Raw genomic sequence first — 55468 nt, forward strand, 5'->3', positions numbered from 1 at the left:
AGGCAGTTTGCCGTGTGATCGCGTTGCGGCAGCCCACATTAGTTCGTACTGAATGGTATGGAAGGCACGCACGAAGCGTTCCGCGAATCTTATCCAGAGGCTATTGTAATGATAACAATTCTCATTTAATATCTTTCCATCGACTGCGCCATAACCGGCGCGCCCTTTTTGCAGAACGGAGCCAGAAGATGAGCACACTTTCCCTGCCGCTGTCGCAACCGCGTGAAGTCACCCGCCGCCGGCTGTCGCTGCGCCGCGTCGAGGTCGCCGCGCAACCGCGCCGCGAGGCCAGCGCGAAGGCGGCACCGTCGACCATCGCATCCGTGAAGTCCGCGGTGGCGGCCCTGCCCGCCCGGCTCGAGGCACTGGTGCGCGACAGCCTGTCGCCAGCGCCTGCTGGCGAGGCGGTGGCCCTGGACGCCATCATGCGTGGCGCCAGCACCCTGCCGATCCTGCACAACGGCGATGTCTACACGCTGCGCGTCACGCGCTACGGCAAGCTGATCCTGACGAAATGACGCGGCCCCGCGGCGATACCGCAAGGTTGAAGCCAGAGGGAAGCGACCGAGACCCGCGTTGGGCGCGGGTGCCACGTACGTGGCAGTAAAGACTTTTGTGGGGACCACCTCGGAACGAGGTGTTGGGCAGTAGCCAGGTACTGGTGCCGCGGGCGGGATTCAGACCCCACGCCGGGCCGACCGTACCCAGCCATGCCCTCTTTTATGCCGCCCCGCAGGCCATGCCAGCGGGGCCTTTTCATGCGCCGGCACAATGGCCGGCGCAAGGGCTTTACAGGCCCAGCGCAGCGATACCGGCACGCGCGATCTGCGCGTCTTCGGTCGACTTCACGCCCGACACGCCCACGGCACCGACCACCTGATCGTTGCAGACGATGGGCACGCCGCCCTCCAGCATGCCTTGCAGCACCGGCGCCGTCATGAACGAGTAGCGACCGTTGTTGATCATGTCTTCGTAGACCTTCGACTCGCGACGGCCCAGCGCCGAGGTACGGGCCTTTTCGCCGGCAATATAGGCCGAGATCGGCGCGGCACCATCCAGGCGCTGCATCGCCAGCAGATGGCCGCCATCGTCCACCACGACAATGGACACGGCCCATTGATGATTTTTCGCCTCGGTTTCCGCTGCGGCCATGATCTTCTTCACGTCGTCTGCCGTCAGAACCGTTTTTTGCTGCATGCCACTCTCCTGGTCATTCATTTGGTTAAGGCCGAAGTATAGCGCCGCACCCCCGCCATCGTCATGACAGGCGCCCCATTGCGGTGCGCCGGAGCGCGGGGAAAAACAAGAATGGCCCGCGCTTGGGCGGGCCATTCAACATAGACGGACAACAGCGATTCAGGCGCCGTCCGAGAACGGATCCGGCTTGCCAATGAGCGCGCCATCGGTGTACGGATCGGGCTTGGCGAGGCGGGCACCGTCGGTGAACGGATCAACCTTGCCCATCTTGGCACCATCGGTGTACGGGTCCGTCTTGCCGACCCTGGCGCCGTCCAGGTACGGATCGACCTTGCCGACGGCGGCAAATGCGGAGGTGGAAAGCGCGCCCAGCGCGGCCAGCGCTGCGACGGCAGCAACGGCTTGTGTGATCTTCATGGATATTCCCCTTGCTATTGTTGGTCGAGGCACCGTGCAGCACGTTGCAGTGCCGTCATCACGATGTCACACCGATAGTTTAGGGGGAAACCCTTATAACGATAGAGGTGACGCTTTGAGCAGTCTGTTCAAATAATTTGACTACTCTGACCAAGGGGGCGAATTTCCTGGAACTGGCTTCAGCGCCTCATGTCGCAGTGCGGCAGGAAAAAGGAAAGGGCCCCGGAGGGCCCCTTCTCTTTCAAAAAGCTTGCGCAGGTCGAACGACGATCAGTCGTCGTGCCAACGGCCGTGGCCATGCCCATGCCGGTGGCCGTGCCCACGATGGTATCCCGGCGGGCCATAGTAGCCGCGGTGGCCGCCGTAATAGCGCGGCGGGCCGTAGTAGCCAGGACCGTAATAGACCGGACGCGGCCGCACCACCACCGGCGGCGGACCGTAGTAGACCGGCGCGGGCGCCACCACGACAGGCGGCGGTGCATAGTAAGCCGGGGCTGGCGGATAATAGGCGGGCGCGCCAACCACTACGCCCGGCACGCCGATTGCCACGCCGACGCTCACATGGGCCATTGCTGCCCCGGAAGCAAGCCCGGCTGCGACACCGAATGCTGCGAGCCACCAACGTTTCATATCCGCCTCTCAATGTGAGATTTCTCTTAATCCGTATTGTAGGGGTTCGGAATTTTCCAGGTGCAACGGCAAGGTCGACATTGTTACCAGCCGTAACAGTGGCGTCACTTTTTCGCGCGCCCGGCGCCCGCCGCAGTAACGCGCTTGCATCCGGGATGCCGAGCCACCACAATACCGGGCTTGCCGTGCGGCCGTGGAGAAATTGGTAGACTCAGCAGACTTAAAATCTGCCGCCTTTCCAGGCTTACGGGTTCGAGTCCCGTCGGCCGCACCAGGGTGTACAGCCCCCTTCCGCTCCCGTTTCAAAATAAAAGAAGGGGCCATCGGCCCCTTCTTTTGATGCCTTCAGCTCCGCGCGCGTCAGGCCATCGCGTAGCACATCAGCGCACCCACCCCCATCAGGAATACGAACAGCACACCGGCCAGCGCCAGCGGCTTGCGTCCGGCGCGCACCAGGTCGCCGATGCGGGTGTGCAGGCCGATCGCCAGCATCGCGCAGGCCAGCAGCCAGTTGTCCAGTGCGATCAGCGGCGCCTTCCAGGCAGTGGGCACGGTGCCGGCCGAGTTGACCGCCATCACCGCGACAAACCCCACCGCGAACCACGGCACCGACTTCAGGATGCCATGCAGGCGGCTGCCGCCTGCGGTGCCTTGCTCGGCTTGCTCGCCGCCCTGCGGCCACAGCGCCATCACCAGCAGCAGCGGGCCCAATGCCAGCACGCGCACCATCTTGGCCACCACGGCAGCGTCGGCGGTCGGCTCGCTGATCATCTTGCCGGCGGCGATCACCTGGGCCACCTCGTGCAGCGTCGCGCCGGTAAAGATGCCGAACATGCGCTCGCTGACGGCCCAGTGCCAATGGCCTGTCGCCAGTTCGTACAGATAGGGATAAAGCAGCATGCCGACGGTGCCGAACAGCACCACGGTCGCCACCGCCACGGCGGTCTGCTTGTCGTCGGTGCGCACCACCGACGATACGGCAATGGCCGCGGCGGCACCGCAGATGGCGCTGCCGGAGCTGACCAGGATCGCTTCGCGGCGGCTCAGGCCGAAGAACGTGGTGCCCACCCAGGTGCCGAACAGCAGCGTGGCCACCAGCATGGTCAGCGGCACCACGATGCCCGGCAGCCCCAGCGCGACGATCGAGGCAAAGGTCAGGCGCAGCCCGTACAGTGCCACGCCCAGGCGCAGCAGGTGGTGGCGTGCGACCTGCATGCCGGGGGCCAGCGGCGCCAGCCAGTGGCGCGGCAGCGTATTGGCCGCGACCATGCCGGCGCACATGGCCAGCGTCAGCGCGCTGAGGCCATAGCGCGCCACGGCCGGATGCTCGGCCAGCGCAATCGCCAACCAGGCAATGCCGCCCAGCGGGACCAGTGTCAGCAGGCGCTGCGACCACGGCGGCGGCAAGGCCGGCGCGGCGGCCGGGGTGGTGCGGGGGGCGGAGACGGAGGACATGGCAGGCTCGGGTCGTGTTCTTTAGTGACTCAAGCGTACTGGCGCCCCGCTAACCCGTAAAACGGGTAATATCGGTATGCATTATTGATTATATCGATATGGACCACCGCCCCGATCCCCGGCCCGAACACCGCCCCCTGCGCCTGACGCTGCGCCAGCTGTCCGTCTTCGTTGCCGTGGCCCAGCATGGCAGCACCATGGCGGCGGCGCAGGCACTTGCGATGTCGCAGTCGGCCGTCAGCGCCTCGCTGGCCGAGCTTGAACGCGCGCTCGACAGCCCGCTGTTCGACCGCGTGGCCCGCCGGCTCAGCATCAACGAGACCGGACGCCAGTTTTTCCCGCGCGCGCTGTCGCTGCTGGACCAGGCCCAGGAACTGGAGCGCTTTGCCACCCAGACCGGCGTGCAGCTGCGCATCGCGGCCAGCAATACCATAGGCAGCTACATCCTGCCGCCGCTGCTGGCGGGCTTCCGCCATTCGCGCAGCGGCCCGTGCACGCTGGACCTGCGCATCGGCAATACCCGCGAGGTGCTGCAATCGTTGCTGCAGTTCGACGCCGATATCGGCCTGGTCGAAGGCGCCAGCCATGAGCGCGACCTGCGCAGCGTGCGCTGGTGCGACGACGAGATGGTGGTGGTGGTCGGCCCCTCGCATCCGCTTGCGGCCGCGCCGCATGACCTGGTGGCGCTGCGCGATGCCGAATGGATCGTGCGCGAGCCGGGCTCGGGCACGCGCGAGGTCATCGAGGAACGGCTGGTGCCGTTGCTGGGCGAGTTGCGCTTCGCGCTGGAGCTGGGCAACGCCGAAGCCATCAAGCGCGCCGTAATGAGCGGCTTCGGCGTCAGTTGCCTGTCGCTGCATGTGGTGCGCGATGAACTGGAGCGCGGCACGCTGGTGGCGATCCGCGACGGCCTGCCACGCATCGTGCGGCCGCTGCAGCTGGTGGTGCACCAGGACAAGTTCCCGACCCAAGGGCTACTGGCCTTTACCGAATACCTGCGCACCATGGCGCCGCGGATCGGCGGCTGAGCCGAACCCAGGCTACGGTCACGCCGGCTGCGGATCCGCGCTGCGATGGCGCCGCGCCGTGTACAGGTCGAGCAGGTGGAACAGCACCGGATTGAGCATGATCGACAGCAGCGCCCCAGCCAGGATCAGCGCCTGGCCGCGCTCGGGCAGGATCTTCAGGTAGACGCCGAGGCTGGCGAGAATGAACGAGAACTCGCCGATCTGCGCCAGGCTCACGGCAATGGTCATGCCGGTCTGCCCGGAATGCCCGAAGGCACGCACGATGCCCAGCGCCGCCAGCGACTTGCCCACCACGATGATAAACACCGTCGCCAGCACGCCCCACGGGTCGTTGACCAGCACCATCGGGTCGAACAGCATGCCCACGGATACGAAGAAAAGCACGGCGAAGGCATCGCGCAGCGGCAGCGACTCTTCGGCCGCACGATGACTGAACTCGGACTCCGCCAGCACCATGCCGGCAAAGAACGCGCCCAGCGCGAACGACACGCCAAAGAGCGCATAGGCGCCGTAGGCCACGCCCAGCGCCGTCGCCAGCACGCCCAGGCGGAACATCTCGCGGTTGCCGGTCCAGACGATGCGCTCCAGCATCCACGGGATAAAGCGCCGGCCGATCACCAGCATCACCGCAACGAAAGCGGCCACCTTGCCCAGCGTCGCGAAGATCGCGAGCACCACGTCACCGGTAGCCGGCGCGGCCTCGCCCGGTGTTTCGCCGGCGCCCGCCAGCAGACCTGCCATGGCCGGCAGCAGCACCAGGGCCAGCACCATCGCCAGGTCTTCCACGATCAGCCAGCCGACCGCGATGCGGCCCTGCGGCGACTCCACCAGGTCACGCTCCTGCAAGGCCTTGAGCAGCACCACGGTGCTCGCCACCGACAGCGCCAGTCCGTACACCAGCCCCTGCCCCCATGACCAGCCGAAGCCCCAGGCCACCAGCATCCCCATCAGCGTGGCGATGCCGATCTGCACCACCGCCCCCGGAATGGCGATGCGCTTGACCGCCATCAGGTCCTTGATCGAAAAGTGCAGCCCCACCCCGAACATCAGCAGGATCACGCCAAGCTCGGCCAACTCCGGCGCCAGGGCCTGGTCGGCGGTATAGCCAGGCGTGTGCGGACCGACCACGATGCCTGCGCACAGGTAGCCGATCAACGGCGGCAGGCGCAGCCGGCTGGCGATGGCGCCAAGGATAAAGGCCAGGACGATACCGCCGACGATGGTACTGATAAGCGGGGTGGCGTGATGCATGCGCGCGGGATTCCTCGTGTCAGGGGCTGAACGGCTAACCCGCTCCCAGCCCTGGCAACCGCGACAGCGCCTCCGGCGCGCACCAGCGGTCAGCGCGGGGAAGTCGCCGCAACAATTGGCAGCAGCATCGGAACGGGGAAGAACGGGAAGTGCCGCAGCGGCCCCGGACACGCCGGCGGCGCGTCACGGATCGGGGATGGCGATTGACATGCTGCCCCGCTATCCATCACGCGGAGCCCCCCGAAAAGCGTACGACAGGAGTAATGTAACATGCCCGCCACGTGCCCGAGGCGCGGAGATGGCGAACGATCCGGCGCCCGGAAAACAAAAACGGCGCCGCGAGGCGCCGTTCTGCATGCAACTGGAGGCGGAGGTCGGAATCGAACCGGCGTACACGGCTTTGCAGGCCGCTGCATAACCACTCTGCCACCCCGCCAGGTGACGTGCTGCTGGATTGTATCCGCATTCAGCCGATGCTGCCGGAGCGCAGCTTCCGGCAATGTCTTGCGGCGATTCAACCCAAACAAAAAGGGAAGCGGTGCTTCCCTTTGGGGATTGGAGCGGGAGACGAGTCTCGAACTCGCGACCTCAACCTTGGCAAGGTTGCGCTCTACCAACTGAGCTACTCCCGCATACAACTTTTTGCTGCCAGCCCCGCATCGTGCAAGCACGCTGCCGGACCTTCTTTAACCTGGAGCGGGAGACGAGTCTCGAACTCGCGACCTCAACCTTGGCAAGGTTGCGCTCTACCAACTGAGCTACTCCCGCAGGGGCACCGCTAAAATCCAACTAAGGCGTTTTATGCCGCAACACGCTGTTATCTCACAACATCTTGCGTCAAACCTACCTTATCTCGCTGCTTTCGTTTGCGTCGTCAGCAACGAGAATGAGATTATGCAAAGAACTGCTCTCGCCGTCAACACCTTTTCAAAAATTCTTTTCATTTCTGCGCGCCGGCGCGCGCCACCATCCCGCTGCGCTCGCGGATTTGCGGCCAGGCCAGCTTCATGTAATAGAACATCGACCAAAGCGTCAGCACCGCCGCCACGTAGATCATCCACGTGCCGAGCAGGTGGGCATCGAAGCCGAGCAGGCGGTCGCTGTACAGCAGCAGCGGGATCGCCACCATCTGCACCGTGGTCTTGAGCTTGCCGAGGAAGTTCACCGCCACGCTCTTGGAAGCGCCGATCTGCGCCATCCATTCACGCAGCGCCGAAATGGTGATCTCGCGCCCGATGATCACCAGCGCGATCAGGTCCGTGACCCGGCCCAGTGCCAGCAGCGAAAGCAGCGCCGCCGTCACCATCAGCTTGTCGGCGACCGGGTCCAGGAAGGCCCCGAACGACGAGGTCTGGTTCCAGCGCCGCGCAAGGAACCCGTCCAGCCAGTCCGTGACCGCGGCAATGATGAAGAACGACGCCGCCGTCAGGTTCTTGGCGTGCATCGGCAGCCACGCGTCGGGCAGGTAGAACACGCCAACCACCAGGGGAATCATGGCGACGCGAAGCCAGGTCAGCAGGATCGGGAAATTGAAGGGCATGGAACTCGGGCGGCGGGGGACGGTAACCAATCTTGCGATTGTCGCCGATTTCCGGACCAATCGACCATCACTGGCCAATTTCCCACCCCGCGGCCCCGCGCGCTCAGTGCAACTGCCGGTAGATCTCTTCGGCCAGGCCGCGTGAAATGCCCTCGACGCTGGCCAGTTCGTCGATGCTGGCGGCCATCACGCCGCGCAGCCCCCCGAAGCGGGTCAGCAGCTTCTGGCGCCGGCGCGCGCCGATGCCCTCGATCTCTTCCAGGCGCGAGGTGGTGCGCGTCTTGGCGCGGCGCGCGCGCATGCCGGTGATGGCAAAGCGGTGCGCCTCGTCGCGGATCTGCGCCACCAGCATCAGCGCGGCGCTGCCCTGCCCCAGTTCCAGCGACGGGCGGCCATCGGCGAACACCAGCGTCTCCAGGCCGACCTTGCGGCCCTCGCCCTTGGCCACGCCGACCAGCAGGCCGATATCCAGCCCGAGCTCTTCGAACACCTGCCGCGCCACCTCGACCTGTCCCTTGCCGCCGTCGATCAGCACGATCTGCGGCAGCTGCGCCGCGGCTTCGCTGCCGGCCTCCATGCCGCCGTCTTCCTGGATCTGCTCGACCAGCTTCTGGTAGCGCCGCGTCAGCACCTGGCGCATGGCCGCGTAGTCATCGCCGGGAATGATGTCCTGGATGTTGTAGCGGCGGTATTCGCTGTTCTGCATGTCGTGGTGGTGGTACACCACGCACGATGCCTGGGTGGCCTCGCCGGCGGTATGGCTGATGTCGAAGCATTCCACGCGCAGCAGCGCCAGGTCTTCCAGGTCCAGCCCGATGGTTTCGGCCAGCGCGCGCGTGCGTGCCTCCTGGCTGCCCTGCTCGGCCAGCCGGCGCGACAGCGCCAGCGCCGCGCCCTGCTGCGCCATCTCCAGCCAGATCTTGCGCTGGCCCTGCGGCTGGCGCACCAGCGTGACCTTGCGCCCGGCGTGCAGCGTCAGCGCCTCGAGCACCGTGGCATCGTCCGGCGCATGGCTGACGACGATGATGGGCGGCGCCGGCTGCTCCAGGTAGTGCTGCACCATGAAGGCCGACAGCACCCGGGTGGCGATGCGGTCGACGGTCAGCGGCGGCGCGGTGGCGGCGCTGTCATCGTCGCGCTCATCGGCATCCTCGACGATCATCGCCGCTTCGTCGGCATGGGCCGGGAAGTAGGCCTTGTCGCCCAGATGGCGGCTGCCGCGCACCATGGCCAGGTTGACGCAGGCACGCCCGCCCTCCACGGCGACGGCCAGCACGTCGATGTCGCGCGCCTGCCCGCCCACCTCTTCCACCGCCTGGCGCTTGAGCACGGTCGACAGCGCCGCGATCTGGTCGCGCACGGCCGCGGCCTGCTCGAACTCCAGCCGCTCGGCATGCTGTTCCATCTTGCCCTGCAGGCCTTCCAGCACCTCGGTCTGGCGGCCTTGCAGGAAGCGCGCCGCGTTGGCGACATCGCGCGCATAGTCCTCTTCGCTGATGGCGTTGACGCACGGCCCGGTGCAGCGATGGATCTGGTGCAGCAGGCACGGCCGCGTGCGGTTGTTGAAGACGGTGTCCTCGCAGGTGCGCAGCTGGAACACCTTCTGCAGGATCTGCATGCTCTCGCGCACCGCATAGGCGCTAGGGAACGGCCCGAAGTACTGGTGCTTGCGGTCGGTGGCGCCGCGGTAGTACGCCATGCGCGGGAAGCGGTGCCCGGTCAGCTTCAGGAACGGGTACGACTTGTCGTCGCGGAACAGGATGTTGTAGCGCGGCGCCAGCGCCTTGATCAGGTTGTTCTCGAGCAGCAGCGCCTCGGCCTCGGTGCGCACCACCGTGGTATCGATGCGGGCAATGCGCGCCACCATCATCGCAATACGCGGCGACAACTGGGTCTTGTTGAAGTAGCTCGACACCCGCTTCTTCAGGTCGCGCGCCTTGCCCACGTACAGCACATTGCCGGCCGCGTCGAAATAGCGGTACACGCCCGGCAGGCCGGGCAGGCGGGAAATGACCGGGCGCGGGTCGAACGGCTCCGGCGGCGCTTCAGCAGCCGCCTCGGCAGTCACCTCGGCTGGCCGGGCGGCCGCCGCTTCGGCCGGAACTTCGTCGGCGGGATTTGGGGAATCGGGTTGCTGGTCGGACATTGGGGACGGTGACCGCTACACGGCCTGCGCGCATCAAAACGGCATGGCCTCTAAAATCGCAAGTTTAGAGCAATTCAGCGCGCGCCCCGCCCGCCCCTCACCCGCCATGCCTATCCGCTCCTGGGACATCTTCTGCACCGTGATCGACAATTTCGGCGACATCGGCGTCTGCTGGCGGCTGGCACGCCAGCTCGCACAGGAACACGGGCACGCGGTGCGGCTGTGGGTCGATGACCTGGCCAGCTTCGCGCGGCTGGCGCCGGAACTCGATACCGGCGCCACGGTGCAGCGCCTGGCGGGCGTGGAGATCCGTCCGTGGCGGCCGGGTGGCGACAGCGTGGATGACACCGCCGGGGTCGAGCCACACGATGCCGTCATCGAAGCCTTCGCCTGTGATGTGCCGCAAGCCTTCCTGGCCCGCATGGCCGCGCGTGACCCCAAACCCGCCTGGATCAACCTGGAATACCTGAGCGCCGAGCCTTGGGTACGGGAGCACCATGCGATGCCCTCGCCCCATCCGCGGCTGCCGCTGGTGAAGCATTTCTTCTTCCCCGGCTTCGAGCCCGGCACCGGCGGCCTGCTGCGGGAATCGATGCTGGGCGCGCAGCGCGCCGCCTTCCTCGGCGGCACGGCTGCCCAGGCGGCCTTGTGGCACCGGCTGAGCGTGATGCCCCGGCCCGATGCGCTGCGCGTGAGCCTGTTTGCCTACCGCAACCCGGCCCTGCCCGCGCTGCTGGAGCAATGGCGCGATGCCGCCGAGGCGGTCCATTGCCTGGTGCCCGCAGGCCTGGCCGCGGACCAGGTCGCCGAATGGCTGGGTGCCCCGCTGCGGATTGGCGACCCGGTGGAACGCGGCAGCCTGTGCGTGCAGCTCATCCCTTTCGTACGCCAGGAGCACTTTGACGAACTGCTGTGGGCCTGCGACCTGAACTTCGTGCGCGGCGAGGATTCCTTCGTGCGCGCGCAATGGGCGGCGCGGCCGCTGGTGTGGCATATCTACCCGCAGGACGATGCCGCGCACCGGGTGAAGCTGGACGCCTGGCTCGACCTGTTCGGCCAGGGCGGCGTGGCGCCGGAAGCAGCGGCCGCGCTGACGGACTTCTGGCACGCCTGGAACGGCTATGGCAATGCCGTGGACTGGCCGCGCCTGCGTGCGCACCTGCCGGCACTTGCCGCGATCGCAGCGCGCTGGGAGCGGCGTTTGCAGCATCCCGGCGATCTTGCCGCCAACCTGGTGGCGTTTTGCGAAAATCAGGTAAAATGATCGGTTGATTCAAATGGCGACCGGGCCGGAGAACCAGGGCCTTTCCCAGGCGTCAGACCGACACTGGGCGAAGACCTGTATGCAAGCTGAGCACGGGGTCGCGAGCGCGTGAACGCCTCTCGTTGGGGCTCACAGGCTCACCGCAGGTGATGCCGGCAGCGCGCCTTCGCCATTCCAAATTCCTACTTTCTATTTCAGGAAAACAGTTCAGATGAAAATCGCACAGGAACTCCGCGTCGGTAACGTGTTCATGATCGGCGGCGATCCGATGGTCGTGCAGAAGGCCGAATACAACAAGTCGGGCCGCAACGCCGCTGTGGTCAAGATGAAGTACAAGAACCTGCTGACGGACGCACCGGGCGAGTCGGTGTTCAAGGCCGACGACAAGTTCGAGGTCGTGGTGCTGGAGCGCCGCGAATGCACCTACTCGTACTTCGCTGACCCGATGTACGTGTTCATGGACGCCGACTACAACCAGTACGAAGTCGAGAAGGACAGCATGGGCGACTCGCTGAACTACCTCGAAGACGGCATGAACGTTGAAGTGGTGTTCTACAACGACAAGGCCATCTCGGTTGAAATGCCGACCACGCTGGTCCGTGAAATCGTCTACACCGAGCCGGCCGTCAAGGGCGACACCTCGTCGGGCAAGGTGCTCAAGGGCGCCAAGATCAACACCGGCTTCGAGCTGCAAGTGCCGCTGTTCTGCAACATCGGCGACAAGATCGAAATCGACACCCGCACCGGCGAATACCGCAGCCGCGCCAACTAAGGCGCTTGCTTCGCCCCGCTTCAGCGCGGGGCCGGTCAACAAAAATGGCAGCCGCGGCTGCCATTTTTGTTTGTGCACGCGGCCCCGTTCAGGCGATCAGGTCGTGCTCTTTCAGCGTGCGCAGCGCGGCGCGGTACTCGCCTTCCTGGTGCAGCTTGTTCCAGTCCAGCGGCTTCCTGCGCGCGAACAGCTTGCGGATGCGGCGCTGCGAGGTCTTGTCGATGCCCACGTCCAGCTCGGTCAGCAACTGGTCGGCGCGCTCCGGGTGGTTGCAGATCAGCACCATGTCACAGCCCGCGGTCAGCGCGGCGCGCGCGGCCTCGGTGACATTGCCGGCGACGCTGGCGCCTTCCATGCTGAGGTCGTCGCTGAAGATCACGCCCTCGAAGCCCAGCTGGGCGCGCAGCACGTCCTGCAGCCAGTAGCGCGAGAAGCCGGCCGGGTTCGGGTCGACCTTGGGGTAGATCACGTGCGCCGGCATCACCGACGACAGCGACAGGCCCAGCCACTCGTACGGGCGCGCATCCTGCTCCAGGATCTCGTCCAGCGAGCGCTCGTCGACCGGGATCGCCACGTGCGAATCGGCCTCGACGTAGCCGTGGCCAGGGAAGTGCTTGCCGCAGTTGCTCATGCCGGCCAGCAGCAGGCCGTGGTTCAGGTGGCCGGCCAGCATCGACACCACGCGCGGATCGGCGTGGAAAGCACGGTCGCCGATCACGGCGCTGCGGCCGTAGTCCAGGTCCAGCACCGGGGTGAAGCTCAGGTCGATGTCGCTGGCGCGCAGTTCGGCGGCCAGCACATAGCCGCAGGCCACGGCGGCCTTGGTCGCGGCCAGCACGTCGCGCTCCCACAGCTCGCCCAGGCGGTGCATCGCCGGCAGGTGGGTGAAGCCGTCGGTCTTGCAGCGCTGCACGCGCCCGCCTTCATGGTCGATGCAGATCAGCACGTCGTCGCGCACCGCGCGGATGGCGCGCGTCAGCGCCTGCAGTTGCGCGCGCGACTCGAAATTGCGCGCGAACAGGATCACGCCGCCGGTCAGCGGATGCGCGATGCGGCGCGCATCTTCCGCGTCGAGCTGCTTGCCGACGACGTCGAGGACCACCGGGCCCGGCCGCTTGCCGGAGTTCTTCTTGGACATGGAAGTTGTTGGATTCACAAGGCTGTAGGTTGGGAAGCCGCCCCGCCCGCACGCTCGGCAATGGCGAAGGCGACGGCAAAGTCGTGCTCGTCACTGACACTGACCCGCACGGTGAGCCCGCGTTCCGCCAGCCATGCGGCCAGCTCGCCATGGCATACCGGCGTGGGCTCGCCGGACGGCAGGTTCATCAGCTCCATGGCGCGCCACGTCATCGGCCAGCGCATGCCCAGGCCGATGGCCTTGGAGAACGCCTCCTTGGCAGCGAAGCGCGTGGACAGGAAGGCCAGCCCGCGCTTCTCGGAGCGCGCCTTGCGCGCGTGGTACTTGGCCAGCTCATCGGGGCCCAGCACCTTCTCGGCGAAACGGCCGTTGGTGCGTTCCATCACGCCCTGCACGCGGGCGATCTGGATGATGTCGGTGCCGACGCCGTAGATCACGCCGGGGCGCCCGCGGCAGGATAGCGCGTGCCCAGGCGCGCAGCGACCATGATGGCCTTCATCTCGCGCACCGCGTTCTCCCAGCCCGCGAACACCGCATGCGCCACGATCGCGTGGCCGATGTTCAGCTCCTTGATGCCGGGCAGCGCGGCGATCGGCTGCACATTGGTGTAGTGCAGGCCATGGCCGGCGTTGACCACCAGGCCGTGCTTCTGGCCGGCATCGACGCCATCGGCGATGCGGCGGAACTCGAGCGCCTGCTCATCGGGCGTATGCGCATCGGCATAGCGGCCGGTATGCAGCTCGATCACCGGCGCGCCGCACGCGGCCGCCGCGGCGATCTGGTCGGCATCGGCATCAATGAACAGCGACACGCGGATGCCGGCACCGGCCAGCTGCGCGCACGCCGCCTTGACCTGCTCGAAACGCCCGGCCACATCCAGCCCGCCCTCGGTGGTCACTTCCTCGCGGCGCTCCGGCACCAGGCATACGTCCTGCGGACGGATCTCGCAGGCGATGTCGAGCATCTCCTGCGTGAGCGCGCATTCCAGGTTCATGCGCGTGGCCAGTTGCGGACGCAGCGCGCGCACGTCGGCATCGCGGATATGGCGGCGGTCTTCGCGCAGGTGCAGCGTGATCAGGTCGGCGCCGGCCTGTTCCGCCAGCAGCGCGGCACGGATGGGATCGGGGTACACGGTGCCGCGCGCGTTGCGCAGCGTGGCGACGTGGTCGATATTGACGCCAAGGTCGATGACGCCCGGATTTGCGTGGAAGATCATGCGAGCAGGTGCAGGAGTGAGTCGGATGGTTCTTGAGTCGGTCAGAGATACTGCAGGTCGATCAGAATCTGGCGCGTCTTCAGCGGCGCGCCTTGCAGATAATAATGCAGCAGGAACCGCATCAGCGCGCGGCTTTGCGCGGCGGTCTGCGCACGGCTGTAATCGTCCTGCGCCATGTCCAGCAGGGTCTGGCCGGTCACCACCGGCCACGACGACGGGTCGCTCGGCTGCGCGCGGCGCACGCCGCGCTCTGGCTGGTAGACATAGTCCAGGCCCGGCTGGACCCGCTCGCCGGTGCTCAGGCACTGGTCAAACGCAACCGCGAAGCCGGTTTCCTGCAGCAGCACGCGTTCAAAGCTGCGCAGCACCAGCCCGGCTTGCTCGCCGTGCGCCAGCCGCGTCAGCGTCGTCAGGTAATGGCGGAACAAGGCCGGATGCGCATCCTCGCGCGGGCAGAAGCGCATCAGCAGCTCGTTCAGGTAGAACGCCGACAGCAGCGCGTCGCCGGCCAGCGGCGGCATGCCGCCGACCCACTCGGCCTTGGTCAGGGTCTTGACCTCGCCGCGGCCGCTCCATGACACCGAGACCGGGTGGAAATGCTGCAATACCGCGCGCAGTGCGGAGTGCGGGCGCTTGGCGCCCTTGGCCACCATCGAGATGCGGCCGTAGTCGCGCGTGAACAGGTCCAGGATCAGGCTGGTCTCGCGATACGGCCAGGCATGCAGCACAAAGCCGGGCTGCTCGGCCACGCGCGACTCGGGCCGGGCCGGCACGATGCGCATGGCGCGATCCATCATCGCGCGCGCGGCAGCGTCGGCCATGCCGGGCAGCGCCTTGCTGTCGAGCAGTTCGGCGGCCTCGTCGACCACGGGGTCGGCGCGGCGGGACCGTGGCGCCGGCGCCGGCGCGCGCGCGATGTCAGCCGTCTTGCTCACTGGTCGCTCGCTGTTGTGCTCACTCGTAGCCGTACGCGCGCAGCCCTGCTTCGTTGTCGGCCCAGCCGCTCTTCACCTTGATCCACATTTCCAGGTAGACCTTGCCGTCGAACAGCTTTTCCATGTCCAGGCGCGCCTCGGTGGAGATCTGCTTGAGCTTGGCGCCCTTGTTGCCGATGATCATGGCCTTGTGCGCGTCGCGCTCGACCAGGATGGTGGCAAAGACGCGGCGCAGGCGGCCTTCGGTCTCAAACTTGTCGATGATCACGGTGCTGGTGTACGGCAGCTCGTCGCCGGTCCAGCGGAACACCTTCTCGCGGATGATCTCCGAGGCCAGGAAGCGCTCGCTGCGGTCGGTCATGGCGTCGGCGTCGTACATCGGCTCGCCTTCCGGCAGGTAGGGCCGGATGATCTCGAACAGGCGCGCGATATGGTCGTGGGTCTTGGCCGTCATCGGCACCACTTCGCGGAACGGGAACTGCTGCCCCATCTTTTCCAGGAAGGGCATCATCACTTCCAGGCGGTTCTCGCCGTTGACGCGGTCCAGCTTGTTGGCGACCAGCAGCACCGGCGTGTTCTTCGGCAGCAGCGACAGCACCTTCTCGTCGTCGGCGCCGTAGTAGCCGGCCTCGACCACGAACAGGACCAGGTCCACCGACGACAGCGTGGACGTGACCGCGCGGTTCAGCGAACGGTTCAGCGCGCTGGCGTGGCGGGTCTGGAAGCCCGGCGTGTCGACGAACACATACTGCGCGTCATCCGTGGTCTGGATGCCGACGATGCGGTGGCGCGTGGTCTGCGCCTTGCGCGAGGTGATGCTGATCTTCTGGCCGACCAGCGCGTTCATCAGCGTGGACTTGCCCACGTTGGGGCGGCCGACGATGGCCACGGTGCCGCAGCGGAACGCCGCGGCCGGGGTATCCGCCGCGTCTTGCTGCGGATGGGTAGATTCGGTCATTCCTTCAACCTGAGAGACAGCTGTGGGTCTTGCGGCACGGGTTGCTTGCGGGTCTTGCCGGTGCGCTCGGCGCGGCTGCGCTTGAGCAGCTGCGGCACCAGCTTCTGGACTTCATCCAGTGCCAGCTTGGCGGCGGCCTGCTCGGCGGCGCGCCGCGAGGCGCCGGTGCCGAACACCCGGACTTCCAGTTTAGGCACCGTGCACTCGACTTCAAACTGCTGGCTGTGCGCGGCCCCGTGTGTGGCGATTACGTTATATTGCGGCAGGGCGATCTTGTGGCCCTGCAGGTATTCCTGCAGCAGGGTCTTGGCGTCCTTGCCCAGCGTGCGCGGATCGACCTGCTCCAGGATCGGGATATAGAGCTTGCGGATCAGCGCGCGCGCGGCGTCGAAGCCGGCGTCGAGAAACACCGCGCCGACGATGGCTTCGAGCGCATCGGCGAGGATGGACGGACGGCGGAAGCCGCCGCTCTTGAGTTCGCCCTCGCCCAGGCGCAGCGTGTCGGACAGCTGCAGCATCTGGGCGATCTCGTACAGGGCCTGCTGCTTGACCAGGTTGGCCCGCACGCGCGACAGGTCGCCCTCGTCGAGCTTGCCGAACATGCCATAGAGCATGTCGGCCACGGCGCAGTTGAGCACCGAATCGCCCAGGAATTCAAGGCGTTCGTTGTGCTGGGCGCTGTGGCTGCGGTGCGTCAGCGCCTGTTGCAGCAATTCGGGCTTGCTGAATCGGTAGCCGAGTCGTTGCTGCAAGGCGTCGAGGTTCATATCAGTGCTGCGTTCCTGAATAGGTAATCAGTAGGCTCAGGGGTCCGTAGACGGGTACCTCGGTCCGGTACGAGAAATCGACCGACTGGATGGTGCCGTTCTCGTCTTCCCGGATCAGGAGGTCCTCGGCCTTGATTGCGGTAATCCGGTCGATGGCTGCCTGCTTTTCAAAAAAATCGACCACTTCGCGCTTGTTGGCGGCGCGCTGCTTGGCATAGCTGGCGGCGCGCTTGACCGAAAAATACTCCACCAGGCTCGGGATCGCGCGCAGGGCCGGCAAGGCCACCCCGATCACGAACACCACGATCACCAGCAGCGTCCAGACGGAAAACCCGCCTATGCCTGCCCGGCGTCGTACCGGATTCCTGCCCCCCACCTTCCCAAGTTGACCCATGATGCGCTCGTCCTCGTTTAGCGTTGAGTGTTCTTGCGCCGCGGGGATTCTTATTTGAACGTTCCCACGCGTCCGAAATTGCCCAGGTTCATCCAGATTACAAAGGCCTTGCCGACGATATTCTCATCCGGCACGAACCCCCAGAAACGGGAATCCAGGCTGTTGTCCCGGTTGTCACCCATGACGAAATAGTGACCTGCAGGTACCTTGCAGGTCACGCCCTGCTGATTGTAAGTGCAGTTTTCCCGGTACGGGAAATCCGGGTCCGCCCCCGCGATAAACGCCGGGCGGTCGGCGTCGTTCAGGATGCCATGATCGACGCTGCCTGGCAGCTTTTCGCGGAAATGCCTGGAATATGCCAGGCGCTCCTCGTCCAGGAAATCCGGCAGCGCGGCGTACTCGGCCGGCTTGCCGTTGATGGTCAGGCGCTTGTTGGCATACTGCACCACGTCGCCCGGCACGCCGATCACGCGCTTGATGTAGTCGAGCGACGGGTCCTTCGGGTAGCGGAACACCATGACGTCGCCGCGCTGCGGCTCGCCCATGTCCATGACCTTCTTGTTCACCACCGGCAGGCGGATGCCGTACTCGTACTTGTTGACCAGGATGAAGTCGCCGATCAGCAGCGTCGGGATCATCGAGCCGGACGGGATCTTGAACGGCTCGACCACGAACGAGCGCAGCACGAACACCGCCAGGATCACCGGGAAGAAACTGGCCGAATATTCCAGCCACCACGGCTGGCGCAGCTTTTCCTCGGCCAGGCGCTTGCGCGTGGCGTCAGCTTCCGCCGCGCCGAAGCGGCCCTGCAGGTCGGCCTGGCGCGAATCGAACTCGGCCAGCGCCAGGCGCGCCGAAGAGCGGCGCTGCCGCTCGAACACGAGCTTGTCCGCAACCCACGCGACGCCCGTAATCACCACCAGCACAAAAAGGATCAGTGCAAAATTCATGACGGCTTCTGGTTTTTTGAAATCCTGGTACAGCCTGTTCTTTCACCACGGCGGCAAGCCGCCGCGCGTGGCACTGCCCTGCTCGCGGCGCCTTCTTACTTGTCATCCACCTGCAGGATGGCCAGGAAAGCCTCCTGCGGGATCTCGACCGTACCGACCTGCTTCATCCGCTTCTTGCCCGCCTTCTGCTTTTCCAGCAGCTTCTTCTTGCGCGTGATGTCGCCGCCGTAGCACTTGGCCAGCACGTTCTTGCGCAGCGCCTTGACGTTTTCGCGCGCAATGATATTCGCGCCGATGGCGGCCTGGATCGCCACGTCGTACATCTGGCGCGGAATGATCTCGCGCATCTTGGCCGCGACCTCGCGGCCGCGGTATTGCGAGTTCGATCGGTGCACGATCACCGACAGCGCATCGACCTTGTCGCTGTTGATCAGGATGTCGACCTTGACCACGTCCGACGGGCGATATTCCTTGAACTCATAGTCCATCGACGCATAGCCGCGCGACACCGACTTCAGGCGGTCGAAGAAGTCCATCACGATTTCCGCCATCGGGATTTCGTAGGTCAGCTGCACCTGCTTGCCGTGGTAGCTCATGTTGATTTGCGAGCCACGCTTCTGCGTGCACAGCGTAATCACCGAGCCGACATATTCCTGCGGCATATACAGGTTCACGGTGACGATCGGTTCCAGGATCGCCTCGATCTTGCTCGGGTCCGGCATCTTCGCCGGATTTTCCACGGTGATCACGGTGCCGTCGCGCATCTCGACCTGGTACACCACCGTCGGCGCGGTGGTGATCAGGTCCATGTCGAACTCGCGCTCCAGGCGCTCCTGCACGATCTCCATGTGCAGCAGGCCGAGGAAGCCGCAGCGGAAGCCGAAGCCCAGCGCCTGCGACACTTCCGGCTCGAACATCAGCGAGGCATCGTTGAGCCGCAGCTTTTCCAATGACTCGCGCAGCGCCTCGTACTGGTTTGCCTCAACCGGGTACAGGCCGGCGAACACCTGCGGCTTGACTTCCTTGAAGCCCGGCAGCGGCGCTTCGGCCTTGCGCTGCATGGTGGTGATGGTATCGCCCACCTTGGCCGCCTTCAGTTCCTTGATGCCGGCGATGACAAAGCCCACCTGGCCCGCCGTCAGCGCATCGCGGGGGATCGACTTCGGCGTAAACACGCCCACCTGCTCGACCAGGTGCTGTGAGCCGTTGGCCATCAGCAGCACCTTGTCCTTGGGACGCAGGGTGCCGTTGACCACGCGCACCAGCATCACCACGCCAACGTAGTTGTCGAACCACGAATCGATGATCAGCGCCTGCAGCGGCGCGTCGGCGTCGCCCTCGGGCGGCGGCACCTTGGCGATCAGCGCCTCGATCACGTCCTGCACGCCCTGCCCGGTCTTGGCCGAGCACGGCGTGGCGTCCTGCGCGTCGATGCCGATCACGTCCTCGATCTCCTGGATCGCGTTATCGGGATCGGCCTGCGGCAGGTCGATCTTGTTCAGCACCGGCACCACTTCCACGCCCAGCTCGATCGCGGTGTAGCAGTTGGCCACGGTCTGCGCCTCAACGCCCTGCGAGGCGTCGACCACCAGCAGCGCGCCTTCGCAGGCGGACAGCGAGCGGCTCACTTCATAGCTGAAGTCGACGTGTCCCGGGGTGTCGATCAGGTTCAGGTTGTAGACCTTGCCGTCGCGCGCCTTGTAGCTGAGCGCAGCGGTCTGCGCCTTGATGGTGATGCCGCGCTCCTTTTCGATATCCATCGAATCGAGGACCTGCGCTTCCATCTCCCGATCCGACAGCCCTCCACAAAGCTGAATGATCCGGTCGGCCAGGGTGGACTTCCCATGGTCGATATGGGCAATGATCGAGAAATTACGGATATGGTCCATCTAGTGTTCAGGGGGGCGCCGGCGTGAGAGCCCGCGCGGCAACAAGCGGTTGAGCGGCCCGGCGCCGCGCGCCGCAAGGCGGGCGCGGGCGTACCGCAGGTTCGGGGGGTGCAATTTTTGCGCCAATCCGCAATTTTACCGGATTTTCAATGACTTCCGGGTCGTCAAATGGCGGCGTGGCGCGGTTGGCGGCGGTTACCGACGGGGATCAGCGGGTTGTGTGCGCGCCGCCATGTGCGGCAAGCCACACCCTTACGGCAGCTTCGTCGAGGAAATAGTGGCAAAGCTCCACGGCGCCGCCCTGCAAGTCTGCTGGGGTGCCCGGCATCAGCACCGGCACCAGTTCGCCAAAACGGTCTTTCAGCCCCGCATCGGCATCGACATCCACCTCGTGCAGGGTGAAAGAAAAATCGCGCCGGAGCGGCTCCAGCGCGACCTTCATGTCTTCGCAAAGGTGACAGTATGCCCGGCCGTACAACGTCAGCGCAGGCATACCGGTCATTGCTTTAGCGGCTGGACGTGGCGCCCGGACGCAGCGTCAGCACCTGGGTGGCATCGCCGCGCCGCACGAACACCGCGGCAATCCGGTTCTTGTCCAGGCTGCGCACCAGCTCGTTGAACTGGCGGGCGTTGGTCACGTCCGTATCGCCCAGGCGCAGGATGATGTCGCCCGGACGGATGCCGGCACGCAGCGCCGGGCCGTCGGCCACTTCCACCTCGACGCCCGACTTGAGCTTGAGCTCCTTCAGGCGCGCCTCGGGCAGGTCGTTGACCACCAGGCCAAGCGCGTTGGGCTTGCCGGCCTGTGCCGCGCTGTCGTCCTTGGGCGTTGCGCCGCTGCGAGCGCGTGCCTTGCCGTCCGGCTCCAGCTCGGTGACGGTGATCGTGACCTCGCGGACCGCGCCCTTGCGCCACAGCTGCAGCGGCACGCGCGTGCCCGGCTTGGTCTCGCCCACCATGCGCGGCAGGTCCGAGGCCCGCTCGATATCGCGGCCGTTGAACTTGAGGATGATGTCGCCGGCTTCGATGCCCGCCTTCTCGGCAGGACCGCCCGGCTCGACGCTGCCGACCAGCGCGCCGCGCGCACGGCCCAGGCCCAGCGAATCGGCCACCTCCTTGGTGACGTCGCCGATCGCCACGGCGATGCGCCCGCGCGTCACGCGCCCGGAGCTTTTGAGCTGCTCGGACACGCGCATCGCCTCGTCGATCGGGATCGCGAACGAGATACCCATGTAGCCGCCGCTGCGGCTGTAGATCTGCGAGTTGATGCCGATCACCTCGCCGCGCAGGTTGATCAGCGGGCCGCCGGAATTACCGGGATTGACCGCCACGTCGGTCTGGATGAACGGCAGGTAGTCGCCCGTGTCGCGGCCCTTGGCCGAGACGATGCCGGCGGTCACGCTGTTGTCCAGCCCGAACGGCGAGCCGATCGCCAGCACCCATTCGCCGGCGCGGACCTTGTTGGAATCGCCCAGCGGCAGGCGCGGCAGGCCGCTGGCCTCGACCTTGAGCAGCGCCACGTCGGTGCGCTTGTCCGAGCCGATCAGCTTGGCCTTGAATTCGCGCTTGTCGGGCAGCGTCACATAGATGGTTTCGGCGTCGGCCACCACGTGCGCGTTGGTCATCACGTAGCCGTCCTGGCTGATGATGAAGCCCGAACCCACGCCGCGGCTCTGCTCTTCCTGCTGCGGCGGCTGGCCGCGGCGGGGGGCGCCGGGCGCCGGGGCACCGGGCATCGGCACGCCGAAGAAGCGCCGGAAGAATTCCGCCATCTCGTCATCGCCGCCGGGCGCACCGCGCTGGCGCACGAGTTCCGTGGTGCGGATATTGACCACGGCCGGACTGGCCTTTTCCACCAGGTCGGTGAAATCGGGCAGGTTGTAGTTGGAGGCGGCAGCCTGGGCATGGCTGACTTCGGCAACAGTCGGGCCGAGCAGCATCATGGCAGCCATGACCACGGCCCGCGCCAGGGCTGGAGATCTGAACATCATCGACAACTCCCGGGATTCAGCGAATAGAAGAAAAACCGTCTGGATGTGATCCCGTGGCGGGGACCCCTGCGCAGGTTTCATGGAGCCGGCGCCGGGACAGAGTCCGGCGGCGTCGGCTGCACCTGCGTCAAGCTCAGTGTACCGCCTTGGGCGGGCGGTACTCCACGGCCGTCGCAAACTGCCGCACGGTGCTCGCCGGCACCTCGCCCACCACGGTAATCCAGAAATCGGCAATCCGGCGCACCACGACCTGGGTCGCGCCGAGCGCGGCCACGCCCTCGCGGCGCACGCGTTGCTCGGAAACCGGTTCAATGAAGACCGACAGGCCGGTCAGCCCGTCGCTGTAAACGACCTGCAGCACTTCGAAGACCTGGCCGCGCGCGTTGCCCGGCGCGGGCGCGCGCAACTCGCCGAGCGGACGGCGCACTTCGCGGATCTTCTGGAAGCCCTTGAGCGGCACCGCAATCGACCAGCCCTCGTCGGCGATATTGGTCGGCTGGTAGGTCACCTCATAGCGATTCCAGCTACTGGAATTCTTGATCGCACCGAGGATACGCTGCTTTTCGGACGGCACCCCGATCTGCACCTGCGAGAACGCGACCTGCTCCAGCACCTTGCCGCCGTCGCCGATGGTCTGCGCGCGCATCAGCAGGCCGGAGTTCTTCTCCGCCCACAGGCGCACCGCATAGCGCGCGGCATCGTGCGGCTCCAGCGCAAAGACCTCGCATTCCATGCCTGCCACCCGCTCGGCGGGCATCTTGCGCATGTCGTACAGGTCCAGCACGTCGTTCTTGTTGGTGGCGAGCAGCGCCGGGAAGCGATCCTTGGCTTCCTGCTTCTCCACCACCACCAGCTTGGCTTCGGGGATCAGGCTGTGCACTACGTCATTCTGACGCAGCACCTCGCGCGGCTTGCCGTCGAGCGTTTCCAGGCGTTCGTACTCGTTGTGGACGAGATCGCTGTAGTGCTGGATACGCGAGGCGTGCATGACGCTGCCGCGCTGGTAGATCAGCGTGCCGACATAGTTCTCGCGCTGTGCGGCTTTGTGGATCTTGTTGAGCCAGGCGGTGGCGTCGCGTCGGTTCAGCGTACTGTCCGAAGGCTGTGCGGTGGCCGCGGCAGCGCTCAGACACAAGGCCAGAAAAAAGGACCTACGCAGGGCCCTGATTTTCTGCGCGCCCGCTACATAGGCGGGCGACCCTCCTTTATGCATGTCCGGCATTATTCCTGCGTATTTTCCTGAGTGAAGTTTGCACCGTTGGCAACCGTGCGCATGGTGGGCACGAACGCATCCGTTGCCACCGACGTGCGATGGGCACGCAGGTATTCGTCCAGGCGCGGGTCGCGGATCATCTGGGGATTTTCCGCCGCCACGGTGACGATGCCAGAGGCCGGGCTGGCCGGCTGGTCGGCGCGTGCCACCACGGCATCGGGCGTGGCCAGCGTGGCGGGGCCCCGCATCTGCGGCACGACCACCCAGCTGACCGCTGCCACGGCGGCAGCGATCGCGGTGCCCGGCATCACGCGGCGCACCCACGACGGCCTGACCAGCAGGCGGTGGCGGGCACTGGCCTGCGCCAATGCCGGTACCAGTACATGCGGCTCGGCTTCTAGGCGCGCGGAGAAACGAGAGAGGAAAGCAGAGGTGGAACCCGCGTGCGTCAGGTCTTCCGAGCGCAGCGTGTCGCCGATCAACTGGTAAGTGGTCCAGTCGGACATGCCGGCATCGCTTTTCGCGAGGCCCAGCACGGCATCGACTTCGTGCGGCGCCAGTTCGCCATCCATCAATACGGAGATCTGCTCCGCTGCTTCCACTACATGAACCGACTGCTTATGAGCCTGACCCATTTCCCACCCCAAGACATTCCATTGAACACCGATAATCCCGTCACTTCTGTCGCTTATCGATGCAGGAATACGCTGCAACGCTGGCCGCACGACATTCTTTTCGACTACCCGACTACTACCACCGCTTGCCCTCTGCCGTTCCCAGCAGCGGACGCAATTTCTCGGCAATCGCCTCGCGCGCCCGAAAGATCCGCGAACGCACCGTGCCGATCGGACATCCCATCGCTTCGGCGATCTCCTCATAGCTGAGGCCCTCGATCTCGCGCAGCGTGATGGCGGTCCGCAATTCTTCCGGAAGGGCCTCCATGGCGCGGTTCACCGTCTCGGCGACCTGGCGCGTGTGAAGCATCGATTCCGGCGTATTGATATCCCTTAGTTGCTCACCGTCCGCAAAAGTTTCAGCCTCTTCTGCATCGATATCGCTGGACGCTTCCGGGCGGCGGCCCTGGGTGGCCAGGTAGTTCTTGGCCGTGTTGACGGCGATCCGGTACAGCCACGTATAGAAGGCCGACTCCCCGCGGAACTGGGGCAAGGCGCGGTATGCCTTGATAAAGGCATCCTGCGCCACATCCTCCACCTCAGCGGGGTCCCTGACCAGGCGCGAAATCAGGCGAATGATCTTCCGATGGTATTTGGTCACCAGAAGTTCAAAGGCCCGCTTGTCGCCCTGCTGGACGCGTTCAACTAGGAGCTGATCGGCTTCGCGTTCGCTCACGTATGGCTCACCTGCAGTGTATCTCTTGGTTTGGTCGTCACGACAAACGTTGTATTTTACCTACGATTCTAAGCCCGCCCGGTGAAGCAACGCGCATCCTGTGACCGTAAGCTAACAAAATCGTTCCCCTGCCGGCATCTCAGGCTGCACCCGCAGTGCAACTCTGGTGGCGCGTTGCAACCACCGCGCCATCGCGGGCGAACCCGCCTGCCAGGGGAGAAAGATGGCGCCCGGCATCCCGGGCGCTCCGGGGGCCAGGCGCACGACAGCGACGCCGCCGGCCTGCCAGCATTGCCTGACCACAGTCTCGTGTCGGGCACGGCCCGGCCCTTGCAGGCGGATCCGCAATGGCCCGTTGCCGTCGGGCGCGTGCAGCACTGCCGTGCAGCGCCAGCGCAGGCTACACCACCACGCCGGCCAGGCACGCACCGTTGCCGCTGCGGCAAGCACGAGTGCCAGCGCCATGGCGGAATGCCCCCAATGGAAACCAGCCTGACTGCCGGCTATTACAGCGGCCAGCGTCCGCGCCAGCAGCGCGAGCGCCAGCATTTCGCCGGCACAAAACACGAACAGGGCCCACCGCAACGGGTGGACCCTGCCCTGGCGCAGCCCGCGAAGGGCCCGCCTCAACCACGGATCAGGCGCGGCGGAAAACAAGCGTGCCGTTGGTGCCGCCGAAACCGAAGTTGTTCTTCACCGCGACCTCGATCTTCATCTCGCGCGCCGTGTTGGCCACGTAGTCCAGGTCGCACTCGGGATCCTGGTTGTCGAGGTTGATCGTCGGCGGCGACACCTGGTTGTGCAGCGCCAGCACGGTGAAAACCGATTCCAGGCCGCCGGCGCCGCCCAGCAGATGGCCGGTCATCGACTTGGTCGAGTTCACCACCATCTTGTAGGCCTGCTCGCCGAATGCGGCCTTGATCGCATCGGATTCGTTCTTGTCGCCCAGCGGCGTGGACGTGCCGTGGGCGTTCAGGTAGTGCACCTGGTCCGTATTGATGCCAGCGTCCTTGAGCGCGTTGACCATGCAACGGCGCGGGCCGTCCATGTTCGGCGCGGTCATGTGGTAGGCGTCGCCGCTCATGCCAAAGCCGATCAGCTCGGCGTAGATGCGCGCGCCGCGCGCCTTGGCCGACTCGTACTCCTCCAGCATCATCACCCCGGCGCCTTCACCCAGCACGAAGCCGTCGCGGTCCTTGTCCCACGGACGCGAAGCGGCGGCCGGATCGTCATTGCGCGTCGACAGCGCACGCGCAGCGGCGAAACCGCCGATGCCCAGCGGCGACACGGTCGACTCGGCACCGCCCGCCAGCATGGCGTCGGCATCGCCGGCCTGGATCAGGCGGGCGGCCAGGCCAATGCTGTGCAGGCCGGTCGTGCAAGCCGTCACGGCAGCCAGGTTCGGGCCCTTGATACCGTGGATGATCGACAGGTGGCCCGCGATCATGTTGATGATCGAGCCCGGCACGAAGAACGGCGAAATCCGGCGCGGACCGCGCTCGGTCAGCACGGCGTGGGTCTCTTCGATCAACGGCAGGCCGCCGATGCCCGAGCCGACCAGCACGCCGATGCGCTCGGCATTGGCCTCGGTCACTTCCAGGCCGCTGTCCTTCAGCGCCTGCGTGCCGGCTGCAATGCCGAAATGGATGAAGGTATCCATCGCGCGGGCTTCCTTGGCCGGGATGTAGTCCTCGGCATTGAAACCCTTCACTTCACCGGCAAAGTGCACGGAAAGCGCGGAGTGATCGAATTTGGTGATGGTGGCGATGCCGGACTTGCCGGCAACCAGGTTGGCCCAGCCTTCGGCAACCGTGTTTCCGACCGGAGACACAAGGCCAAGCCCAGTGACGACGACGCGACGACGGCTCACTATGTTTTCCTACGGGTGCGTGAAACGGGAACGGAACGGAGATCAGCCCGCCGCCGGCCTTGCGGGCCGCGCGGCGAAGCACATTCCATTCTGCTTCTTCAAACAGACGAAAGCCACAGAAAACAGCAAGGCGCGGCCGCAACGGCCCGCCCACCTGCCTTCTGTGGCTCGGAATGCAGAGACGACGGGCTTAGGCCTTGACGTGCGCGGTGGCGTAGTCGATAGCCTGTTGCACGGTCGTGATCTTTTCGGCTTCCTCATCAGGAATTTCCATGCCGAATTCATCTTCCAACGCCATCACGAGTTCAACCGTGTCCAGCGAGTCCGCACCGAGGTCGTTCACGAACGACGATTCGTTCTTGATGTCTGCCTCGGCCACGCCAAGCTGTTCTGCCACGATTTTCTTGACGCGTTGTTCGATATTGTCCATGTAACCCTCCAGGGAAGTTCGACAAAAAGTGGGCGCATTTTAGCAGGTTTGAGGCGACAGAAATGCCGCCTGCCAAGCTTTGCAAGAATCGCGCCCGTTTGGTTCGGAAAACTACTACTTCAGGCGGCTTCTTCGGGCTTCTTCCCCGAAACCAGCCAGCCAAAAACCCATTAATTCATGTACATCCCGCCGTTCACATGCAGCGTAGTGCCGGTAATGTAAGCGGCTTGCGGGCCAGCCAGGAAGGCCACCGCGTTGGCGATATCCTCCGGCTGGCCAAGGCGACCCAGCGGAATCTGCGTCTTGAGCGAAGCATGCTGCTCTTCGGACAGCGCCTTGGTCATGTCGGTGTCGATAAAGCCCGGCGCGACACAGTTCACGGTCACGTTGCGGCTGCCGATTTCCGCGGCCAGCGAGCGGGTCATGCCCGCCACGCCCGCCTTGGCAGCAGAGTAGTTCATCTGGCCGGGGTTGCCGACCGAGCCCACCACCGAAGTGATATTGATGATGCGGCCCTGGCGGGCCTTCATCATCGGGCGCAGCACCGCGCGCGACAGACGGAACACCGAAGTCAGGTTGGTCTGGATCACGGCCAGCCAGTCCTCGTCCTTCATGCGCATCGCCAGCTGGTCCTGCGTGATGCCGGCATTGTTGACCAGCACGCCGATGCCGCCGTGGGTCTTGACGATCTCGTCGATGAGCGCGTCGCAAGCGGCCGCGTCATTGACGTTGAGCACGGCGCCCTTGCCCTTCAGGCCGTCGGCGCCGAGGTAATCGGTGATGCCGGCCGCGCCGGCTTCGCTGGTGGCGGTGCCGATCACGGTGGCGCCCTGGCGGGCCAGTTCCAGCGCGATGGCGCGGCCGATGCCGCGCGAGGCGCCGGTGACCAGCGCAACCTGGTTGTCGAGAAGTTTGGTCATGCGGATGTCCTCTTGCTTACTTCAGCAGTGCCAGCGTGTCTTGCAGCGAGGCCGGATCGAAGATCGCACCGCCGGTCAGGTTGCCGTCGATGCGCTTGGTCATGCCGGCCAGCACCTTGCCGGGGCCGCATTCGATCACGTGCGTGACGCCTTCGGCGGCCATCTTCTGCACGCACTCGACCCAGCGCACCGGCGCGGCGGCCTGGCGCACCAAGGCGTCCTTGATCGCGTCCGGATCATTGACGATGGCGACGTCGACGTTGTTCACCAGCGGGATCGACGGCGCCGAGAAAGCCAGGCCGGCCATGCGCTCGCGCAGGCGGTCCGAGGCGGGCTTGAGCAGCGACGAGTGGAACGGCGCCGACACCGGCAGCGGCAGCGCGCGCTTGGCGCCCTTGCCCTTGGCGATTTCGCAGGCCTTCTCGACCGCGGCCTTGTGGCCGGCAATCACCACCTGCGACGGCGCGTTGAAGTTCACGGCCTCGACCACGCCGGCGGCCGATGCCTCGGCGCAAGCGGCGCGCACGTCGTCATCGGACAGGCCCAGGATCGCGGCCATGGCGCCCTCGCCCACCGGCACGGCTTCTTGCATGGCTTGCGCGCGGAAGCGCACCAGCGGTACCGCGTCGGCAAACGGGATCACGCCCGCGGCCACCAGCGCCGAGTACTCGCCCAGGCTGTGGCCGGCAACCAGCGCCGGTGCCGGACCACCGGCATCCAGCCAGGCACGGTAGACCGCCACTGCGGCGGTCAGCATCACCGGCTGCGTGTTGGTGGTCAGGTTCAGCTCTTCGGCGGGGCCTTCGGCGATCAGGCGGCCGAGATCCTGGCCGAGCGCGGCCGAGGCCTCTTCCACGGTGGCGCGCACCACGGCGTTATCGGCGAAGGCATTGAGCATGCCGACCGACTGCGAACCCTGGCCGGGAAATACGAAAGCGAATTTCATCGGATTGGAACCCTAACAAGAAACGGGTGGCCGGCGCCGCGGCATGTCCTGCATGCGCGGCATGATGCCATGGCGCCGGCCGCGAATCACATGCGCAGCAGCACCGCGCCCCAGGTGAAGCCGCCGCCCACGCCTTCCATCAGCACGGTCTGGCCCGCGCGGATGCGGCCGTCGCGCACCGCGACGTCCAGCGCCAGCGGGATCGACGCGGCCGAGGTGTTGCCGTGCTCATGCACGGTGGCGACCATGCGCTCCGCCGGCAGGCCCAGCTTCTTCGCCGTGCCCTGCATGATGCGGATATTGGCCTGGTGCGGGATCAGCCAGTCGATCTGGTCCGGCGTCACGCACGCAGCCTCCATGGCTTCGCGCGCGACCTTGTCCAGCACGTTCACGGCCAGCTTGAACACCGCCTGGCCGTCCATGTGCAGGAACGGGTTGCCGGTGATGTTGCCGCCGGCGACGTTGCCCGGCACGCACAGGATATCGACATGCCTGCCGTCCGAGTGCATCGCGGTGGACAGGATCCCCGGCTCCTCGGACGCCGACAGCAGCACGGCGCCGGCACCGTCGCCGAACAGCACGCAGGTGGTGCGGTCGTTGAAGTCCAGGATGCGCGAGAACACCTCGGTGCCGATCACCAGCACGTTGCGGTGCGAGCCGCTGCGGATGAACTTGTCGGCAGTGGCCAGTGCGTACACGAAGCCCGAGCACACCGCCTGCAGGTCGAACGCCGGGCAGTGGTTGGTGATGCCCAGCTTTTCCTGCACGATGCAGGCCGTGCTGGGGAACACGAAGTCCGGCGTCGAGGTGGCGACGATGATCAGGTCGATGCTCTGGCGGTCGATGCCGGCGGCTTCGATGGCCTGCTCGGCAGCCTTGACCGCGAGATCGCTGCTGGTCACATCCGGCTCGGCCCAGTGGCGTGCCGAAATGCCGCTGCGCGAGACGATCCAGTCGTCGCTGGTCTCGATGCCCTTTTCGGCAAGCTGCGTGGCCAGGTCATGGTTGGTCACGCGCCGCGGAGGCAGGTAGCTCCCGGTACCGATGATTTTTGCGTACTTGGTCATGTATTGTCGGATCGTATGGCCCGCAGGCACCCTCGACCGGCGCGCGTGGCGCTCAGGCGACGTGGGGGCTGGGATGCGCGCCAGGCACCTCTGTCTCCGGGGCGGGCTGTGCAGCGCCTGCGGCGCTGGATTTATCGGCAAAAGCCCGGGTGATGCGGGCGATCACGCCATTCTTGGCGGCATCATACCCGCGTTTGATGGCCCACTCAAAAGAATGGGCATCGGCCGAGCCGTGGCTCTTGATCACCAGCCCGCGCAACCCAAGCAGCGAGGCGCCGTTGTAGCGCGCCGGGTCGAGTCGCCTGGCCAGGCGCGACAGCACCGGCATGGCGACCGCGGCCAGCAGCTTGGTGAACCACGAGCGGGTGAATTCTTCCTTGATCATACTGCCGATCATCTTGGCCAGGCCCTCGGTGCTCTTGAGCGCCACGTTGCCGACGAAGCCGTCGCAGACCACGATGTCGGTAGTGCCCTTGAAGATGTCGTTGCCTTCCACGTTGCCGTAGAAGTTCAGCTCCGAGGCGCGCAGCAGTTCACCCGCACGCTTGACCACCTCATTGCCCTTGATGACTTCCTCGCCGATGTTCAGCAGGCCCACCGTGGGGTGTTCCTTGTGGTCGACCACGGCCACCATGGCTTCGGCCATGCGCGCGAACTGCAGCAGGTGCTCGGGCTCGCAGTCGGCATTGGCACCCAGGTCCAGCACGGTGGTGCCCCACCCTTGCTCGTTCGGGATGGTGGTGGCGATGGCCGGCCGCTCGATGCCTTCGAGCGTCTTGAGCACATAGCGCGACACCGCCATCAGCGCGCCGGTATTGCCGGCGGAGATGCAGGCACCGGCCAGGCCCTCCTTGACCTGCGTGACGGCGACGCGCATCGAGGAATCCCTCTTCTTGCGCAGCGCCACCTCGACCGGGTCATCCATGGTGATGACCTCGGTGGCCTCGACGATGGTCACGCGCGGATGGTCCAGCGCGTGCAGCTTCTTCAGCTGCGTCCGGATGGCGTCGGGCAAGCCGACCAGCACCATCTCGGCGTCGTCGTGGCGGGAAAGAAAACTGATCGCCGCAGGCACCGTCACGGAGACTCCGTGATCGCCGCCCATGCAGTCGATAGCGATTTTGATCGTCATTGTTCCTGGTACGGATAGCGCGGCGGCGCACGCCACGCCCGGCGGGAAATCCGAGCGCCCAACAAAAAAGCGGCAACGATCTTGCCGCTTTTTTGTCTCTGACCTTTTAGTGTCCGACCTACAGGCATGCGCGAGCGAGACGCAACGTCACGCCGAACGAAGCTATCAGTCGTTCTTGGTCTTGATGACCTTGCGGCCACGGTAGTAGCCGTTCGGGCTGACGTGGTGGCGCAGGTGGGTTTCGCCGGTGGTCGGCTCAACTGCCAGCGGCGCTGCCGACAGGTGATCGTGCGAACGGTGCATGCCGCGCTTGGACGGCGACTTCTTGTTCTGTTGAACAGCCATGATGACTCCTTCGAGAATTTTTCAATATTAACACACGCATCCCGCCCAAGGCGTAGCCGGGGCCCGGCCGGATGCTTCAGATTCACCTGCAAGACCTTGCGCACCGCCTGCCGGCGGCATCAATGCTTGGTCTTCAGGCCGGCCAGCGCCGCAAAGGGCGAAGGCCGCTTTTCTTCCTCAGGCTCAGCCTCTGGCTGCGCCTCGCCGTCCGAACCGGTCACGAGGCTTTCGTGCACCGTCGGGCAGACGTCATGCTTGGGGGCCACCGGCAACGCCAGCAGCACTTCATCTTCAATCAGGTCCAGCAACGAGAAATGCTTCGAGCCGGCGATCACGTCGACTTCGTCGTCGTCCATCGGCGCGGCGTCGGCCGCTTCCTCGCTTTCCACCACCTCGAAACGCGTTGCCGTATCGATCGGCTCGGCATATGGGGCCAGGCAGCGCTGGCAATCCAGCCATATCCGGCCCTGCACGGTCACGTCGAGAAACAGCCGCCGCGCCACCGCGGCGCCCGGCTCGGCCGCCTCTTCACGCATGAAGCCAGTGGCCGAATAGGCAAACGTCTCATCGGGTGCCGAGGCTGGCGCTTGCGCGGCGGTCTCGGCTAAGATGCGCGGCAAATCCCGCACCGCCACGCCGCCGGCCAGGCTTTCACCCTTCCGGCACAAGGCGAAGAGATCAAGCGCGCGCAGGTCAATCGGCTGGGTCATGTGCGTGGCTCCGGTCGCTATACAATGACTGGTTCGCCACATTCCACGGCTGTCGGACTACGGGCCGCGCACATTGGCGGCACTGCGCCCGGGTGCGGATGCGGCTAAACGCACGATTGTACGACGTAAACCGTGCCGAGGTCAAAGGTCTTGCAGCGCGGGCCGCACCTTTTACTGTTTCGCTTCCTGTTCCGATTCCATTACTTATGTCCCCAGACCCCCGCCCCAGCCTGATCCTTGGCTCCGGCTCGCCCTACCGCCGCGAACTGCTGGAGCGCCTGCGCATCCCGTTCGAGGTGGCCGCGCCCGACATCGACGAAACCCCGCTTGCCGGCGAAGCGCCCGAAGCCACCGCGCTGCGCCTGTCGCAGCGCAAGGCCGAAGCCATTGCCGCGCGCCGTCCGGGCGTGCTGGTGATCGGCTCGGACCAGGTGCTGACCCTGGACGGCGAACAGATGGGCAAGCCCGGCACGCACGAGAAGGCCGTGGCGCAGCTGCGCCGCATGCGCGGGCGCACCGCAACCTTCCACTCGGCCCTGTGCCTGCTGGACGCACGCACCGGCACCGTGCAGCTGGCCGACGTGCAAACCCGCGTGACCATGCGCGACCTGACCGATGCTGAAATCGAAACCTACCTGCAGCTGGAGCGCCCCTACGACGTGGCCGGCAGCGCCAAGTCCGAAGGCCTGGGCATCGCGCTGCTGGAACGCGTCGAGTCGGACGACCCGACCGCACTGGTCGGCCTGCCGCTGATCGCGCTGACCGGCATGCTGCGCCAGGCCGGCTACCCTCTTCTTTCCGCATGACCCGCACGAGCCCACCATGAGCGGCACTCTCTACCTGATCCCCAACACCCTCGGCAAGCGCGATGAAGCCGACCCGCTGGCCGACGTGATCCCGGCCGGCGTGCAGCAGATCGCGGCCAACCTCGATTACCTCGTCGCCGAGAACGCCAAGACCGCGCGCGCCTTCCTGAAGAAGCTGGGCGAGACCACGCCGCTGGCACGCCCGATCCAGCAGATCGAGATCCGCGAGCTGAACGTCAACACGCGTGCCGACGCCCTGGCCGCTCTGCTGGCCCCGCTCGAAGCCGGCCGCGACGGTGGCCTGCTGTCCGAGGCCGGCGTCCCGGCGGTGGCCGACCCCGGCGCCGACCTGGTGCGGCTGGCCCATGCGCGCCGCATCCGCGTGCGGCCGCTGGTCGGGCCCAGCTCGATCCTGCTGGCGGTGATGGGCTCGGGCCTGAACGGCCAGAGCTTTGCCTTCAACGGCTATCTGCCGGTCGATGCCGGCGAGCGCGCGCAGCGACTGCGTGAGCTGGAGCAGCGCTCGCGCAAGTCCAGCCAGACCCAGGTGTTCATCGAAACGCCCTACCGCAATGCGGCGCTGCTGGAAGCCATGCGCCAGCACTGCGCCGGCACCACGCTGCTGTCCGTGGCCGTGGACCTGACCCTGCCGGGCGAGACCATCGTCACGCTGCCGCTGTCGGACTGGCGTCCCGAGCGGATCGACCTGCACAAGCGCCCGGCGATCTTCTCGCTGCTGGCCATGTAAGAAACGGCAAAGGGGGCGCGAACGCCCCCTTTGCCATTGCCGCCGCGCCATCAGGCTCAGTGCATGCCCTGCATGCGGTTGCTCCACAGCATGGTCTTCATCGCCGCCGAGCCCACCGCCGCGCCAAAGCGCTTGGCCACGCGCTCGGCAATGTTCTCCTTGACGGTGTAGTCGACGATGTCCTCGGCCTTGAGCACATCGCGCGCGACATAGTCGGCACTGCCCAGCCCGTCGGCCAGGCCCAGCTCCACGGCGCGCTCGCCCGACCAGAACAGGCCGGAGAACAGCTCCGGATCATCCTTGAGCCGGTCACCGCGCCCTTCCTTGACCACGTCGATGAACTGCTGGTGGATCTGCTTGAGCATGGCCTCGGCAAAGGCCTTCTGCTTGGGCACCTGCGGCGAGAACGGGTCCAGCATGCCCTTGTTGGCGCCCGAGGTGTACAGCCGGCGCTCCACGCCCAGCTTGTCCATCAGCCCGGTAAAGCCAAAACCGTCCATCAGCACGCCGATCGAACCCACGATGCTGGCCTTGTCGACATAGATCTTGTCGGCCGCCGCGGCCACGTAATAGCCGCCCGAGGCGCAGATCTCTTCCACCACCACATAGAACGGCTTGGACGGATAAAGCGTGCGCAGCCGCTGGATCTCGTCGTTGATGATGCCCGCCTGCACCGGCGAGCCACCCGGAGAATTGATCTTCAGGATCACGCCGGCGGCATTGCCGTCAGCGAACGCCGCCTGCAACGAGGCATTGATCGATTCCGCGCTGGCCGGCGTGCCCGCGGCGATTTCGCCCTCCAGCGTGACCATGGCCGTATGGCGGCCCGAGGTGCTGATGGCGCCATCGCCCTTGAAGTCGAACAGCGTGACCAGGATCAGCGCCAGCAAAGCCAGTCCGACAAAGCGGAAGAAGATGCGCCAGCGCCGTGCCGCGCGCTGCTCGCGCAGCGATGCGGTCAGCACTTTTTCGAGCAGATCGCGCTCCCAGCCGGCGCCGCCGCCAACCGGGGGCCCCGCCGTGGCTCCAGCCATGCGTGCCTTGCGCTCGCGCGCTTCACGCCTTGCCGCGTCGTCGCCGGCGCGCAATTCGTCTTCCAGCGGGTAATCGGCGCGCGGTGCGGTGACCAGGCGCTCGGACTCCGCCTGGGGCGACCCTTCGCCCGGCGCACCGTCGCCGGCTGGCTTGTGCTCGTCCGGCTGACCCGATTCACCCGATGGCGGCTTCTGTTGTTCTGTCATGCAAATCGCTCGTGGAAACGCCTGGAAACCCAGGCCTGGAAATACAACGGCCGGCCTGACTGCCGGCCCTGCCCGTCATTCAGGCACCGCCCATGCGCGCAGCGATCCGGTATGGCGCTTCCGGTAGCCAGTAGACCTGGCCGTCGCGCTCCTCGATGCGCAGCTTGGCCAGCGATGCACCGCGGCAGGGGCCGCCGACGCACTCGCCGCTGTCCGGCACATAAACCGCGCCATGTGTGGCGCACATCAAGTATAGGCCCGAGGCATCGAAGAACCGGCCTTCCTGCCAGTCCAGTTCCATCGGCACATGGGCGCACTGGTTCAGGTAGCCGTGCGCGGCGCCGTCGAAACGCACCACGAAGGCGCCGATCTCGCGCTGGTCCAGCGCCACCGAGAAGCGCACACCCAGACCGCCTTCCTCCAGGTCCTCGGCGGCGCACAGCCGCACCGGCGCCTGGCCGGCCGCTGCCTCAGGCATGGGCCAGCAGCCAGTCGGTCAGGTCGGGGATGGAAGTCGCGCAATGCACCGGCGCCATCGCGCGCAGCGAATCTGCGGGATGTGCACCATAGCACACGCCAATCCCCTTGGCGCCGGCATTGGCCGCCATCTGCAGGTCATGGGTGGTGTCGCCGACCATCACCGTGCGCTCCACGTCCTGGCCCAGTTCGCGGGTCAGTTCGTGCAGCATGGCCGGGTGCGGCTTGGAGAAGGTCTCGTCGGCACAGCGCGTGGCGTCGAACAGGCGGGTCAGACCGCTCGCGGCCAGCGCGCGCTGCAGGCCGACGCGGGTCTTGCCGGTGGCCACGCCAAGAAAATAGTGTTCGCCGCGCAGGGTCTCCAGCATTTCGCGCACGCCGTCGAACAGCACAAGGTCGGCATCGCGAGCGAGGAAGTGGTAGCGGTAGCGTTCGGCCAGGCGCGGGTAGTCGGCGGGGTCCAGCGTCGGCACCGCGTAAGACAGCGCATCCTTCAGGCCCAGCCCGATCACGTGGCTGGCGGCGCGGTCATCCGGCACCGGCAGGCCCAGGTCGCGGCTGGCAAGCTGGATGCACTTGGCGATGGTCGGGGTCGAGTCCATCAGCGTCCCGTCCCAGTCGAAAACGATCAGGTCAAATTGTTGCCTGGCCATGGAAGTCCTTGTGGCGTTTGATGCACTACCCTACTCCGGGGCATGCAGTTCACGCAATTGTTGCAGGAATCCGACGCACTCGTCGGGCAGCGGCGCTTCCACCGCCAGCGGCTCGCCCGTGGCCGGGTGGATAAACACCAGCCGGTGGGCGTGCAGGAACATGCGCTTGAGGCCCGGCCTCGCGCCAGAACGCGCCAGTGCCTTGTTCAGCGAGAAGTCGCCATATTTTTCGTCGCCGACGATCGGGAAACCCGAGTGGGCCAGGTGGACGCGGATCTGGTGGGTACGGCCGGTCTTCAGCTCGGCCTCCAGCAGGGTGAAGCCCTGGAAGGCCTCGACCCGGTTGAACACGGTGTGCGAGGCCAGCCCGTCGGCCTGCACCCGCACCCGGCGCTCGCCGTCCGGCGTGCTGTACCTATATAGCGGCAGCTTCACGTGCTGGCGCGCGTTCGGAAATTCGCCGGCCACGCAGGCGAAATAGCGTTTGTCCATCGCGCTGCCGCGAATCTGCTCGTGCAGGTGGACCAGCGCCGAGCGCTTCTTGGCCAGCACCAGGATGCCGGAGGTCTCGCGATCGAGCCGATGCACCAGTTCCAGGAACTTGGCCTGGGGCCGCGACCGGCGCAATTGCTCGATCACGCCGAAGGCCACGCCCGAGCCGCCGTGCACGGCCACGCCGGCCGGCTTGTTGATCACCAGTAGCTGGGCATCTTCAAACAGCACCGGGAACTCGCCCGCCGGCACATGCCGGGCATTGTCCGATTGCGCCGAATTCGCCACCCGCATTGGCGGAATGCGCACTACATCACCCGACTGCAAGCGATAAGTGGCATCGATCCGGCCCTTATTGACGCGAACTTCCCCCGAACGCAGCACCCGGTAGATATGGCTCTTGGGCACGCCCTTGGCCACCTTCAGCAGGAAGTTGTCAATGCGCTGACCTTCCGAGCCTTCGTCAATCGTGACATACGCCACCTGTGGGCTGGCCGGCGCAGCTTCGGCAGCCTTTTCAATTTGATGGCGTAACTCATTCATTTTCAATATAATTTCCTCGCTGTCCCGGCTTGTGGCCGGCAGCGCAAGACCTGTGTAAGCGATTAATCTTCGAGTTTTCCTGGATTTTTTGCATTCTACACTTGGGGTTGCCGCCAACCCCGCCCGTCTCCCGCAACTTTGCGTTCCGCCAAGCGCCAGACGGGCAAATGGCAGTAAAAAGCAGCACGCACGGTGCCGCCGGCATGCAGGAAGTCGCCCAAAGGAGGCTTCGGCGAGGCAGGCGGTGACGTGGGAACTGAGTGTTCAGGTAAAACAGAATTTAAAGGCGGATGCCACTGCCGGCATCCGCTTCGGTGAGAGAAGTCCTGCCCGCACCGGGAAACGGTGCCGGCCGGCAGGTTAGCCTGCCGCCTGACTGGAAATACCGGCGCCCGGTCGCAGAATTCCAAGAAGTAGTAGGTGCGCCCGCCAGGAGTAGTCAGGCAGCAACGGCAACCATGCCGTGTCCGAAAAATTTGCTCTTTGACGCGTCTAGGCCTTCCGCGGCCGGCCGCGATGCCGCCGGCGCCGGTTGCGCCGGCGTTCAGCATCGCCTCCGGCACGGGAACGCGCCGGATGTCTGCGCAAGAGCAGCCTCCGGTGTTCTCTCCTGCCCCGCGGACGTTACCCCGACGTCATCGCTCTCTTTCACCCGCGCCCAGCCGCTCGCCTATCCCGCGCAGCGGCGCTTTCCGGCAATTCTCGCGCCTCGCTCGCTCCCTCGCGTGCTCCATAGATCGCCGCGGACACCGCCCAGACGGTGCCACCCGCGACACTGGAGTGAGGTACTGCGATGAAACGCATGCTGTTCAACGCGACGCAACAGGAGGAATTGCGCGTCGCCATCGTCGACGGTCAGAAACTGATCGATATCGACATCGAGACTGCCGGGCGCGAACAGCGCAAGGGCAACATCTACAAGGGTGTCATCACCCGCATCGAACCCTCGCTGGAAGCCTGCTTCGTCAACTACGGCGAAGAACGCCACGGCTTCCTGCCGTTCAAGGAAGTAGCCCGCGCCTTCTTCAAGGAAGGCATCGACGTGCGCAACGCGCGCATCCAGGATGCCCTGCATGAAGGCCAGGAACTGATCGTCCAGGTCGAGAAGGAAGAGCGCGGCAACAAGGGCGCGGCCCTGACCACCTTTATCTCGCTGGCCGGCCGCTACCTGGTGCTGATGCCCAACAACCCGCGCGGCGGCGGCGTGTCGCGCCGCATCGAGGGCGAGGACCGCCAGGAACTGCGCGAGACCATGGCGCAGCTGACCGTGCCGGAAGGCATGAGCATCATCGCCCGGACCGCCGGCATCGGCCGCTCCGCCGAGGAACTGCAGTGGGACCTGAACTACCTGCTGCAACTGTGGAAGGCCATCGACGGCGCCGCCGGCGACAACAAGGCCCCGCTGCTGATCTACCTGGAATCGAGCCTGGTCATCCGCGCCATCCGCGACTACTTCCAGCCGGATATCGGCGAGATCCTGATCGACACCGACGAGATCTACGAACAGGCCCGCGCCTTCATGAGCGTGGTGATGCCTGACAACATGAACCGCGTGAAGAAGTACCGCGACGACGTGCCGCTCTTCTCGCGCTTCCAGATCGAGCACCAGATCGAGTCGGCCTACTCGCGCATGGTGATGCTGCCCTCGGGTGGCGCCATCGTGATCGACCACACCGAGGCGCTGGTCTCCGTGGACGTGAACTCGGCCCGCGCCACCAAGGGCGCCGACATCGAGGAAACCGCGCTGCGCACCAACCTCGAGGCCGCCGACGAGATCGCCCGCCAGTTGCGCCTGCGCGACCTGGGCGGCCTGATCGTGATCGACTTCATCGACATGGAGTCGGGCAAGGCCCAGAAGGACGTGGAAACGCGCCTGAAGGACGCGCTGCGCCACGACCGCGCGCGCGTGCAGATGGGCAAGATCAGCCGCTTCGGCCTGATGGAGCTGTCGCGCCAGCGCCTGCGCCCGTCCCTGTCGGAGGGCTCGCACATCACTTGCCCGCGCTGCAACGGCACCGGCCATATCCGCGATACCGAATCGTCCGCCCTGCAGGTGCTGCGCATCATCCAGGAAGAGGCGATGAAGGAAAACACCGCCGCGATCCACTGCCAGGTGCCGGTGGAAGTGGCCGCCTTCCTGCTGAACGAGAAGCGCCAGGAAATCAACCTGATCGAGCTGCGCTTCAAGGTCAATGTGCTGCTGATCCCCAACAAGCACCTGGAAACGCCGCACTACAAGCTGGAGCGCCTGCGCCACGACGACCCGCGCCTGGAAGAAAGCACCGCCAGCTACCGCATGGCCGAGGCCGCCGCCAAGGAACTGGAAGCCGACACCAGCTACAGCAGCCGCCGCAAGGAAGAAGCCAAGCCGCGCCAGGAAGCCGCGGTCAAGGGCATCACCCCGGAACAACCGGCCCCGGTGTCGGTGCCGCGCCCCGAGCGCGCACCCAAGCCGGAAGCCCCGGTCGCCCCGCCCGTGCCGGCCACCCAGCCTGTGGTCAGCGGCGGTTTCATCGCCTGGCTGAAGGGCCTGTTCGGTGCCCGTCCGGCAACCCCGCCGGTGGTGGAACCGGCCAAGCCGGCGGTTGCCACTGAGGCCCGCAGCGCCGAAGGCCGGCGCGAGCGCGGCCAGCGCGGCGAAGGCCGTGGCCAGCGTGGTGAGCGTGGCGACCGCGCGGAGCGTGGTGAGCGAGCGGAGCGTGGCGAGCGCCAGGGCCGCGGCCAGCGCGGCGACCGTGCCGAGCGCGCGGAACGTGGTGAACGCCAGGGTGCCGAGCGCGCCGAGCAACGCGAGGGCCGTGGCGAACGCCAGGGCCGCCAGCCGCGCCAGCAAGGTGAAGGCCAGGCCACCCCGGCCCTGGCACGCCAGGGCGAGGCGGTGCAAGCCGAGCGCGTCCAGGGCGAGCGCGTCGAGGGCCGTCAGGAAGGCCGTCGCGACCGCAACCAGGAACGCCGCGAGCGCCAGCGTGAACGCCAGCGCGAACGCAGCGAACTGCGCGAAGCCGAAGCCGGTGAAGCACCGCAGCCGGAAGCCATCGCCGCCGCCCAGGCGCTGGGCGTGCTGCCGCAGGCCGTGACCGAAGAGACGAAAGCCGTCCGCGCCGAGCTGTCGGAAGGTGCCGAAAGCGCCGCCGAGACCGCTGAGGGCGAAGAGCGCCGCCGCCGCAACCGCCGTGGCCGCAACCGCTATCGCCGCGAGCGCGACGAGTCGGTGCAAGGTGCCCAGGGCGAAGGCGACGAAGAAGCCGCCGCTGCCGAAGGCGTGGCCCCGGTGCGCGCTGAAGCCGCCATGCCGGCCGAGCCCGCACCGCAAGCTGCCGTGGCCGTGGCCGCAGCAGCCGAGGCCGTCGAAGCGATCCGCATCGCCGTGCCGGAAGACGTGACGCCCGCGCCGGTCGCGGAGGCAGCCCCGGTGACCGCGCCGGTTGCCGAGCCCGCGCCCGAGCAAGCTGCCCCGGTCGCCGCCGCCGTCACGGAAGCCGTTGCCGCCGAAGCGATCGTCGAGACCACCGCAAGCGTGGCCGTCGAAGCGGCTCCGGTGGTGCCGGCACCTGCCGCTGCACCGGTCATCGCCCCTGTGGCCGAAGCCGCACCGGCCGAGGTGTTCACCCCGGCAACTCCGGTCGTTGCAGCAGCGCCGGCCACCCCCGCAGCGCTGGAGAACCTGGAATCGATGCTGGCCACCGCCGGCCTGCAATGGGTCCATACCGACAGCGACAAGCTGCGTTCGGCCCAGGAAGCCGCCGCCCGCATCGCGCCCGCCCCGCGCGTGCAGCGCGAGCGCAAGGCGCTGCCGCCGCTGCCCCACGGTCCGATGATCCTGGTGGAAACCGGTGGCCGCGAAGTGGAGATGGCATCGCAGCAGTAAGCGTTGCCGCTGCACCGCAGCCAAAGCAGGAAGGGGACGGCCACGCCGTCCCCTTTTTTCATGGGCCGCCGCCCGGATGAATCCCCGCCATCACCGGGGGATGCGGGTGCCCCGCCCCCGCCTCGGCTAGAATGGCAGCAGAATGCATCCGGTCCTCGAGCGCCCCTGATTTGGCCCCGCCGCCAGGCCGCTCCCCGGACGCCGTGCCCACCCACAGGCCATGACCGAATCCGTCATTCCGATTTTCGACCTGCGCGACCATCGCTACCGCTCGATGACGCCCAGCATTCCCGGCAAGCTGGCTGCCCCCACCGGCCTGGTGGCGGACACCCGCGGCCGGCCGCTGCATGACCTGCGCATCTCGGTGACGGACCGCTGCAACTTCCGCTGCGTGTACTGCATGCCGAAGGAAGTCTTCGACAAGGACTACACCTTCCTGCCGCACTCCGAGCTGCTGAGCTTCGAGGAGATCGAACGCACCGCGCGCCTGTTCGTCGCCCACGGCGTCGAGAAGATCCGCCTGACCGGCGGCGAGCCGCTGCTGCGCAAGAATATCGAGCACCTGGTGGAGATGCTGGCGAAGATCGAGACGGTCTCGGGCAAGCCGCTGGACCTGACGCTCACCACCAACGCCTCGCTGCTGGCGCGCAAGGCGCGCGCCCTGCGCGACGCGGGACTGACGCGGGTCAGCGTCAGCCTGGACGCGATCGACGACGCCACCTTCCGCCGCATGAACGACGTGGACTTCGCCGTCGCCGACGTGCTGCACGGCATCGAGACCGCGCAGGACGTGGGGCTGGCGCCGATCAAGGTCAACATGGTGGTCAAGCGCGGCACCAATGACCAGGAAATCGTGCCGATGGCGCGCCACTTCCGCAATAGCGGCATCATCCTGCGCTTTATCGAGTTCATGGACGTGGGCGCCAGCAACCACTGGCAGATGGATGAAGTGCTGCCGTCCGCCGAGGTGGTCAAGCGCATCGATGCGGAATTCCCGCTCGAACCGGTGCAGGCCAACTACTCCGGCGAAACCGCCGAGCGCTGGCGCTACCGCGACGGCAGCGGCGAGGTCGGCGTGATCTCCAGCGTCACCCACGCCTTCTGCGGCGACTGCAGCCGCATCCGGCTGTCCACCGAAGGCCGGCTCTACCTGTGCCTGTTCGCCACCGAAGGCTTCGACCTGCGCGCGCTGCTGCGCGGCGGCTACAGCGACCTGGAAATCTCCAATGCGATTGCGCAGGTGTGGCAGGGCCGCACCGACAATTATTCCGAGCAGCGCAGCGACCCGACGGTGCGCGCCAGGCGTGCCGAGCGCAAGATCGAGATGTCCTATATCGGCGGCTGACCCCGCCGCACACACAATCCATGATTGCACGCGACGACATCACCGGCCTGATCCTCGCAGGCGGCAGGGGCAGCCGCATGGGCGGCACCGACAAGGGCCTGCAGCCGCTGCACGGCACGCCGATGGCCATGCACACGATGATGCGGCTTACCCCCCAGGTGGGCGGGCTGATGATCAATGCCAACCGCAACCTGGCCGCCTATGAGTCCTTCGGCGTGCCGGTCTACACCGACACCGTGCCCGACTTCGCCGGCCCGCTGGCGGGGATGCTGGCCGGCCTGGAGCAATGCGCCACGCCGTGGATGGTGACCGCGCCCTGCGATTCGCCGTTCCTGCCGACCGACCTGGTGGCACGCCTGGCGCAGGCGATCGAGGCCGAAGGCGCGGACCTGGCGATCCCCGTCACGCTGGACGAAGACGGCCGGCGCCAGACCCAACCTGTGTTCTGCCTGATGCCGGTCAGTGCGCTCGACAGCCTGGTGGCTTATCTTTCCGGCGGCGGCCGCAAGATCGAGACCTGGGCCGCCTCGCACCGCCTGGCCGAAGTGCTGTTCGACGACGCCGCGGCCTTTGCCAATATCAACACCCTGGACGAACTGCGCACGCACGAAACGCGCTGAGCCACCATGCCCACCCTGCAATCCGTCATCTCCTGCCTTTCCGACTACGACCCCACCGCCCTGCCGGTGGACCAGGCCAACCGCATCATCGGCGAGGTGGTCGAGCCGGTGCGCGGCGTCGAGCAGTTGCCGATCCGCAGCGCATTGGACCGCGTGCTGGCCGAGGACATCGTCTCGGCCATCGACGTGCCGGCGCATGACAACTCGGCAATGGACGGCTATGCCTTCCAGGGTGCCGCGCTGGCTGCCGCGCAGACCGCCACGGTCGAGCTGGAAGTCATCGGCAGCGCCTTCGCCGGCGGCGCCGGGGCGCTGGCGCCCACGGCGGCGCAGGCGGTGCGCATCATGACCGGCGCGGTGATGCCGGCCGGCTGCGACACCGTGGTGCCGCAGGAATTCGTCGAAGCCGTGGACGACGGCGCGCGCATCCGCTTTGCCGCCGACTGCGTGCGCACCGGCGACAACCGGCGCCTGCGCGGCGAAGACCTGGCGCGCGGCCAGGCCGCGCTGCAGGCCGGGCGCATCCTCCAGCCGGCCGACCTGGGCCTGCTGGCCTCGCTGGGCGTGGCCGAGGTGCGCGTGCGCCGGCGCCTGCGCGTCGCGTTCTTCTCCACCGGCGACGAGCTGCGCTCGATCGGCGAGCCGCTCGATCCCGGCTGCGTCTATGACTCCAACCGCTATACGCTGCACGGCATGCTGCGCCGGATGAACGTCGACCTTCTCGATATGGGCGTGGTACGCGACAACCCCGAGGCGCTCGAAGCCGCCTTCCGCACCGCCTGCGAGACCGCCGACGCGGTCATCACCTCCGGCGGCGTCTCGGTCGGCGAGGCCGATTACACCAAGCAGATCATGGCGCGCCTGGGCGATGTCACGTTCTGGAAGATCGCGATGCGCCCGGGCCGGCCGATGGCCTTCGGCCGCATCAATTCCAACGGCCGCGACGCGCTGCTGTTCGGGCTGCCGGGCAACCCGGTGGCGGTGATGGTCACCTTCTACCACTTCGTGCGCGCCGCGCTGCAGCGGCTGATGGGCGCCAGCGTGGCACCGCTGCCGCTGCTGCGCGTGCGCAGCGCGCAAGCCATCCGCAAGAAGCCCGGCCGCACCGAGTACCAGCGCGGCATCCTGGCGCGCGCCGGCGACGGCCAGTGGGAAGTGCGTATCACCGGCCAGCAGGGCTCGGGCGTGCTGCGCTCGATGAGCGAGGCCAACTGCTTTATCGTGCTCGGCCATGAACAGGACTCGGTCAAGGCCGGCGATGCGGTCGAGGTGATGCTGTTCGACGGACTGGTCTAGCCGGACCGGCAGGCGCTGCACGCAAGCGCTTGCCACACGCCGGTAGCAATGTGTCGTTTTTGTGCCGCACATTTGCGGCCATAGCACAGCCGGCACGGGGCTTTCGCCCGCCCCCGCCGCCGGCGGGCTATGCTTGGCATCGGCCAATCGCTACACTTGGCGCACGATTCAGAAACATTCGAGTATCCCCCGTCATGAATCAGGAGATCGCCTACCTCCACCCCGTCAAGACCGCCCGCGCGCTGGTGCTGGTCTACCTGTGCTTCTCGCTGCCGATCGTGTCGCTGGGCCTGTTTGTCACCTTCGTCCGCTACGGTGACCTGCCCGCCATCACGGTCTTCAGCGCAATCATCCTGAATGCGCTGATCGGCTTCGGCCTGCTGTGGCTGGCCTGCAAGGCCTACAACTGGGTGGCCGCCCGCTTCGGCGGCATTGAAGTCCACGTGCGCGAACTGGCGCCCGAAGACGAGCGCTGAGCAGCGCGCCGGCGCCCAGGCCGGCAGCAATCCGCAAGCCCCCGCGGGGGCTTGCCCTGACCCTTCCCTGCCGCGCGTTCAGCCGCCGTTGTCTTCGGCGGCCTCCGGCGCGTCCGCCGCTTCTGCTGCATTGAGGCCAAGCACCTGCTGCGCGGCCTCGCCCGGCAGCGCTTCCACCGTACGCAGCTTGCGCGCCATCTGGCGCGTGCGCACTTCGGCCTGCTCGATGTTGCGCGCGGCGCGTTCCAGCGTATCGCGGGTCTTGGCCAGCACGTCGCCGAACTTGCCGAACTCGGTCTTGACCGCGCCCAGCACCTCCCACACCTCGCTTGAGCGCTTCTCCAGCGCCAGCGTGCGGAAACCCATCTGCAGGCTGTTCAGCAGCGCGGTCAGCGTGGTCGGTCCGGCCACGGTCACACGGTAGTCGCGCTGCATCAGGTCGGTCAGGCCCGGACGCCGCAGCACCTCGGCGTACAACCCCTCGGTCGGCAGGAACAGGATGGCGAAATCCGTGGTCTGGGGCGGCGACAGGTATTTCTCGGCGATGGTCTGGGCCTCGCGCCGCAGCGCCACTTCCAGTTCGCGGCCAAAAGCGAGCACGCCGTTCGGGTCGCCCCGCTCCTGCGCGTCCACCAGGCGCTCGTACTGTTCCTTGGGAAACTTGGCGTCGACCGGCAGCCAGACCGGCGCATTGTCGCCACCCGCGGCCTTGCCCGGCAGCCGGATCGCGAACTCCACCCGCGCGCCCGAGTTGCGCACGGTCTCGACATTCTTGCCGTACTGCTCCGGCGTCAGCATCTGCTCCAACAGCATTTCCAGCTGGACTTCGCCCCAGGTTCCGCGCGACTTCACATTGGTCAGCACCTTCTTCAGGTCGCCCACGCCCTGCGCCAGCACCTGCATCTCGCCCAGGCCGCGGTGCACCTGCTCGAGCCGGTCCGACACCAGCCGGAAGGACTCGCCCAGGCGCTGCTCCAGCGTGGCATGCAACTTCTCGTCGACAGTGCGGCGCATTTCCTCAAGCTTGGCGGCGTTGTTGGCCTCGATGTCCTGCAGCTTCTTCTCCAGCGTGGCGCGCACTTCGGCCAGGCGCCGCTCGTTGGCTTCGGACATCTGCGCCAGCTGCTGTTGCAGCCCGTCGCCGAAGCGGCGCAGCGTGCCGGCCTGCTCGTCGCGCGCCTGCTGGGCCTGCAGCATCAGGTGCTGGCGCACCTGCTCGAGCTGCTGGGTGTTGGTCTCGGTCAGCTTGGCCAGTTGCTGCGCGAAGGTGTCGATCTGGTTGTTCTGCAGCGTGGCGACGCCCGTCAGCTGCGACGACAGCGCCTGCTGGAAGCGCAGCATCTGCTGCGCCGACTCGTCGCGGCTGCCGCGCGCGGCGTCGGCCACGTCGGTGCGCAACTCCCGCTCCAGCCGCTCCATGCCGCGCGCGCTTTCCGCGCGCATGTCGGCCAGTTGCCGGCCAAGCTCGGCCCCCGGCGAGGCAGCCTGCTGGCGCAGCAGGACGATGACCAGCAGGACGACCGCGAGCAGCGCCACGGCCAGCGTCAGGAACGGAATCAGGGTCATGCAGCAGGAAACAGGTGGATGGCAGGCTTAGCGGCGCCGCGACATGACGTCGGGGTTGATCACGGTGGGCGGATGGCCGGCCTGCGGGCCCTGGTCGAGCGCGGCGATCAGGTTGTCGGCGGCCAGCATCGCCATCGCACGGCGGGTCTTCTCGGAGGCGCTGGCGATATGCGGCGTGAGCACGACGTTGGGCACCGTCAGCAGATCCGGATTGACGCTGGGCTCGCCCTCGAACACATCCAGGCCGGCGCCGAAGATGCGCTTGTCGCGCAGCGCCTGCGCCAGCGCGGCATCGTCGACGATGCCGCCGCGCGCCAGGTTCACCAGCGTCGCGGTCGGCTTCATCAGTGCCAGCTCGGCGGCGCCGATGGCGTGGTGGCTCTGCGGGCCATAGGGCAGCACCAGCAGCAGGTGGTCGGACTGGCGCAGCAGGTCTTCCTTGCTGACATAGCGCGCGTTGAGCGCGCGCTCGGTGTCCGCCGGCAGCTGGCTGCGGTTGTGGTACAGCACGCTCATGCCAAAGCCGCTCGCGCGGCGCGCCAGCGCCTGGCCGATGCGGCCCATGCCGAGGATGCCGAGCGTGCTTCCGTACAGGTCCATGCCGACCAGCATGTCGTAGCTCCAGCGCTGCCACTTGCCGGCGCGCAGGTAGTGCTCGGCCTCGGTCACGCGGCGCGCGGTGGCCATCAGCAGGGCCCAGCCGAAGTCGGCGGTGGTCTCGGTCAGCACGTCCGGCGTATTGGTGGCGACGATGCCGGCGGCCGTCAGCGCCGGCACGTCCAGGTTGTTGTAGCCGACCGCCATATTGCACACCGCGCGCAGCGCCGGCAGAGCGGCGACCACGTCGCCGTCGATGCGGTCGGCGGCGTTGGCCAGCACGCCGGCCTTGCCCGCCAGGCGCGCCTTCAGCGCGGCGGCGTCGAGCACCGCGTCCTGCTGGTTGTCGTCGACATCGAAATACTGCGCCAGGTGCGCGATGACTTCGGGATAGATGGCGCGGGTGACCAGGACAGACGGCTTCATGGCATCACACTCGGAAGAAAAGGAAGGTCATGATGACGAACAGCGGCATCAGGAAGATGCCCGAATACAGCATGTAGCCGAAGAAGCTCGGCATGCGCACGCCGCGGTTCTCGGCAATGGCCTTGACCATCAGGTTGGGGGCATTGCCGATATAGGTATTGGCGCCCATGAACACGGCCCCGGCCGAGATCGCGGCCAGGGTCGAGGCATCGCGCGTCATCAGCGTGGCCGCGTCGCCGCCGGCGGTGTTGAAGAACACCAGGTAGGTCGGCGCGTTGTCCAGGAACGACGACAGCAGGCCGGTGGCCCAGAAGTACATGCTGTCGACCGGCTGGCCGTTGCTGTCGCTGACCGCGCGGATCACGCCGGAAAAGGCGCCGTCGGTGCCGGCCTTGAGCATGGCGATGACCGGGATGATGGTCAGGAAGATGCCGGCAAAGAGCTTGCCGACCTCCAGGATCGGCTCCCAGTTGAATTCATTGCCGGTGCGCGCCGTCTGCGGCGTCACCAGCAGCGACACCACCGCCACCACCACCAGCAGCGCATCGCGTACCGCGGCCTGCAGCGGCACCTCGGTGCCCAGGACATCGAACGAAATGCCCGGCTGCCACAGCCCGCTCATCAGCACCAGGCCGATCACGGCCAGCAGCAGCACGAAGTTGAACTTGCCCTCGATGGCGATGCCGCCCGAGTCCGGCGTGGGGTCGCTGCGCGGCGGCAGTTCCTCTTCCTTGTTCCGGTAGTAGTGACGGTCGAGCAGGTAGAACAGCCCCAGCAGCACCACGCAGATAAAGACCGTCTCCGGAAAGATGTTGCGCATGGTCCAGAAGAAGTCCACGCCTTTCAGGAAGCCCAGGAACAGCGGCGGATCGCCCAGCGGCGTCAGCGAGCCGCCGGCATTGGCCACCAGGAAGATAAAGAACACCACCACGTGCGCCACGTGGCGGCGGTTGTCATTGGCGCGCAGCAGCGGCCGGATCAGCAGCATGGCCGCGCCGGTGGTGCCCATGAAGCTGGCCAGCAGCGTGCCCAGCGCCAGGATGCCGGTATTGAGCCCGGGCGTGCCGTGCAGGTTGCCGCGCACGCAGATGCCGCCGGCCACGATATACAGCGAGGCGATCAGAACGATGAACGGGATGTACTCGGCCAGCAGCGCGTGCACCGCGCTGGCCGCGGCCGCATGCGTGCCGAACGCTGCCGCGAACGGCAGCAGGAACAGCAGCCCCCAGCCCGCGGCGATCTTGCCGTAGTGGTGGTGCCAGAACTTGGGTGCAACCAGCGGCCACACCGCGATCGACAGCAGGATGCCGGCGAACGGCAGCCCCCACAGCGAGGACAGCGACGCCCCGTCAAGGTCCGCGGCACGGCCGACGGCGGGAAAGGCGGCCAGCACGGCCAGCAGCGGCAACAGCACGGAGGCACGTCGCATCAGGCAGGATCTCCTCGGGAATGCAGCATTCATTGGCGCACCGCCGGCACGAAGCCGCGGCACGCAGGCAAGCCTGCAAGTGTAATTCAAGCACCTCTTGCCCCGGAGCTTCCGGCATGGGTGGTGCATCGCATTCCGTGCGGCAAAAGCCGCGGGTTCAGGCCTCGTCGACCAGGATCACATGCACGCGGTACGGGCCATGGGCGCCGAGCACGATGGTCTGCTCGATATCGCCCGTGCGCGAAGGCCCGCTGATGATATTGGTGGCGCGCGGCAGTTCGCCGCGCTCGCTGCGTACCAGCGCAAAGGCGTCTTCCAGGCCGGCGACGATGCGCGAGCGCGGCACCACCGCCAAGTGGGTCTCGGGCAGCAGCGCGGCCGAGGCAAAGGTGGCCGGGCCCGACAGCAGCATCAGCGAGCCGGTCTCGGCAATCGCGCAGAAGCAGCCGGTGATGCCGACCAGGTCGCCATGATCGTGGTCGGCCTCGACCTCGCGCACCGGCGGTCGGCATTCCACCGCCAGCCCCGCGGCCTGCCACGGCAGCGGGCCCAGCGCATCCCAGGCCACGGCACGGTGGACCAGGTTCAGGCTGTCGAGAAAGCGCGCGGTGGCGGCGGGCACCTCGTCCATCCTCGCCACGCGGTCGACGGTCGAGGCCATGCGCTGGGCCTGCGTCAGGAAGGCCTCGGCCAGGTCGGCGGCCACCGCCGGGCGCGGGCCCTGCGGGTGGCGCGCCAGGTAGTCGGCCACGGCCTCGCGCTCGCCCGCGCTCGGCCGGGTCGGCCTGCCCTGGGCAGCACGGATGCGGGCAAAGATGCGGTCGCGGGCGTCGTTGGTTTCCATAAGGCCTGGCTGGAGAAGCGCAAAGCGCGGCGAACGCGCGATGCGCCGATTATAGTGGCGCCCGCCGCATGCAGAGCATGCGATGGCCGGCGCAAGGTGTTGAATTTTGCTACGCCGCGGGCTGAACCGAGTACACCTGGCGCAGGTAGGACAGGTAGCCGGGATCGTCGCACATGGTCTTTTCCGGCGTGTCCGACAGCTTGGCCACCGGCTGCCCGTTGCAGCGCACCATCTTGATCACGATCTGCAGCGGGGTATAGCCAAGGTCGTTGGTCAGGTTGGTGCCGACGCCAAAGGCCAGCCGGCAGCGGCCATGGAAGCGCTCGTACAGCTCGATCACGCGCGGGATGTCGAGGCTGTCGCTGAAGATCAGCGTCTTGGTGCGCGGGTCGACGCGGTTGGCGGCATAGTGGGCGACCATGCGCTCGCCCCACAGCATCGGGTCGCCGGAATCATGGCGCACGCCGTCGAAGAGCTTGCAGAAATACAGGTCGAAGTCGCGCAGGAAGGCATCGAAGCCGTAGGTATCCGACAGCGCGATGCCCAGGTCGCCGCGGTACTCGCGCGCCCAGCGCTCCAGCGCGTACACCTGCGAATCGCGCAGCCGCGGGCCCAGTGCCTGGCAGGCCTGCAGGTATTCATGCGCCATCGTGCCCAGCGGCACCATATTGTGCAGGCGGGCAAAGTGGACGTTGCTGGTGCCGGCCAGCTGCGGCCCGAGCAGGCGCCGCATGGTCAGCAGCACCTCTTCCTGCCATTCGCGCGAAAAGCGCCGGCGCGTGCCGTAGTCAGCGATCACGCAATCGGCCAGCTCGGGCGTCTTCAGCAAGGCCAGCTTGTGGTCCAGCCGGCGGCGGCCTTCGGCCTGGTCGGGCCTGGGCTGGGTGCGGCGGAAATAGACCTCGTTGACGATCGCCAGGACCGGCACTTCGAACAGGATGGTATGCAGCCACGGGCCGATGATCGAGATCTCGATCTCGCCGTTGCCCTGCGGGGACGGCCGCACCGAGACATATTTCTCGTTCAGGTGGAACAGGCCGAGGAAGTCGACGAAATCGCTCTTGATAAAGCGCAGGCCGCGCAGGTAGGCGAGCTCGTCGTCGGTGAAGCGCAACTGGCACAGGTGTGCCACCTCGGCGCGGATCTCATCGATATAGGGCGTCAGATCGACGCCCGCGTTGCGGCACTTGAAGCGGTATTCCACTTGCGCCTGCGGGAACTGATGCAGCACCACCTGCATCATCGTGAATTTGTACAGGTCGGTGTCGAGCAGGGACGGGATGATCATAGCGGGCCAGACGGCGATGCCGGGTCAGTACGTCATGCTAACCGAAGTCTGGCCGCACCCGGCCACTCTTGCCGCTCAACCACCATCGAGGAAGGGCTGTGGCTGCCGCGGCGCCTCCCTGCCCCTGGCCCTGCCCTGCAGGCACCACAACTGGCGGCCGTCGGTACCGGGGCACGACACCAGCGTGGCGGCGGCGCGCGGCACCCGCTGCGGCAGCGGCTCGGCAAAGGCGCCGTCGCCGGCCATGATGCGCTCGGTGTAGACCAGGGTCCCGGCGCGCTCGAAGCGCAGCACCTGCACCCGGTCGTCCGGCTGCGGCTGCAGTTGCGGCCCGCACGGCATCAGGCCGGCCCGGCCGCAATGGGCAATGGCATCGCCCGCGGGCGAATCGGTCACGCTGAAGTGGTCCCAGTCGAACGCGGTCAGCGCCGGCAGCGCGACCGGCGCATCGGTACGCGCGCGCCACGCCACCAGGCGCGACACCACGCTGTCGGCCATTCCCGGCGACTGGGCCAGGGTCTGGGCGGCAACCGACCCGATCGGCGCCAGAAATGCCGTCAGCAGCACAGCAATGGGGGCGAAGATCCGGCGCATCGCGGCATGGTGCCGCAGGCTGGCAAGGCAAGGCTGGCGTGGCATACGGGTCTCCCGGCACGGATGCAAGTGACTGCTGGCGGCCTCATCATGCCCGCTGGCGGGCCGACGTGCCAGCTGGCCGCCATGCGTTAAATCAAAAGTACATAAAGAAATAAGAAAACTATCTGATCCGGCTATATAGACCCGCTATTCTTGCCAGAAGCCTCGGCTACAATATCGCTTTCCGAAAGGCCTCGGCCGGCGCTCGCCCAGCCCATGCTGCCATGCGGCACCATGCGGTGGATGCGGCGTCCGCCGGCAAGAAGCGGCCCCACAGTTTCCCATTAAAAGCCGACCTGTTTTCCTGGAACCGAAATGACTCACGTTGTCACCGAATCCTGCATCCGTTGCCGCTACACAGACTGCGTTGACGTGTGTCCGGTCGATTGTTTCCGCGAAGGCCCCAACTTCCTGGCTATCGACCCGGATGAGTGCATCGACTGCGCCGTGTGCGTGGCCGAATGCCCGGTGAACGCCATTTACGCCGAGGAAGACGTGCCGGGCGACCAGCAGCAGTTCATCGACCTGAACGCCGAGCTGGCCCGCAACTGGCCCTCCATCACCAAGACCAAGGCCCCGCTGGCCGAGGCCGAGGAGTGGAAGGACGCAACTGACAAGCTGCAGTACCTGCAGCGCTGACAGAACAATAAAGCCGTCCCCACGCGCTTTCCGCAACACCGGGCACAAGCGGCCCACGCAAACGTATCAGGACGAATATGGACTTGAGCATTCCAAATCCCGTCGCCGACACGACCAAGCAGGTCGACGGCGGCAGCCCTGCAGGCGGCCAGCCGCAGGAGATCGATGCGCTGATCGTCGGTGCCGGCCCGGTGGGCCTGTTCCAGGTCTTTGAACTGGGCCTGCTCGAAATCAAGGCACATGTCATCGATTCCCTGAAGGTGGTCGGCGGCCAGTGCGTGGAGCTCTATCCGGACAAGCCCATCTACGACATCCCGGCGGTGCCCATCTGCACCGGCCAGGAACTGACCGACAACCTGCTCAAGCAGATCGAGCCGTTCGAGCCCACCTTCCACCTGGGCCAGGAAGTCGCCGTCGTGGAGCGCCGCGAAGACGGCCGCTTCTTCGTCGAGACCTCGCTCGGAACCCGCTTCATCACCAAGACCATCTTTATCGCCGCGGGCGTGGGTTCGTTCCAGCCACGCACGCTGAAGGTCGAGGGCATCGACAAGTTCGACGGCAAGCAGCTGTTCTACCGCGTCAAGGACCCGAGCCGCTTCCATGGCCGCAACCTGGTGATCATCGGCGGCGGTGACTCGGCGCTGGACTGGACGCTGGACCTGGTCGGCAAGGCCGAGTCGGTGGTGATGATCCACCGCCGCGACGGCTTCCGCGCCGCGCCGGCCTCGGTCGCCAAGATGAAGGAACTATGCGAACAGATGGAAATGCAGTTCCTGGTCGGCCAGGTCGGCGGCTATGAAGAGAAGGACGGCGTGCTCACCGAGATCAAGGTGACGGGCGCCGACGGCGTGACCCGCCGCCTGCCGGTGGATGACCTGCTGGTGTTCTTCGGCCTGTCGCCCAAGCTCGGCCCGATCGCCGAATGGGGCCTGGACCTGGAGCGCAAGCAGATCAAGGTGGACACCGAGAAGTTCGAGACCAATATCCCGGGCATCTTCGCTGTGGGCGACATCAACACCTACCCCGGCAAGAAGAAGCTGATCCTGTCGGGCTTCCACGAGGCCGCGCTGGCCGCGTTCGGTGCCGCGCCGTATATCTTCCCCGAGAAGAAAATCCACATGCAGTACACCACCACCTCGCCGAAGCTGCACAAGATCCTCGGCGTGGATTCGCCGGTGTTCGACTGAGCCGAGCGAGTGCCGCAGAAAAAAACCGCCGCGAGGCGGTTTTTTTCTGGCACAAACCCAAAACCGTAGCTATAATGCGGCCTCGCTGTTCGACACGGCGGCACGAAGCCGGCAGAGATGCCCTTCGCACCGTACGGCAGGCAGCAAGCCGGAAGCTTCCAGAGACCTTCTGACAAGAACAAAATGTCGAAAAGGTGTTGACGAAGAAAAGAGAAACTGGCTATAATCTCTTTCTCAGCTGTTCCCCGATAGCTCAGTCGGTAGAGCGACGGACTGTTAATCCGCAGGTCCCTGGTTCGAGCCCAGGTCGGGGAGCCAACCGATACGGAAGCCCGGTGCAAACGCACCGGGCTTTTTCGTTTTGGGCTTCGGTTCGCGCAACGCGCTTCGATCTTGCCCTCCCTCGACAGCCGTCACGACAGCCTGCGGGCCACCGCAACGCCTGCCCTCTCCCATTTATCCCTGCAGCGAACCACCAGCGGCCTTCAGCGCCACGACAATGGCGTCGGCATTGGCCTCGATCCGATGCAGCGGCCCCGCCACGGACATGCCATAGGTCACGCCCCCAATGGCCACCGGGATGGCGATCGCGCCGAGGTCAGGAAACGACTCGCCAAAGTTCGGATACCAGCCTTGCGCCTGCCATTGCTGCATGGCGGCTTCGAAAACGCGCAGCGAGTCCACCGTGCGCCCCGTGCGCGAGGCAAACGACACGCCAGCCAGCAGTTCGGCGCGGCTGTCCGCCGGCATCGTGCCAAGGATGGCGCGGCCGATCGAGTTCACGTGCGCATCGCGCAGCTCGCCCGGCGCGGCGATATAGCGCACCGGATTGCCGGACTCCCGCACCTCCAGGTACAGCACGCGGCCGTCATCCTGGAGCTTGCCGAAGATCACGGTTTCGCCGGTGGTGTCGCGCAGCGATTCCAGCACCGGCTGCACGCGTTCGAGCAGCGGGTCGTTGCGGGCGATGCGCTGGGCAATGTCGAGCAGACGGCGCGTCGGGTAGTAGCCCTGGCGGCGGCCGGTCTCGTACAGGTAGCCGAGCGAGGCCAGCGTGCGGATCAGCCCCAGGCAGCTCGACATCGGCGCGCCCAGCAGCCTGGCCAGCTCGGTCAGCGTCAGCGAGCGCCCTTCGCGCGCATAGATCTCCATGATCTCGATCACGCGCAGCGCGGTCTTGACGCTGGCGTGACCCGATTTTTCTGCCGGTTCGTGTTCTGCCATCGTTGGCTTCCTCGACTTCAATATCTGTTGGCCGGGATTGTACGCGGCGGAGTCGGCCGGCAAGGGTGTCAGCCGCCCTCCGCGCCGCCTGGCCCGGGCAACGCCTGCGGCCAGCTGCGGATATTGCCGGGCGTGCGCGAGAAGCGCGTCGGGATGCCCACGCCACGCAGCCGGCCTTCGCTGGGATGGTCGTATTCGAACATCATGCCGGTGGCGCGCAGGTGCGGGTCGTCGGCCAGGCTGTCGAAATGCGGCACTTCGCTGTGCGGGATATCGGCATCACGCAGCAGGTCCAGCCATTCGGCCGTGGTGCGCTGCGCGACGATCTCGGCCAGCGTGGCGTAGAGCGCGTCGATATTGGCGCTGCGCGCGGCCGGTGTGGCATAGCGCCGATCCTGCGCCAGCTCCGCATGGCCTGACACATCGAAAAAACGCAGCCATTGGGCGCTGGTATAGGGCAGCAGCGCAATATGTCCGTCGCGCGTGCGATAGGGCTTGCGGTGCGCCGACATCACGCGCGGATAGCCGGCCTGCCCGAGCGATGGGACAAAGGTCTGTCCGGCCAGCTGCTCCGCGGCCAGGAAAGACACCAGCGTCTCGAACATCGGCACCTCGATGGCCTGGCCCTGGCCGGAACGCTCGCGCTCGTACAGCGCCATCGGGATCGCGTAGGCCACGGTCAGCCCGGCCACCTTGTCGGCCAGGATGGTGTTGACGTACTGCGGGCCTTCGTTCGAGTTCGCACCCTGGAACTGCGCCATGCCGCTGCGCGCCTGGATGATGTCGTCGAAGGCCGGCGCGCCTGCGTAGGGACCCTCTTCCGAATAGCCATAAGCGCCGCAGTAGATCAGCCGCGGATGGTCCACGCGCAGCGACGCATAGTCCAGCCCAAGCTTGCGCAGCGACTGCGGCCGCACGTTGGAGACAAAGACATCGGCCGTGGCGATCAGGGCTTTCAGCGCGGCGAGGTCATCGGGCTGCTTCACGTCCAGCACCACGAACTGCTTGTTGCGGTTCAGGTTCAGGAAGCTGGCGCCCATGGCCGCGTGCCGCGCCGGCTCGGCGTGGCGGAACACATCGCCGGCGGGCGGCTCGACCTTGATGACTTCGGCGCCCATGTCGCCGAGGATCTGGGTGGCATACGGG

The 55468-nt window shown here is 66.4% G+C and carries 54 protein-coding genes and 5 tRNA genes (1 of these 59 cut by a window edge); 15 read left to right on the plus strand and 44 right to left on the minus strand.

Annotation, left to right across the window (positions count from 1 at the left end; genetic code table 11):
- Window positions 1-188: 188 nt before the first annotated feature.
- The gene (locus AC3WLF_RS26945) at window positions 189-518 is read left to right on the plus strand and encodes a hemin uptake protein HemP (RefSeq protein ID WP_010814706.1); all 330 of its coding nucleotides are present in this window, start codon (window positions 189-191) and stop codon (window positions 516-518) included.
- A 271-nt stretch (window positions 519-789) separates the two neighbouring features.
- Here the strand turns inward: AC3WLF_RS26945 and AC3WLF_RS26950 are convergent, their stop codons facing one another.
- The 3 genes from AC3WLF_RS26950 to AC3WLF_RS26960 form a co-directional block, all read right to left on the minus strand.
- Window positions 790-1197 carry a heme-binding protein gene (locus AC3WLF_RS26950; RefSeq protein WP_010814705.1) on the minus strand — a complete coding sequence of 136 codons (408 nt, stop codon included), beginning with the start codon at window positions 1195-1197 and terminating at the stop codon, window positions 790-792.
- A 159-nt stretch (window positions 1198-1356) separates the two neighbouring features.
- Window positions 1357-1614 (minus strand): hypothetical protein, encoded by a 258-nt coding sequence (locus AC3WLF_RS26955; RefSeq protein ID WP_492321725.1) that lies wholly within the window; start codon window positions 1612-1614, stop codon window positions 1357-1359.
- Window positions 1615-1884: 270 nt separating this feature from the next.
- Window positions 1885-2244 (minus strand): hypothetical protein, encoded by a 360-nt coding sequence (locus AC3WLF_RS26960; protein WP_492321724.1) that lies wholly within the window; start codon window positions 2242-2244, stop codon window positions 1885-1887.
- Window positions 2245-2431: 187 nt separating this feature from the next.
- On the opposite strand from AC3WLF_RS26960, the gene AC3WLF_RS26965 reads away from it, so the two are divergent.
- A tRNA-Leu gene (locus tag AC3WLF_RS26965) sits at window positions 2432-2518 on the plus strand.
- Between the two features lie 86 nt (window positions 2519-2604).
- On the opposite strand, the gene AC3WLF_RS26970 is transcribed toward AC3WLF_RS26965, so the two are convergent.
- The gene (locus AC3WLF_RS26970; RefSeq protein WP_010814702.1) at window positions 2605-3699 is read right to left on the minus strand and encodes a YeiH family protein; all 1095 of its coding nucleotides are present in this window, start codon (window positions 3697-3699) and stop codon (window positions 2605-2607) included.
- Window positions 3700-3797: 98 nt separating this feature from the next.
- On the opposite strand from AC3WLF_RS26970, the gene AC3WLF_RS26975 reads away from it, so the two are divergent.
- The gene (locus AC3WLF_RS26975) at window positions 3798-4727 is read left to right on the plus strand and encodes a LysR family transcriptional regulator (RefSeq protein WP_492319870.1); all 930 of its coding nucleotides are present in this window, start codon (window positions 3798-3800) and stop codon (window positions 4725-4727) included.
- A gap of 18 nt (window positions 4728-4745) precedes the next feature.
- Here the strand turns inward: AC3WLF_RS26975 and AC3WLF_RS26980 are convergent, their stop codons facing one another.
- From AC3WLF_RS26980 to uvrC, 6 genes are all read right to left on the minus strand, one after another.
- Window positions 4746-5978 (minus strand): cation:proton antiporter domain-containing protein, encoded by a 1233-nt coding sequence (locus tag AC3WLF_RS26980; protein WP_492319869.1) that lies wholly within the window; start codon window positions 5976-5978, stop codon window positions 4746-4748.
- Between the two features lie 362 nt (window positions 5979-6340).
- A tRNA-Cys gene (locus AC3WLF_RS26985) sits at window positions 6341-6414 on the minus strand.
- A gap of 120 nt (window positions 6415-6534) precedes the next feature.
- A tRNA-Gly gene (locus tag AC3WLF_RS26990) sits at window positions 6535-6610 on the minus strand.
- Between the two features lie 60 nt (window positions 6611-6670).
- Window positions 6671-6746 (minus strand) — tRNA-Gly (locus AC3WLF_RS26995).
- 172 nt (window positions 6747-6918) lie between these two features.
- A complete protein-coding gene (pgsA, locus tag AC3WLF_RS27000; RefSeq protein WP_013957352.1) occupies window positions 6919-7518 on the minus strand; it encodes a CDP-diacylglycerol--glycerol-3-phosphate 3-phosphatidyltransferase in 600 nt (199 codons plus the stop codon).
- Window positions 7519-7621: 103 nt separating this feature from the next.
- Window positions 7622-9664, minus strand: coding sequence for an excinuclease ABC subunit UvrC (gene uvrC / locus AC3WLF_RS27005; RefSeq protein ID WP_492340336.1), 2043 nt, complete (start codon window positions 9662-9664; stop codon window positions 7622-7624).
- A gap of 106 nt (window positions 9665-9770) precedes the next feature.
- Here uvrC and earP point away from each other — a divergent pair, with 106 nt between their 5' ends.
- Entirely contained in the window at window positions 9771-10928 is a 1158-nt protein-coding gene (earP, locus tag AC3WLF_RS27010; protein WP_492319867.1) for an elongation factor P maturation arginine rhamnosyltransferase EarP, read from the plus strand.
- Between the two features lie 211 nt (window positions 10929-11139).
- Entirely contained in the window at window positions 11140-11700 is a 561-nt protein-coding gene (gene efp / locus AC3WLF_RS27015) for an elongation factor P (protein ID WP_010814696.1), read from the plus strand.
- 88 nt (window positions 11701-11788) lie between these two features.
- Here efp and nagZ read toward each other — a convergent pair whose 3' ends face one another.
- From nagZ to AC3WLF_RS27125, 22 genes are all read right to left on the minus strand, one after another.
- Window positions 11789-12838, minus strand: a complete 1050-nt coding sequence (nagZ, locus tag AC3WLF_RS27020) for a beta-N-acetylhexosaminidase (RefSeq protein ID WP_492359059.1) — start codon at window positions 12836-12838, stop codon at window positions 11789-11791.
- A gap of 14 nt (window positions 12839-12852) precedes the next feature.
- Window positions 12853-13275 carry a holo-ACP synthase gene (acpS, locus tag AC3WLF_RS27025; RefSeq protein ID WP_340520375.1) on the minus strand — a complete coding sequence of 141 codons (423 nt, stop codon included), beginning with the start codon at window positions 13273-13275 and terminating at the stop codon, window positions 12853-12855.
- Complete coding sequence (gene pdxJ / locus AC3WLF_RS27030) at window positions 13272-14054, minus strand: pyridoxine 5'-phosphate synthase (RefSeq protein WP_011615719.1); 783 nt, start codon at window positions 14052-14054, stop codon at window positions 13272-13274. Before pdxJ ends, acpS begins: the two co-directional genes overlap by 4 nt.
- 41 nt (window positions 14055-14095) lie before the next feature.
- Window positions 14096-14989: a DNA repair protein RecO gene (gene recO, locus AC3WLF_RS27035; protein ID WP_439670798.1), complete on the minus strand. Its 894-nt coding sequence runs from the start codon at window positions 14987-14989 to the stop codon at window positions 14096-14098.
- Between the two features lie 19 nt (window positions 14990-15008).
- Window positions 15009-15947 (minus strand): GTPase Era, encoded by a 939-nt coding sequence (gene era, locus AC3WLF_RS27040; RefSeq protein WP_010814691.1) that lies wholly within the window; start codon window positions 15945-15947, stop codon window positions 15009-15011.
- Window positions 15944-16714, minus strand: coding sequence for a ribonuclease III (gene rnc, locus AC3WLF_RS27045; RefSeq protein WP_010814690.1), 771 nt, complete (start codon window positions 16712-16714; stop codon window positions 15944-15946). Before rnc ends, era begins: the two co-directional genes overlap by 4 nt.
- 1 nt (window position 16715) lies before the next feature.
- On the minus strand, window positions 16716-17108 hold the full coding sequence (locus AC3WLF_RS27050) for a DUF4845 domain-containing protein (protein WP_492319864.1): 393 nt from the start codon (window positions 17106-17108) through the stop codon (window positions 16716-16718).
- A 50-nt stretch (window positions 17109-17158) separates the two neighbouring features.
- Complete coding sequence (lepB, locus tag AC3WLF_RS27055; RefSeq protein ID WP_011615721.1) at window positions 17159-18058, minus strand: signal peptidase I; 900 nt, start codon at window positions 18056-18058, stop codon at window positions 17159-17161.
- 95 nt (window positions 18059-18153) lie between these two features.
- Window positions 18154-19947, minus strand: coding sequence for a translation elongation factor 4 (gene lepA / locus AC3WLF_RS27060; RefSeq protein ID WP_010814687.1), 1794 nt, complete (start codon window positions 19945-19947; stop codon window positions 18154-18156).
- 208 nt (window positions 19948-20155) lie between these two features.
- Window positions 20156-20440 carry a glutaredoxin family protein gene (locus AC3WLF_RS27065; RefSeq protein WP_492319863.1) on the minus strand — a complete coding sequence of 95 codons (285 nt, stop codon included), beginning with the start codon at window positions 20438-20440 and terminating at the stop codon, window positions 20156-20158.
- A gap of 13 nt (window positions 20441-20453) precedes the next feature.
- Complete coding sequence (locus tag AC3WLF_RS27070) at window positions 20454-21938, minus strand: DegQ family serine endoprotease (protein WP_492319862.1); 1485 nt, start codon at window positions 21936-21938, stop codon at window positions 20454-20456.
- 133 nt (window positions 21939-22071) lie between these two features.
- Window positions 22072-23151 carry a MucB/RseB C-terminal domain-containing protein gene (locus AC3WLF_RS27075; protein WP_492319861.1) on the minus strand — a complete coding sequence of 360 codons (1080 nt, stop codon included), beginning with the start codon at window positions 23149-23151 and terminating at the stop codon, window positions 22072-22074.
- An 8-nt stretch (window positions 23152-23159) separates the two neighbouring features.
- Window positions 23160-23786, minus strand: coding sequence for a sigma-E factor negative regulatory protein (locus AC3WLF_RS27080; protein WP_492319860.1), 627 nt, complete (start codon window positions 23784-23786; stop codon window positions 23160-23162).
- A 115-nt stretch (window positions 23787-23901) separates the two neighbouring features.
- A complete protein-coding gene (rpoE, locus tag AC3WLF_RS27085; protein WP_010814682.1) occupies window positions 23902-24501 on the minus strand; it encodes an RNA polymerase sigma factor RpoE in 600 nt (199 codons plus the stop codon).
- A 637-nt stretch (window positions 24502-25138) separates the two neighbouring features.
- Window positions 25139-26371 (minus strand): beta-ketoacyl-ACP synthase II, encoded by a 1233-nt coding sequence (gene fabF, locus AC3WLF_RS27090; RefSeq protein WP_454750348.1) that lies wholly within the window; start codon window positions 26369-26371, stop codon window positions 25139-25141.
- A gap of 190 nt (window positions 26372-26561) precedes the next feature.
- Window positions 26562-26801, minus strand: a complete 240-nt coding sequence (gene acpP / locus AC3WLF_RS27095; protein WP_008644813.1) for an acyl carrier protein — start codon at window positions 26799-26801, stop codon at window positions 26562-26564.
- Window positions 26802-26971: 170 nt separating this feature from the next.
- Window positions 26972-27721, minus strand: coding sequence for a 3-oxoacyl-ACP reductase FabG (fabG, locus tag AC3WLF_RS27100; RefSeq protein ID WP_018309408.1), 750 nt, complete (start codon window positions 27719-27721; stop codon window positions 26972-26974).
- A 16-nt stretch (window positions 27722-27737) separates the two neighbouring features.
- Window positions 27738-28667: an ACP S-malonyltransferase gene (gene fabD / locus AC3WLF_RS27105; RefSeq protein WP_011615725.1), complete on the minus strand. Its 930-nt coding sequence runs from the start codon at window positions 28665-28667 to the stop codon at window positions 27738-27740.
- 86 nt (window positions 28668-28753) lie between these two features.
- The gene (locus AC3WLF_RS27110; protein ID WP_492356211.1) at window positions 28754-29734 is read right to left on the minus strand and encodes a beta-ketoacyl-ACP synthase III; all 981 of its coding nucleotides are present in this window, start codon (window positions 29732-29734) and stop codon (window positions 28754-28756) included.
- A 52-nt stretch (window positions 29735-29786) separates the two neighbouring features.
- On the minus strand, window positions 29787-30866 hold the full coding sequence (plsX, locus tag AC3WLF_RS27115) for a phosphate acyltransferase PlsX (RefSeq protein WP_010814676.1): 1080 nt from the start codon (window positions 30864-30866) through the stop codon (window positions 29787-29789).
- Between the two features lie 165 nt (window positions 30867-31031).
- Window positions 31032-31211, minus strand: a complete 180-nt coding sequence (gene rpmF, locus AC3WLF_RS27120; protein WP_010814675.1) for a 50S ribosomal protein L32 — start codon at window positions 31209-31211, stop codon at window positions 31032-31034.
- A gap of 119 nt (window positions 31212-31330) precedes the next feature.
- Window positions 31331-31921, minus strand: a complete 591-nt coding sequence (locus tag AC3WLF_RS27125; protein WP_492359060.1) for a DUF177 domain-containing protein — start codon at window positions 31919-31921, stop codon at window positions 31331-31333.
- 206 nt (window positions 31922-32127) lie between these two features.
- Between AC3WLF_RS27125 and AC3WLF_RS27130 the strand changes: the two genes are divergently transcribed.
- Together AC3WLF_RS27130 and AC3WLF_RS27135 are read left to right on the plus strand one after the other, a co-directional pair.
- Window positions 32128-32727 (plus strand): Maf-like protein, encoded by a 600-nt coding sequence (locus AC3WLF_RS27130; protein WP_492319857.1) that lies wholly within the window; start codon window positions 32128-32130, stop codon window positions 32725-32727.
- A 16-nt stretch (window positions 32728-32743) separates the two neighbouring features.
- Window positions 32744-33475 (plus strand): SAM-dependent methyltransferase, encoded by a 732-nt coding sequence (locus AC3WLF_RS27135; protein ID WP_492319856.1) that lies wholly within the window; start codon window positions 32744-32746, stop codon window positions 33473-33475.
- Between the two features lie 56 nt (window positions 33476-33531).
- Here the strand turns inward: AC3WLF_RS27135 and AC3WLF_RS27140 are convergent, their stop codons facing one another.
- The 4 genes from AC3WLF_RS27140 to AC3WLF_RS27155 all read right to left on the minus strand — a co-directional run bounded on the left by AC3WLF_RS27140 (window position 33532) and on the right by AC3WLF_RS27155 (window position 36881).
- Window positions 33532-34716 carry a S49 family peptidase gene (locus tag AC3WLF_RS27140; protein ID WP_492356210.1) on the minus strand — a complete coding sequence of 395 codons (1185 nt, stop codon included), beginning with the start codon at window positions 34714-34716 and terminating at the stop codon, window positions 33532-33534.
- Between the two features lie 79 nt (window positions 34717-34795).
- On the minus strand, window positions 34796-35194 hold the full coding sequence (locus tag AC3WLF_RS27145) for a Rieske (2Fe-2S) protein (RefSeq protein WP_492319854.1): 399 nt from the start codon (window positions 35192-35194) through the stop codon (window positions 34796-34798).
- Window positions 35187-35846: an HAD-IA family hydrolase gene (locus tag AC3WLF_RS27150; protein WP_013957379.1), complete on the minus strand. Its 660-nt coding sequence runs from the start codon at window positions 35844-35846 to the stop codon at window positions 35187-35189. The genes AC3WLF_RS27145 and AC3WLF_RS27150 overlap by 8 nt, the downstream gene beginning before the upstream one ends.
- A gap of 30 nt (window positions 35847-35876) precedes the next feature.
- Window positions 35877-36881, minus strand: a complete 1005-nt coding sequence (locus tag AC3WLF_RS27155) for an RluA family pseudouridine synthase (RefSeq protein ID WP_492356209.1) — start codon at window positions 36879-36881, stop codon at window positions 35877-35879.
- A 793-nt stretch (window positions 36882-37674) separates the two neighbouring features.
- Between AC3WLF_RS27155 and AC3WLF_RS27160 the strand changes: the two genes are divergently transcribed.
- The 5 genes from AC3WLF_RS27160 (at window position 37675) to AC3WLF_RS27180 (ending at window position 44486) form a co-directional block, all read left to right on the plus strand.
- Window positions 37675-40749 carry an Rne/Rng family ribonuclease gene (locus AC3WLF_RS27160; RefSeq protein WP_492359061.1) on the plus strand — a complete coding sequence of 1025 codons (3075 nt, stop codon included), beginning with the start codon at window positions 37675-37677 and terminating at the stop codon, window positions 40747-40749.
- Window positions 40750-40969: 220 nt separating this feature from the next.
- Window positions 40970-42094, plus strand: coding sequence for a GTP 3',8-cyclase MoaA (gene moaA, locus AC3WLF_RS27165; RefSeq protein WP_492359062.1), 1125 nt, complete (start codon window positions 40970-40972; stop codon window positions 42092-42094).
- Window positions 42095-42114: 20 nt separating this feature from the next.
- Complete coding sequence (mobA, locus tag AC3WLF_RS27170) at window positions 42115-42714, plus strand: molybdenum cofactor guanylyltransferase MobA (protein WP_010814665.1); 600 nt, start codon at window positions 42115-42117, stop codon at window positions 42712-42714.
- A 6-nt stretch (window positions 42715-42720) separates the two neighbouring features.
- Complete coding sequence (moeA, locus tag AC3WLF_RS27175; RefSeq protein WP_492319850.1) at window positions 42721-44010, plus strand: molybdopterin molybdotransferase MoeA; 1290 nt, start codon at window positions 42721-42723, stop codon at window positions 44008-44010.
- A gap of 194 nt (window positions 44011-44204) precedes the next feature.
- A complete protein-coding gene (locus AC3WLF_RS27180; protein WP_010814663.1) occupies window positions 44205-44486 on the plus strand; it encodes a hypothetical protein in 282 nt (93 codons plus the stop codon).
- A 78-nt stretch (window positions 44487-44564) separates the two neighbouring features.
- On the opposite strand, the gene AC3WLF_RS27185 is transcribed toward AC3WLF_RS27180, so the two are convergent.
- The 6 genes from AC3WLF_RS27185 to AC3WLF_RS27210 form a co-directional block, all read right to left on the minus strand.
- Window positions 44565-46052, minus strand: a complete 1488-nt coding sequence (locus tag AC3WLF_RS27185) for a DNA recombination protein RmuC (RefSeq protein ID WP_492356204.1) — start codon at window positions 46050-46052, stop codon at window positions 44565-44567.
- 27 nt (window positions 46053-46079) lie between these two features.
- Window positions 46080-47075: a 2-hydroxyacid dehydrogenase gene (locus AC3WLF_RS27190; protein ID WP_492319848.1), complete on the minus strand. Its 996-nt coding sequence runs from the start codon at window positions 47073-47075 to the stop codon at window positions 46080-46082.
- 4 nt (window positions 47076-47079) lie between these two features.
- Window positions 47080-48504: a sodium:proton antiporter gene (locus tag AC3WLF_RS27195; RefSeq protein ID WP_492319847.1), complete on the minus strand. Its 1425-nt coding sequence runs from the start codon at window positions 48502-48504 to the stop codon at window positions 47080-47082.
- A 157-nt stretch (window positions 48505-48661) separates the two neighbouring features.
- Complete coding sequence (locus tag AC3WLF_RS27200; RefSeq protein ID WP_492319846.1) at window positions 48662-49348, minus strand: LutC/YkgG family protein; 687 nt, start codon at window positions 49346-49348, stop codon at window positions 48662-48664.
- Between the two features lie 109 nt (window positions 49349-49457).
- Entirely contained in the window at window positions 49458-50636 is a 1179-nt protein-coding gene (gene pncB / locus AC3WLF_RS27205; protein ID WP_492319845.1) for a nicotinate phosphoribosyltransferase, read from the minus strand.
- A gap of 75 nt (window positions 50637-50711) precedes the next feature.
- Window positions 50712-51275: a hypothetical protein gene (locus tag AC3WLF_RS27210; RefSeq protein ID WP_492319844.1), complete on the minus strand. Its 564-nt coding sequence runs from the start codon at window positions 51273-51275 to the stop codon at window positions 50712-50714.
- Between the two features lie 312 nt (window positions 51276-51587).
- Here AC3WLF_RS27210 and fdxA point away from each other — a divergent pair, with 312 nt between their 5' ends.
- From fdxA to AC3WLF_RS27225, 3 genes are all read left to right on the plus strand, one after another.
- The gene (gene fdxA / locus AC3WLF_RS27215; protein WP_010814656.1) at window positions 51588-51911 is read left to right on the plus strand and encodes a ferredoxin FdxA; all 324 of its coding nucleotides are present in this window, start codon (window positions 51588-51590) and stop codon (window positions 51909-51911) included.
- Between the two features lie 77 nt (window positions 51912-51988).
- Window positions 51989-53098: an NAD(P)/FAD-dependent oxidoreductase gene (locus AC3WLF_RS27220; protein WP_010814655.1), complete on the plus strand. Its 1110-nt coding sequence runs from the start codon at window positions 51989-51991 to the stop codon at window positions 53096-53098.
- Window positions 53099-53340: 242 nt separating this feature from the next.
- Window positions 53341-53416: transfer RNA gene (locus AC3WLF_RS27225), tRNA-Asn, on the plus strand.
- A gap of 138 nt (window positions 53417-53554) precedes the next feature.
- Here AC3WLF_RS27225 and AC3WLF_RS27230 read toward each other — a convergent pair.
- A complete protein-coding gene (locus AC3WLF_RS27230) occupies window positions 53555-54322 on the minus strand; it encodes an IclR family transcriptional regulator (RefSeq protein WP_492319842.1) in 768 nt (255 codons plus the stop codon).
- Window positions 54323-54390: 68 nt separating this feature from the next.
- Window positions 54391-55468, minus strand: the 3' portion of a protein-coding gene (locus AC3WLF_RS27235) for a CaiB/BaiF CoA transferase family protein (RefSeq protein WP_492319841.1). It continues 86 nt past the right edge of the window; the window shows 1078 of its 1164 coding nt (coding positions 87-1164); its start codon lies beyond the right edge, outside the window — the gene reads right to left on this strand; its stop codon occupies window positions 54391-54393.

The organism is Cupriavidus sp. FW306-01-F10A (genome assembly GCF_058782785.1).

Bases quoted from the DNA above. Each gene is read 5' to 3' on its own strand.
- AC3WLF_RS26945 (WP_010814706.1), top strand. From the start codon at position 189: ATGAGCACACTTTCCCTGCCGCTGTCGCAACCGCGTGAAGTCACCCGC.
- earP (WP_492319867.1), top strand. From the start codon at position 9,771: ATGCCTATCCGCTCCTGGGACATCTTCTGCACCGTGATCGACAATTTC.
- pgsA (WP_013957352.1), bottom strand. From the start codon at position 7,518: ATGCCCTTCAATTTCCCGATCCTGCTGACCTGGCTTCGCGTCGCCATG.
- fabG (WP_018309408.1), bottom strand. From the start codon at position 27,721: ATGACCAAACTTCTCGACAACCAGGTTGCGCTGGTCACCGGCGCCTCG.
- AC3WLF_RS27050 (WP_492319864.1), bottom strand. From the start codon at position 17,108: ATGGGTCAACTTGGGAAGGTGGGGGGCAGGAATCCGGTACGACGCCGG.
- nagZ (WP_492359059.1), bottom strand. From the start codon at position 12,838: ATGTCCAAGAAGAACTCCGGCAAGCGGCCGGGCCCGGTGGTCCTCGAC.
- AC3WLF_RS27200 (WP_492319846.1), bottom strand. From the start codon at position 49,348: ATGGAAACCAACGACGCCCGCGACCGCATCTTTGCCCGCATCCGTGCT.
- efp (WP_010814696.1), top strand. From the start codon at position 11,140: ATGAAAATCGCACAGGAACTCCGCGTCGGTAACGTGTTCATGATCGGC.
- lepA (WP_010814687.1), bottom strand. From the start codon at position 19,947: ATGGACCATATCCGTAATTTCTCGATCATTGCCCATATCGACCATGGG.
- fabD (WP_011615725.1), bottom strand. From the start codon at position 28,667: ATGAAATTCGCTTTCGTATTTCCCGGCCAGGGTTCGCAGTCGGTCGGC.
- AC3WLF_RS26975 (WP_492319870.1), top strand. From the start codon at position 3,798: ATGGACCACCGCCCCGATCCCCGGCCCGAACACCGCCCCCTGCGCCTG.
- plsX (WP_010814676.1), bottom strand. From the start codon at position 30,866: ATGACGATCAAAATCGCTATCGACTGCATGGGCGGCGATCACGGAGTC.
- rpmF (WP_010814675.1), bottom strand. From the start codon at position 31,211: ATGGCTGTTCAACAGAACAAGAAGTCGCCGTCCAAGCGCGGCATGCAC.
- AC3WLF_RS26955 (WP_492321725.1), bottom strand. From the start codon at position 1,614: ATGAAGATCACACAAGCCGTTGCTGCCGTCGCAGCGCTGGCCGCGCTG.
- uvrC (WP_492340336.1), bottom strand. From the start codon at position 9,664: ATGTCCGACCAGCAACCCGATTCCCCAAATCCCGCCGACGAAGTTCCG.
- pdxJ (WP_011615719.1), bottom strand. From the start codon at position 14,054: ATGATCTTCCACGCAAATCCGGGCGTCATCGACCTTGGCGTCAATATC.
- AC3WLF_RS27075 (WP_492319861.1), bottom strand. From the start codon at position 23,151: ATGCATAAAGGAGGGTCGCCCGCCTATGTAGCGGGCGCGCAGAAAATC.
- AC3WLF_RS27160 (WP_492359061.1), top strand. From the start codon at position 37,675: ATGAAACGCATGCTGTTCAACGCGACGCAACAGGAGGAATTGCGCGTC.
- AC3WLF_RS27080 (WP_492319860.1), bottom strand. From the start codon at position 23,786: ATGGGTCAGGCTCATAAGCAGTCGGTTCATGTAGTGGAAGCAGCGGAG.
- AC3WLF_RS26970 (WP_010814702.1), bottom strand. From the start codon at position 3,699: ATGTCCTCCGTCTCCGCCCCCCGCACCACCCCGGCCGCCGCGCCGGCC.
- moaA (WP_492359062.1), top strand. From the start codon at position 40,970: ATGACCGAATCCGTCATTCCGATTTTCGACCTGCGCGACCATCGCTAC.
- AC3WLF_RS27180 (WP_010814663.1), top strand. From the start codon at position 44,205: ATGAATCAGGAGATCGCCTACCTCCACCCCGTCAAGACCGCCCGCGCG.
- acpP (WP_008644813.1), bottom strand. From the start codon at position 26,801: ATGGACAATATCGAACAACGCGTCAAGAAAATCGTGGCAGAACAGCTT.
- AC3WLF_RS27230 (WP_492319842.1), bottom strand. From the start codon at position 54,322: ATGGCAGAACACGAACCGGCAGAAAAATCGGGTCACGCCAGCGTCAAG.
- era (WP_010814691.1), bottom strand. From the start codon at position 15,947: ATGACCGAATCTACCCATCCGCAGCAAGACGCGGCGGATACCCCGGCC.
- AC3WLF_RS27125 (WP_492359060.1), bottom strand. From the start codon at position 31,921: ATGACCCAGCCGATTGACCTGCGCGCGCTTGATCTCTTCGCCTTGTGC.
- AC3WLF_RS26980 (WP_492319869.1), bottom strand. From the start codon at position 5,978: ATGCATCACGCCACCCCGCTTATCAGTACCATCGTCGGCGGTATCGTC.
- rnc (WP_010814690.1), bottom strand. From the start codon at position 16,714: ATGAACCTCGACGCCTTGCAGCAACGACTCGGCTACCGATTCAGCAAG.
- AC3WLF_RS27130 (WP_492319857.1), top strand. From the start codon at position 32,128: ATGTCCCCAGACCCCCGCCCCAGCCTGATCCTTGGCTCCGGCTCGCCC.
- AC3WLF_RS27185 (WP_492356204.1), bottom strand. From the start codon at position 46,052: ATGACCCTGATTCCGTTCCTGACGCTGGCCGTGGCGCTGCTCGCGGTC.
- AC3WLF_RS27220 (WP_010814655.1), top strand. From the start codon at position 51,989: ATGGACTTGAGCATTCCAAATCCCGTCGCCGACACGACCAAGCAGGTC.
- pncB (WP_492319845.1), bottom strand. From the start codon at position 50,636: ATGATCATCCCGTCCCTGCTCGACACCGACCTGTACAAATTCACGATG.
- mobA (WP_010814665.1), top strand. From the start codon at position 42,115: ATGATTGCACGCGACGACATCACCGGCCTGATCCTCGCAGGCGGCAGG.
- AC3WLF_RS27145 (WP_492319854.1), bottom strand. From the start codon at position 35,194: ATGCCTGAGGCAGCGGCCGGCCAGGCGCCGGTGCGGCTGTGCGCCGCC.
- AC3WLF_RS27210 (WP_492319844.1), bottom strand. From the start codon at position 51,275: ATGCCACGCCAGCCTTGCCTTGCCAGCCTGCGGCACCATGCCGCGATG.
- AC3WLF_RS27190 (WP_492319848.1), bottom strand. From the start codon at position 47,075: ATGAAGCCGTCTGTCCTGGTCACCCGCGCCATCTATCCCGAAGTCATC.
- AC3WLF_RS27065 (WP_492319863.1), bottom strand. From the start codon at position 20,440: ATGCCTGCGCTGACGTTGTACGGCCGGGCATACTGTCACCTTTGCGAA.
- AC3WLF_RS26960 (WP_492321724.1), bottom strand. From the start codon at position 2,244: ATGAAACGTTGGTGGCTCGCAGCATTCGGTGTCGCAGCCGGGCTTGCT.
- AC3WLF_RS27195 (WP_492319847.1), bottom strand. From the start codon at position 48,504: ATGCGACGTGCCTCCGTGCTGTTGCCGCTGCTGGCCGTGCTGGCCGCC.
- AC3WLF_RS27070 (WP_492319862.1), bottom strand. From the start codon at position 21,938: ATGATGTTCAGATCTCCAGCCCTGGCGCGGGCCGTGGTCATGGCTGCC.
- fdxA (WP_010814656.1), top strand. From the start codon at position 51,588: ATGACTCACGTTGTCACCGAATCCTGCATCCGTTGCCGCTACACAGAC.
- lepB (WP_011615721.1), bottom strand. From the start codon at position 18,058: ATGAATTTTGCACTGATCCTTTTTGTGCTGGTGGTGATTACGGGCGTC.
- moeA (WP_492319850.1), top strand. From the start codon at position 42,721: ATGCCCACCCTGCAATCCGTCATCTCCTGCCTTTCCGACTACGACCCC.
- AC3WLF_RS27155 (WP_492356209.1), bottom strand. From the start codon at position 36,881: ATGAATGAGTTACGCCATCAAATTGAAAAGGCTGCCGAAGCTGCGCCG.
- AC3WLF_RS27135 (WP_492319856.1), top strand. From the start codon at position 32,744: ATGAGCGGCACTCTCTACCTGATCCCCAACACCCTCGGCAAGCGCGAT.
- AC3WLF_RS26950 (WP_010814705.1), bottom strand. From the start codon at position 1,197: ATGCAGCAAAAAACGGTTCTGACGGCAGACGACGTGAAGAAGATCATG.
- AC3WLF_RS27150 (WP_013957379.1), bottom strand. From the start codon at position 35,846: ATGGCCAGGCAACAATTTGACCTGATCGTTTTCGACTGGGACGGGACG.
- AC3WLF_RS27110 (WP_492356211.1), bottom strand. From the start codon at position 29,734: ATGACCAAGTACGCAAAAATCATCGGTACCGGGAGCTACCTGCCTCCG.
- AC3WLF_RS27140 (WP_492356210.1), bottom strand. From the start codon at position 34,716: ATGACAGAACAACAGAAGCCGCCATCGGGTGAATCGGGTCAGCCGGAC.